Source organism: Moraxella sp. TY6, from assembly GCF_048551375.1.
Taxonomy (GTDB): Bacteria; Pseudomonadota; Gammaproteobacteria; order Pseudomonadales; family Moraxellaceae; genus Faucicola.
In genome coordinates this window covers 1-57,671 of the sequence record NZ_JBLYZJ010000014.1, presented here as the reverse complement: position 1 = coordinate 57,671, position 57,671 = coordinate 1, and the positions used below count along the sequence as shown (strand labels likewise).

The following is a 57,671-nucleotide window of genomic DNA, read 5'->3' as shown; positions in this document are numbered from 1 at the left end:
ATTGAACAAACTTATCCAAACTCATCTAATAGCCATTTGAGACCAAACCCAAAAGACCCAAAAGACTTAGTAGCGAGGAAAACGAGCGAAGATAGTACATCTAGTACAGCAAGCGAGTTTGACGAAGCTAATGTGACTTTTGGGGAAGGTATCAGACAGGATTTAGCCGTGTTTAACGCTGTCGCCAACGCCATGTTATCGCTACGCCAACGCCTTATCGACTATGGCGACATCACCGAATCGGACAACGAACGTGAAGCCTATATGCGTCAGCAAATCGCCAGTGTTCAAAAGTCCGCCAATGATGATGAGGTGATTGTGGTGGTGTGTGGGGCGTGGCACGTGCCTGCGTTAGACCCCACTTTGGCAAAACAATTAACCGACAAAGATGGCAAGGCTATCAATTTCACCGCCAAAACCGACACCGCCATTATCAAAAATTTACCCAAAAAACTTGCACCGTCCAAGGTCAAAACCACATGGATTCCGTGGACATCGCCCCGTTTGGCAAGTCAATCTGGCTATGGGGCAGGCGTGAAGTCGCCGATGTGGTATTTGCACCTATGGCAAAGCCGTGACCGCCACGACCACGCCGAACATTGGCTTGCCAAAGTCGCCCAAGCGTTGCGAGAGCAAGGGCAGGTCATCTCTACCGCCTCCGTCATCGAAGCGGTACGCCTTAGCCAAAGCCTTGCCAGTGTGCGACAGCGTCCGTCTGTGGGCTTTGAAGAATTGACCGAAAGTGCCATTGCTTGCCTGTGTTTTGGTGAGCCGATTTTGTGGCGACAAATCGAAGCGTCATTGTTATTGGGTAATCAAGTGGGGCAAATCCCAGACGATATGCCGTTAGCCCCTTTGCTTGAAGACTTGCAACGCCTACAAAAGCAAACCAAACTCGCCCCAGAAAGCCTTGCCAAAGAAATTTCGCTCGATTTACGCAGTGACGCAGGGCTAAAAAAATCGCAGTTATTGCACCGTTTGCGGATTTTGGGGGTAAATTGGGGCAAGTTACTCGATAGCGGTAGCAGTCGTGGCACGTTCCGAGAAAAATGGCTATTAGAATGGCAACCTGAATTTTCCGTTGAACTGGTGGAAAACCTTGTGTATGGCAACACCATTGAGCAAGCGTCTAACAACAAACTTGCCGAAACCATGACCAACACCCAGCAGTTAAGCCGACTGGTGAGCGATGTGCAACTGGCACTGCAAGCCAATTTGCCCCATGCCACCGACACAGGGCTTGGGCGACTGGGCGTACTTGCCAACCAAACCGATAGCACCGATGAGTTATTAAGCAGTTTATCGCCCTTGATTCACCTAGAACGCTACGGCACAGCTCGCACGATGGCATTGGAGCAAGTGGGCGAATTGGTACGCCAACTCACTATCAAAGTCGCTATCGCCTTGCCGTATGCCATTCGCCAAATTGACAATGACATCGCCGAACGCTATCACACGCTCATCAAAGACACGCACCACGCCTTGCTATTGGGCGAGTTGGATGACGATGTGATGGCTGTGTGGTGGCAAGCGATGGGCGATATTGCACATGGTTTGTTGGGTAAAAACCAAGCTACGCACACGCATAGTCTGTTAATTGGGCTGTGTAATCGTCTGCTATATCAAGCCGAAAAAATCGATAATCAATCGCTTGAAGACACTTTGCAAAGGGCGTTATCCCCTGCCATTGCCACCGCAGAATCGGCTCAGTTTTTTGCAGGGTTTTTTCAAGGGGCAACGCAAACTTTACTGTTTGATGAAGTGTTACTGGGCGTAGTCAAGCAATGGCTGATTGGGTTAAATGGTGAGGAATTTGTTGAGTATTTGCCATTATTCCGCCGTGTGTTTGCAGGTCTGGATGCCCTTGAACGCAAGCATTTGTTAGAGCGAGTGACGCAAGGCAAACAACGCCAAACAGGCTATACGCCAAATGCTGAGGCTTATCCGCTATGGCAAAAGCAATTGGGCGTGCTTGAAAAACTGTTCAATGGGGAACAAAATTGGGTGGATGGTTAAGTAATAGCTTATGGCGTATAACGTAGGTTGGGTTGAGCTTGCGAAACCCAACATTAGAAATATGGATGTTGGTTAATGTTGAGTTTTATCCTTTGCCCGAACCCACAATGATTGTGACAATAAAATTTGGTGAACAATGAAATAATGGTTTGTAGGTTGGGTTGAGCTTGCGAAACCCAACTTCATCAATAACTTACGTTGGGTCTCATACTTCGACCCAACCTACAGCAACCCCATTACACTTAACCAAACCAATCGATTGGCAAATCACCACGAGCGACAAATAGATGAAACGAAGAAAATTCCCAGTCTTTAACTTGCGTGACTAGCCCATGTTTGACAGGGTTAAGATGAATATAATTGATGTGAGCAAGATAGTCTTGCTCATTACGAATACAATGTTCCCAAAAACGGCGTTGCCATATACCACGTTCTTGTTTTCTTTGGCGACTTTTGGAAATTACCTCATGTTCTTGTATTTCTAAAGCATGAGAAAAGTAATATTTTATCAGACGAATGCGAATTGAATAATCCGCATTGTCCGCTGGCAACGTCCATAATGTATGGATATGGTCTGGCAAAACCACGATGGCATCAATGTGAAAAGGGTGATTATCTTTTACCGTTTTGAAAGCCGTGCGTAAAAGGTCAATGTTTTGAACGAGCAAATCACTGCGTCTATCAGCTAGATTAATGGTGAAAAAATAGGTTGCTCCATGCTGATAGAATCTACGATATTGCATATCTTTCAAAATTTGATGTTTGATTGATGATTATAGTGGCAATGAGAAAATTTACCAATTTAATTTTATTGGAAATGTAATAACCGTAGGTTGGGTTGAGCCTGCGAAACCCAACATTAAAAATATGGATATTGGTTAAACTGTTGGGTCTCATACTTCGACCCAACCTACCATGATTATGATAAGAAAGAACAATGGAACTATGTTTAATAACGTAGGTTGGGTTGAGCCTGCGAAACCCAACATCAAAAATATGGATATTGGTTAAATTTGTTGGGTCTCATACTTCGACCCAACCTACGACCTAAAACAACAAGCGATATTTTTGCTTAAATCTGAATGAGAAAAACAATGCAAACGACTGACATAAATGACCCTAACGAACAATCTCGCCGATGGCAATTGGTGCTAGGGGTCGATGACGACAACCAAAGCCTTGGTGAACGTGACCAACGCCTATCCCAAGCCCTATCCGCCCTTTACGGTGACGGACAGGACGATAAAAAAGGGCGTGGAGGCTTAGGTCGCTCCGCCCCCAAAGTTGCCAAATGGCTCGGTGATATCCGTGAGTTTTTTCCAAGCTCAGTCGTCCAAGTCGTGCAGAAAGATGCCTTTGACCGCTTGGGTCTTAAGCAAATGCTCCTTGAACCTGAGTTTTTGGCAGTGATGGAAGCCGATGTGCATCTCGTTGCCGACCTTGTCAGCCTACGTTCCGCCATGCCAGAAAAAACCCTTGATACCGCTCGTGAGGTCATCAAAAAGGTGGTGGATGAACTGATGAAACGCCTTGAGCAAAAAACCACCGAAGCCATTCGTGGGGCAGTCAATAAATCCAAACGTACCTTTCGCCCACGCTTTAATGATATCGACTGGTCACGCACCATTGGGGCGAATTTACGCCATTATCAAGCCGAGCATCAGACCATTGTCCCCGAAAAATTGGTGGGATTTTTACGCCAAAACCGCCGTATGACCGACCTTGACGAAGTGATTTTGTGCGTTGACCAATCGGGCAGTATGGCAAGCTCGGTGGTGTATAGTGCGATTTTTGGGGCAGTGATGGCATCCATTCCTAGCGTCAAAACCAAACTGGTATGCTTTGATACCGCCATTGTTGATTTGACGGAAGATTTAAAAGACCCTGTCAGCGTGCTGTTTGGGGTGCGGTTGGGCGGTGGTACGGACATCAATCAAGCAGTCGCCTACTGTGCCAATAAAATCGAACAGCCGTCCAAGACGCATTTGATTTTGATTACAGATTTATATGAGGGTGGTAATCAGCAAGAATTGATAGGGCGAATTGCAACGCTTAAAAAACAAGGCGTGAATGTGATTACGCTACTGGCATTGAGCGATGATGGCAAACCTGCGTATGATGCGAATTTGGCAGGGATTTTTGCCAGTATGGAATGCCCTGTGTTTGCCTGTACGCCTGACCAATTCCCAGACCTGATGGCAACAGCATTGAAGCGAGAAGATATTTTGGCATGGGCATCCGACCAAGGCATTAAGGCGGTGAGGGATAACCAATTAGCTTGAAAAACGTTCAATATGATATAGCCATAGAAATTATTTTTTGGTACGCAAACCGCTCGCCCTGAGCCTGTCGAAGGGTCGGTTTCCGCTATGGTTCGACAAGCTCACCACGAACGGAAATGTGCCAATTTTAATATAGATGTTGGCTTTACATGGTACTTTTAACTCACCTTACAAAAGGGGCGTATACAATACGCCCCTACCAAAATACCTTATTGTGAATTTGATGTTTGTGCCAATCAAGCCAATTTTGCTTTGACCAATTTAGAAATTAACGCTGGGTCAGCACGTCCTGCGGTTTGGGCTTTTAGGGCATTCATTACGCTACCCATTTGTTGCATGCCTGTCGCCCCTTGCTTGGCGATTTCGGCTTCTACCAACACCACCACTTCATCTTCGCTCATGGCTTGGGGTAAAAATTCGCTGATGATATCAATTTCAAATTGTTCTTTTTGAGCCAAGTCTTCACGCCCATTGGCGGTAAAAATTGCCAATGACTCTTGACGTTGTTTGGTTTGTTTTTGCAAAATTTCTAATACACCTGCATCGTCAAGCTCGATTTGGCGGTCGATTTCGATTTGTTTGATGACCGCTTGCACATTGCGTAGCACTTTGACTTTTTCAAGTTCACGGGCTTTCATGGCGGTTTTGACGGTTTCGGTTAAGGTGTTTTTTAAGGCACTCATGGGTTACTCCTTGTTATTGATATGATGATAAAAAAGCCACTTAAAAAAGTGGCTTTATTCGTCTTAATAGGTCATATTTCACAAAAGGAATAATAGACCTTGATTATATTAGTAAAGACGAGTGGTGCGGACTGAATCACGTGACATTTTCTTTTTGTAACGTTTTACCGCAGCCGCTTTTTTGCGTTTACGTTCTTGGGTTGGTTTTTCATAAAACTCGTGTTTACGTACGTCTGCCAAGATGCCTGCTTTTTCACAAGCACGTTTGAAACGGCGGATAGCGATATCAACTGGTTCGTTCTCTTTTACCTTTACTGCTGGCATGAAGACTCCTTAAGTCTAGCTGTTAGTTCAGCGAATTTAATGGGCAAGGGACATTAATCTGGCTGTATAGGTCGTTATTAGCCTTGCTGACCCACGCAAGACATCAGCTCAGATTAGGAAAACAAAAATAGGCGTGAATTTTATCCAAAAACCATATTAAAGTCAAGATTTTTATGCACAATTCGTATAAAATTGTTCGTTATCCATACTGCCCAACCAATACCCTTACTTAGATAAATGATATTGTGTGAAAACCTGTGTTAGAATACTGTCACAATACCAAGAAAGTGCTATAATGCACGTAAGTAAGTAACAAACGTACAGTTGCAGGTAGCCAAATACTTGCCGATTGTTGATGCCAACCATTTATTGTGAGTGGTTTTTGTTAGTATTAACAATCTGTTGGGCTAGTAACATCGCTGACCAAGCAATAGCATATTTGAATAGATTCAAACATTTGAGGAATAGATGATGGCACTGTTAAACACCAAATCTGCCGTTTTATTGGCAAGCGTATTGATGAGCATGACGGCTTGTAGCAAGCACGAATCTGCCGAACATAAACCTACCGAAGAAATCGCCGCCGAACAAGGCGAAATCGCTCGTGCCAATAACCCAGCCCCTGTATCAAAAGAAAAAGCGACCCCAACCGCTCAAATGACCACCGCTCCAGCAAGTAGTGCCATGACAGCCACTGCGACTGCAGGTGGGGCAAATGCAGGCGAGGCATTATATGCTAGCACTTGTAAAACGTGCCATGAAACAGGCTTGATGGGGGCTCCGAAATTTGGCGATAAAGCATCATGGTCACCTCGTATCGCTCAAGGCAAAGATACCCTATATAAGCACGCTATTGAAGGTTTTACAGGTAAAAACGGTGTTATGCCACCAAAAGGTGGTAGCACGGCTTCAGATGCGGATGTTAAATCAGCCGTGGATTACATGGTATCTAAAAATAGCTAATAATTGGCATCGCAATTTTTTAACAATGTTTTAAATTGTAATGTTATCGACCAGTCGCCCTGTGCTGACTGGTTTTTTTTGGCAAAAATTTGCATAATGGGTAGGATTTTAGGTTTGTTTGCTATTGAGAAAATACCATGACCCCTGCCATTAATATTGCCAAAAAATTAAAGCTAAATTTCCAAATCCATGAGTATCAACACGACCCCAACAGCGACAGCTATGGACTAGAGGCTGCCGAAAAAATGGGCGTTGACCCTGCAAGGGTGTTTAAGACCTTGGTGGTGGCAGATGAGCATGGCAAATTGGCAGTGGCAGTGGCAGTCGTGCCTGTCGAGCATCGGCTCAATCTCAAAAAAATCGCCAAAGCCGTAGGGCTAAAAAAGATGGACATGGCAGACCCAAAACTGGTGGAGCGTACTACTGGCTATGTGTTGGGCGGTGTCAGTCCGTTGGGTCAGAAAAAACGCTTGCCCACGGTGATTGATATCACTGCCAAAGATTTGGTGACCATGTTTTGTAGTGCAGGACGGCGAGGGCTAGAGATTGAATTAAGTCCGCAGGATTTGGCAAATGCCCTTGGGGCGAGTTTTGTCGAGATTACGCAGGATTGATGATGCACCTTATAATATAATCGAATTTGTTTATCATGTGGTTGAGGAAAAATTAGCTGAAACAAAAGCAAATGATTAACTAAAAATCCCCCTAAATCCCCCTTTTCCAAAGGGGGACTTTTGCCTAAAAATAAATTGGTGAATAGGGCGAAATCTAATCTTTTTTAGAGAGAGGTTTTTACCCTTAAACCAAATCTATGCACAGGACAAAGCCCCCTCTTTTGCAAAGAGGGGGTTGGGGGAGATTTCACAATCTACAATAGGAATAAAGTCATGCCCCATCTTATCATTGAAACCAGTCGAAATATTGAGTTAAAACAACCAACTGCCTTATTGTCCACGCTGAATCAAGCCTTATTTGATACAGGACATTTTACCCCTGCAACTGCCATCAAGGCTCGTTGGCACAAAGCGGACGCTGAGTGTATTGGGTTAGAGCCACACAGCCATCAGGCTTTTATTGCTGTGACTTTGTATTTGGTCAAAGGGCGAAGCGAGGCGTTAAAGAGCCAATTTTGCCAATTGATAGCAGATAATATTGCTCAACATTTGATGCAGGTCGAAAGCCACATTCATTTGACAGGGCAACTACAAATCACCGTCAATGCGATAGAATTGGCGGATAGTTATGTCAAACGAATCGTTTAACCCAATCGGCTGACACATGATGGCTGGCAAGATTATGACTAGATAGTCATTTGAGTTTGGCAAAATCGCCCTCAATCATAACCTATAAGTATAGTAAACTAGCCACGATTGAAATTAACCACTCAACCGCTTTGTTTTTTGTTGTTTTAAAGATGCTTTTGCGTATTTTTTAAGGCAGTTGCTTTGCACATGGACTTAGGTATCTTTATACAATTCCATAAATCTTTTCACAAATCAAGGAGTTATCCATGATATACCAAGGAAATAACATTAGCGTCACTTTGCTTGAAGATGGCATTGCGAAGCTAAATTACGATAATAAAACCGACAGCGTCAATAAATTTGACCAAGCGACTGTCAAAGAGTTTGGCGAAGCGGTCACATCCCTAGAAAATGCCAAAGATGTAAAAGGTGTTATCGTCACTTCTGGCAAAAAAGTCTTTATCGCAGGGGCGGATATCACTGAATTTGTTGAGTCGTTCAAAAAAGACGAAGCTGACATCGCCAAATGGGTGTTGGATATCAACCAAATTTTTAACCGTTTTGAAGATTTACCCTTCCCTAAAGTCGCTGCCATCAATGGGGCTGCGATGGGTGGCGGTTGTGAGATGACCTTGGTGTGTGACTACCGTGTGATGAGCGACAAAGCCGTGATTGCGTTGCCAGAAACCCAATTGGGTATTTTCCCTGGCTTCGGTGGTTCGGTGCGTTTGCCTCGTATCATTGGTGTGGACAATGCCCTTGAAATCATCGCTGGCGGTGCGACACAAAAACCTGATGCAGCATTGAAAGTAGGTATGGTCGATGCAGTGGTATCAGCAGATAGCCTTGAACAATCAGCGATTGATTTGGTCAAAAAAGCTATCAAAGGCGACCTAAACTGGAAAGCTCGCCATGCTGAAAAAATCAACCCAATTACCCTTAATCAACTTGAACAAGCGATGGCGTTCAATTCTGCCAAAGGCGTATTGTTCTCAAAAGCCAATCCTGCTCAATACCCAGCCCCAAAAATTGCGTTAGAAGCGATTGAAAAACACGTGAATTTACCACGTGATAAAGCCATCGAAGTGGAGTCTTCTGCCTTTGCTAAAGCTGCCAAAACCCCACAAGCTGCCAGCCTTGTTGGTCTATTCTTAAACGACCAAGCCGTCAAAAAAATGGCAAAACAACACAGTGCCAAAGCTCACGAAATCAAAGAAGCTGCCGTATTGGGAGCAGGTATCATGGGCGGTGGTATCGCTTATCAATCCGCCTCAAAAGGCTTGCCAATCATCATGAAAGACATCAAGTCAGAACAGCTTGATTTGGGTATGTCGGAAGCCACCAAACACCTAGCCAGCGGTATGGCTCGTGGTAAAGTGACAGGCGAGCAAATGGGCAAAACCTTAAGCCTAATTCGCCCAACCTTGAACTATGGCGACTTTGGTGCAACGGACATTGTCATTGAAGCCGTTGTCGAAAATCCAAAAGTCAAACATGCTGTGTTAAAAGAAGTCGAAGGTTTGGTGAAAAAAGATGCCATCTTAGCATCAAATACTTCAACTATTTCAATTACTTACTTGGCTTCTGTACTAGAACGCCCAGAAAACTTCGTGGGTATGCACTTTTTTAACCCAGTGCATAAAATGCCATTGGTTGAAGTTATCCGTGGCGAAAAATCATCTGATGAAGCGATTGCCACCACCGTTGCTCTAGCAGAACGTATGGGTAAAGTGCCAGTTGTCGTCAATGATTGCCCTGGTTTCTTGGTAAACCGTGTGTTATTCCCTTATTTTGGGGCGTTTGACTTGTTGCTAAAACAAGGGGCAGACTTCCAACAAATCGATAAAGTCATGGAAAAATTCGGCTGGCCGATGGGCCCTGCTTACCTCATTGACGTGGTTGGCTTAGATACAGGGGTACACGGTGCAGAAGTGATGGCAGATGGCTTCCCAGACCGCATGAAACCTGACTACAAAGGCAGTATTCAAGCCTTGTTTGAAGCCAACCGTTTGGGTCAAAAAAATGGCGTGGGCTTCTATAAATATGAAGTCGACAAAAAAGGTAAACCTGCCAAAAAAGCTGACCCAGCGACCCTAGACGTGCTAAAAGCAGTCGTTGACGCACCAAAAGCCTTTGACGACCAAGAAATCGTTGACCGTATGATGGTTGCCTTGTGTAATGAAACGGTACGTTGCCTAGAAGATAACATCGTAGCCACCCCTGCCGAAGCGGATATGGCGATGATTATGGGTATTGGTTTCCCACCGTTCCGTGGTGGCCCATGCCGTTATATCGACCAAGTTGGCGTGGCTGAATACGTGGCATTGTGCGATAAATATGCCCATCTTGGCAAAGCCTACGAAGCCCCACAAATGCTTCGTGACATGGCACAAAATGGCAAAACGTTTTATTAATGAAAAATCCTCCCCCAACCCCTCCTTTAGATAAAGGAGGGGAGAAGTCCCCCTTTGAAAAAGGGGGATTTAGGGGGATTAAAATTCGATTAATTCATACAAATTAATAAGTTTTTAAGGAATAAAAATGACTACACTAAGTCCAAAAGATGTGGTAATTGTCGATGGCGTGCGTACCGCCATGGGTAAATCCAAAAACGGTATGTTTCGTAACGTGCGTGCCGACAGTATGTCAGCCCAGCTTGTTAAAGCGTTGGTTGAACGCAATCCGTTTGATACCAAACTGGTTGAAGACGTGATTTGGGGCTGTGTTAACCAAACTCTAGAGCAAGGCATGAACATCGGTCGCAATATTGGTCTATTGGCTGATATTCCAAAAACCGCAGGTGGACAAACCGTTAACCGTCTATGTGGCTCATCAATGCAAGCCCTACACACCGCTGCTGCCCAAATTATGACTAATCAAGGTGATGTATTCATCATCGGTGGCGTGGAACACATGGGACACGTTGGCATGATGCACGGTATCGACCTCAACCCAGAAGCCTCAAAGCACTACGCCAAAGCCTCAAATATGATGGGCTTGACCGCAGAAATGCTCGGTCGTATGAACAATATCAGCCGTGCTGAACAAGATGCGTTTGGTGTTGAATCGCACCGCCGTGCATGGGAAGCGACCCAACAAGGTCGTTTTGACAAAGAAATCATCGGTATCGAAGGACATGACGAAGCAGGTAATTTACAGCTTTGCACCATTGACGAAGTGATTCGTCCAGATGCTAACCTTGAAGCATTCCAAGCATTACGCCCTGTATTTGACCCCAAAGGTGGTACAGTGACGGCAGCGACTTCATCTGCCCTATCTGATGGTGCGTCTGCGATGCTCATCATGTCTGCTCAAAAAGCCAAAGATTTGGGCTTGACCCCTCGTGCAAGAATCCGCTCAATGGCAGTGGCTGGTTGTGATGCCGCTATCATGGGTTATGGTCCTGTCCCTGCTACCCAAAAAGCCCTAAAACGTGCAGGCATGAGCCTTGAAGATATCCAAACCATCGAGCTAAACGAAGCCTTTGCTGCTCAAGGTTTGTCAGTGTTAAAAGGTCTAAACTTACAAGACCGTTTGGATATCGTCAACTTAAATGGTGGTGCGATTGCGTTGGGTCATCCATTGGGCTGTTCGGGTGCGAGAATTACCACTACGCTACTAAACGTCATGGAACAACAAGACACCCAAATCGGTCTTGCCACCATGTGTATCGGTCTTGGTCAAGGTATTGCGACCATTATTGAACGTGTGTAATTTGTATTATTGGGAAGATTGTTTTCATTATTATTCCCCCAAAAATCCTCAATCCTGTATTGGGGATTTTTTATGCAGTTTAAAAAAATGTTGTAAAATTTAACAGAGAATTATGCTAGATTATGCTAATGTAGTGAGATACTACGATTATTAACCAACTTTATTTTAATTTATTTTAAAAAACTATCAACACGGTGTCTCGTGGATTTATTGCAAAACATATTGATTATCACGGTTTTGATTGCTTTGGCAGGGTTTTTATCTTTGTCCGAAATCGCCCTTGCTGGGGCAAGAAAAATCAAACTCAAACTAATGGCAGAGGCAGGCGATGAGCGTGCCGATAAAGTGCTAACTTTACAAAGTCATTCTGCCGATTTTTTGGCTTCCTCACAAATTGGGCTAAATGCCATCGCCATTTTGGGTGGTATCTTGGGCGAGGGGGCGTTTCGACCCTATTTTGCCAAACTGATTGCTCCTTTTTATACAGGTGAAATGCTCGAAACCATTTCGTTTGTACTGTCGTTTACCTTTGTCACCTTGTCATTTATTTTATTTGCCGATTTGATTCCCAAACGCCTTGCCATGATTGCTCCAGAGCGTGTGGCAGTGGCGGTGATTAAGCCGATTTCATGGTTTGTTATGCTGTGTAAGCCATTGGCGTGGCTACTTAATATGCTGTCAAATATGATTTTTCGGATTTTAAAAATTAACACTATCCGAGATGATAATATCACCTTTGATGACATTTCTGCAGTGGTGGATGCAGGGGCTCAGGCGGGCGTGTTACTTAAACAAGAACATCATTTTATCGAAAATGTATTTGAGCTAGAAGAACGCAATGTACCATCGAGTATGACCACTCGTGAAGATGTGGTGTATTTTACCTTGGGGGAGTCAGCCGAAAGTATTCAACAAAAGATTGCTGATTATCCATATTCTAAATTTTTGGTGTGTAATGAAAATATTGACCATGTTATCGGTTATGTGGATACCAAAGACATTCTGGTCAAAATTTTAAGCAATAAATCCCAATTATTATTGAATGAAACCACCATTCGTAATGTGTTAATCGTGCCTGATGCGTTGACGTTGTCCGAGCTACTTGACCGCTTTCGAGCCAGTAAAGAAAAATTTGCCGTGGTGATGAACGAATATGCTCTCGTGGTGGGCGTGATTACCCTGTCGGACATTATGATGACGGTGATGGGTGATTGGGTCGCACCAATGGAAGATGAACAGCAAATCATCCAACGTGATGAGCATTCATGGCTGATTGATGGCATTACCCCCATCGAGGATGTAAAGCATGCCTTGGATATTGAAGACTTCCCAGAATGGGATAATTATGAAACCTTGGCAGGGTTTATGATGTATAAATTACGAAAAATCCCACGTCCTGCTGATTTTGTCGAGCATCATGGTTATAAATTTGAAGTGGTGGATATCGACCATCATAAAATCGACCAGTTGCTTGTGACACGTTATTTGACGGATACACCCATTCAAGTTGAGGGGTAACAATATAAATTTTGGTAGGGGTGGAATGCTTAAGTCCTATTTATCGTCATTTAATTTCAGAATAGTGCATTTCAGTTCCGTGGGTTACGCCTAACCCACGCTATGATTTGTCTTATACCAAATCCAAAAGTTAAAGTCGTAGGGGCGTAATGCTTACGCCCTGTTTAAGATTTCACATATTGGGCTTATGCAATAAGCCCCTACAATAACCTAAACTTGGGATAAGAAGTATTAACATTTTACCTATAATCCCCCTAAATCCCCCTTTTTCAAAGGGGGACTTGCCCACAGTTTTAGTCTAAGTTATGGGGGTATAGCCCCCTCTTTCGTAAAGAGGGGGTTGGGGGAGATTGAAGAAAATCATTTTGCGAGTTCTAAGTTTTACTCTTTAGGAATTTGCTTTAACAATTGCAATAAAACTTCCCATGTTTTTGCCACACTGTCGATTTCCACTCGTTCTTTGGGTGAGTGAGCCGAGCGGATATTCGGTCCAAATGAAATCATATCCAAGGCTTTATTGGGTGAACGTCCGCTTAAAATCCCACATTCTAACCCTGCATGAATGACTTCCACGGTCGGCTCTTTGCCAAAAACTTGTTGCATAATTGGTTTGGTTTGATTGAGCAAATAGGAGCTTGAGGCAGGCTTCCATCCAGGGTAATCATCGCTCGCCCGAAAACTTATCCCTGCCAAACGTGCCAAGGCGGATAGGGCTTGGCTGATGTCGTCTTTTGGTGTTTCTGCCAATGAACGCATCAAGCATTGCATCTCAAATTTGCCTGCTTCTTTATTTGCCTCAAGCGTGATAACCCCTGTACTGATAGAGCTTTCGACCACATCAAAATCATCGCTCATGCGAAAGACCCCATTTGGCACACTGCGAATCACATCCAAGACTTTTTGGGTGTCATTTAGGCTGAGGATTGAGGGGTTTTCTAATGTCACTGGCTCGATGGTGATGGCAAAATTCGGTTCGGTATGGCGATATTCTTCAGCAATGATGGCTTGTTGTTGCTCGATGAATGGGGTAATCACGGCTAAATCCGCTAATACCACGGCGGTGGCATCACGAGTGATGACATTGCGTAACTGACCGCCTTTAAACTGTTGTAAATAAAAGGCTGACTGTTCAAACGCATTTGCCAACACACGAGCCAACACCAAATTGGCATTGGCAAACCCTTTATGGATATCAATGCCTGAATGTCCGCCGTGCAAGCCACTGACGTTGATTTGGACGAGTGATAAATTGGCATTGTTAACGCTGTCGAGCGATTGGGTGGTAAAATCATGGCTAAATGTGGCATCACGACCGCCTGCACAGCCGACAAACATCGCCCCTTCGTCTTCTGAATCAAGGTTAATCAGATATGGCACATCGAGCCATGTTGGGCTTAATGCCATGACCCCACCCATGCCCGTTTCTTCTTCGGCAGTAATTACCAAACTGAGCGGTGGGTGAGCGATATCGTCACTAAACGCCACCGCAAGCCCCATCGCCAATCCAATGCCATTATCCGCCCCAAGGGTGGTGTCATTTGCCCAAACCCAGCCATCTTTGATAACGGTTTGGATGGGGTCATTGATAAAGTCGTGGGTCGAGGTCGCCCCTTTTTGGGCGACCATATCATAATGGGCTTGTAATGCTACGGTGGCGTGGTCTTGCATACCGTGCGTCCCTGCTTTTTGGATGCGTACATTGCCTTTTGCATCAATTTCTGCAGTCAATCCATAGGCTTTGCCTTCGGTGTTGGCTTTATTGACCAATAATTCACCCAATGGGCGTTCGCTAAAAGTCGGATGAGGGACATCACAAATTTGAGCAAACCATTGCCAAACACGAGTTGGTTCTAATTGGCGAATATGATTATTTATCGAAGTCATTTTATTTTCCTTTAGTCATTGAATGATTGAATAATTAAGTAATTGATGTCACCATATTAAAGTATCTGAATTTGAACATCAATGTCAAAAATACCCTTCCTAAATTTTGAATAAATACTTATGTTAGAAATACGCCATTTACAAATGTTGACTGCCTTGCGAGAACAAGGCTCACTAGCAGGGGCTGCCGAAGAACTTCACGTCACGGCTTCTGCGGTATCGCACCAACTCAAAGAAATCGAAAACTATTATGGGGTCAGCTTTGTCAACCGCCGCTCTCGTCCGATTAGCTTCACGTTAGCAGGCGATGAAATGCTTAAATTGGCGGATAGTATTTTGCCCCAATTTCAGCAGAGCATCGGTAGTATTAGACGCTTGGCAAGTGGGCAGATAGGGCAGTTACGCCTTGCTTCTGAATGTCACAGTTGTTTTGATTGGTTGATGCCGATTCTCAATCGTTATCGCAAGCAATGGCAAGAAGTCGAGCTTGACTTTGCCACCGCCTTTGAGCCAGCACCGCATCAGATGTTGTTGGATAAAGAAATTGACATCCTTGTTACCGCAAGTGCCTTGCCAATGGATGGGCTGGTGTATTTGCCGTTGTTTGAATACGAAAGTCGTCTAGTGCTTGCCCCAAGTCATCCCCTTGCCCAAAAAAAATCCCCCATCACACCCCAAGATTTGGCGACCCAAACGCTGATTGCCTATCCTGTCGAAGCCAGTCGCCTTGATGTGATTGCCCATTTTCTTGAGCCTGCCCATGTCAGTCCTGCCAAGATACGCACCACTGAGCTTACCGCCATGTTGATTCAGCTTATCGCCAGTGAGCGAGGAGTGGGGGCATTGCCTAATTGGGTGATTAGTGAATATGAGAAAAAGGGTTGGGTGGTTTCTCGTGCGTTGGGCGAGGGGGTGTTTTGTCAGTTGTATGTCGCCTTGCGTCAAAACAGCCAATCGCTTGCCTATGTGCAAGGCTTTTTACAACTGTTAAAAGAAATGGTGAAGCCTTAAAATTTATTTAAGTCCTACGTTCAAGACACTGGATTCCTGCATTCGCAGGAATGACGACAGTTTCTAATTACTCGTCACCCCTGCGTAGGCAGGGGTCTAGCGTCTTTATTGAGAAAAGTGAATTTATAGTTTTTGTAAATCCTATTTTTCTTATTTATTTTTTCACCGCTTCCACGCCATTTTCTTCCACCACCAATTCCTCATGGCGTAAGGTCACAGGGATTTGCTGTTCATGTTGCACTGCTTCAGTGGTCAAGGCGATTTGTTCAGTGACGACAGTTTGTACATTGACATGAGCCACTTGTTGACTGATAACGACTTCAAGCGGTTTATCACCCAAGGTCACTTTTTCACCATTTAACATGATACTGGCTGGCACTGCCTCAGCGGTATTAACATGAATGCGGTCATCACCAGTCGGTAAATTATCATTACCAGTATGTTCAATCACTAGCACTTCTTGAGTTAGGGTGACAGGGATATTGACGTTTTCGGTTTTAATCTGTTTGCTAAGTTTGACCGTACCTGTGATGATTTTTTCGATATCGACTTTGGCACGTTCGGCAAGCAGTTCTAAGGTGTGATGTTCTAACGATTCACCGTTTGGGGTCAGTACGTTTGGCAAGCTGACAAGTTCGGGATTGGGTTTGGTTTCATTTGTCTTTGATGGTTGTTGCATGATGTGCCTCAAATTTATAAACGCCCCTCCCATAGGGAGGGGTTGGGGGAGGGTTTAAAAAGTTTTCATAAAAAAAGGCAGATGAAAACCATCTGCCTTTTGGGTTACTAATGGTTAACCATTAGAGCTTTATCAGTGCTTATTTACGTTTTACATCAGCACCAGTTACACGTTCAACGCCATCTTTTTGTACGTCAAGTTCTTCACGGCGTACAGTTTCGTTGAAAGTTTCAGTGCGAGTTTGAGCAACTTTATCTACGTTTACTTCTTCAGTTACATAAGTTTGTTTGCTTACGTTGGCACGTTCGGCTTCAAGTTCAACATTGATGGTAGCGTTGGCACGGTCATCACCGATTGAACGGTCAGTTGGACGGTTCACTGGGGTACGCTCGATATGAGCTTGTTCTTCCATCAATTCTACGTTTACTGTGCGGTTTTCTGATACAACGTGTTTACCAACACTTAACAAACCTGCTACAATTTTGTCTTTATTAACACTTAGACGCTCTTCAAGTAGCTCAAGGGTGTTTGGTGCGGTATATTCTTTGTCGGTTAGTTGAAGTGGGGTTGTACCACGGTTAAAGACTTCACGGTCACGCACGGTTTGTTCTTCGATGCTGTAGTTGTAATTTTCGTCATACACGTCCATACCTTCGACTGTTTCTTTGCTCAAGGTGTCAAAGTACACGCTGTCGCCGTCAATACGAGCAAGACCTGCTGGTACTAACACTTCTTTTGAGCTAAACCACCCACCCACATCTACGATAAAATAACGGATACGACCTGTGGTGTCATCAACCAATGCCCCTTTGATGCTACCAACTTTATCGCTATTTAGACCAAAGGCAGTTTTGCCAGTAGGGTCAAAGTAATCTTTACCTAAAAGGTCAGCATGAGTGTCTTGAATATCACGTAAACGCATTAAACTTGCCATGAGAATTTCTCCATTTTCATCGTTATATTCTTAATTATACATTAATTTTAAATGTAATAATTATAAAATATATTATTTTCTTTAGTTAGAGTCCAATATAAATATTGGCATTATAATTAATAATTAAATCAATATCTTGTACGAATTATGGTTTAATTATTAGCTTGTTAAGCTAATATGATTTTTTACTTAAATTTCATTGTTTGCTTAACTTGAAACCAGTTTAGGGGAATTGACCTTGATACAGTAGTGGTGTTTGATAAAGTTTTGTTTATAGGGTGTAAAGGGGCGTTATGTTAAGTAAATTTGATAACAGTGTGTGGTGAAATTACCGCAGAAGTTTTGCCTATTCTTGTCGTAACGCAAAGAATGTGAGTTATGTAAATGCTATAATAGGGTTTTGACATTGATAAAAAATAACATTAGGAAGCAATCAATGGTGCAATCGACCACCCAAACCAAACAAAATCAAAAAACCCAAGGTACGATTGTGCGTTGGCAAGATGATAAAGGCTTTGGTTTTATCCAAACTGAGCATAAAGGCGATATTTTCTTTCATATCAGTGATTATCGAGCCAAAACTCGCCCTGTCATCGGTGAATCGGTGGTTTTTGAGATAGGCGTGGGTAAAAATAACCAACCTTGTGCCAAAAACGTGCAACAGTCAGCGTTCGTACAGCAACAAGTCGCTCGCAAAAATGCTCAAGCCGTGCGTCAACAACAGTACCAAGCCAGTAACCAAGTATTGCTTACTTGGGTGGGTGTGGCGGTAGGTTTTATGGGGATATTGGCGGTGTTGGTGCTGATAAAAGTATTACCGATGGTGCTATTGGGTTGGTATGGGGCAGTGGGTTTGGCGACATTTTTGCTATATGCCCATGATAAAAATTCGGCTCAAAATGGCAGTTGGCGTGTGGCGGAAGCGACTTTGCATAAGCTGGCTTTGGCAGGCGGTTGGGTAGGGGCGGTGTTTGCTCATTATTTTTTGCGACATAAATCACAAAAGCCAGAGTTTCGGAAAAACTTCTATATTACCGTGGTGGGGAATATTATTGGATTGCTGGTTATCTATTTTATAAAATTGCGTTACAGATAATTTTAGGGTAAAAATTGATGACTTACTATACATTGATAAAGCCATATCTTGAGATATTAAATCAAATAAGAAATAATGCAGAATTGCTGACTGATTTTATTTATAAAATGGGTGAGAAAGAAGATTACAGCTATGATGTGAACGCTTCAAGCCGATATGGTTTGTTTAAGGCATTGCAATATCAACAATTACAGACAGATGAGCCAATTATTGTAACGCTATTTAAGGCTGAGATAGAACGTCATACGAATGAAAGCTATCAAGGGTTATTTCCTGCGTTAGAGATTGGGGCATATCTATTAGCAACGTATCAACGCCCCCAATATGTTGAGTTGTTTTTACAAGCAAAAGATGCAAATTTTGATACATTTTGTGGATTTGATAGTTTGTATTTGATTTCAGCAGGGTTGACAGAAACATTTGATTATATTAAAAACTTGGATAGTGACACACAAGAACGATTTTATTATTTTGTTGGTGCGAGTGTTGCAAAATCAAAATTTACGCCAGCTCAATTATCAGAATGGCGAGCGGATGAAGCCAATTATTATCAGTCAGAAATACAAACTGATGATAAAGAAAAACTGATACTGTTAGCAGAGGACTTAGAGCGTTTTGATATAATTGAACAGCTAAAAATGTATTAAAAAAAGACCCTTAAAAAATTAAGGGTCTTTTTATTTCTAATCAAGCGATTAGATTAATTCAATCGCCAACGCAACGGCTTCACCACCACCGATACATAGGCTTGCAACGCCTTTTTTACCGCCAGTACGTTTCAATGAATTAATCAAAGTTACCACGATTCTTGCACCAGACGCACCCACTGGATGACCCAACGCACACGCACCGCCTTCGATATTCACTTTGGCAGGGTCAAGGTCATTGGCTTCCATCGCAAGCATCGTTACCATCGCAAAGGCTTCATTGATTTCCCATAGGTCAACGTCATCTTTTGACCAGCCCGCCTTGTCTAGCACTTTACGTACACATTCGATTGGAGCAATGGTAAATTCGCTTGGATGTTGTGAATGGGTCGCTTGAGCAACGATACGAGCCAATGGTTGTAAGCCTTTTTCTTTGGCTTTGGCTTCGGTCATCAATACCACAGCGGCCGCACCGTCAGAGATTGAGCTTGAGTTAGCAGCTGTCACTGTACCGTCTTTGGCAAACGCAGGTTTTAGGGTTGGGATTTTGTCGATGTTGGCTTTACCAGGTTGCTCATCGGTGTCAATGACCACATCGCCTTTGCGAGTTTTGACAGTCACTGGGGTAATTTCGTCTTTGAAATGACCTTCTTTGATGGCAGTATTAGCACGGTTTAGTGATTCGATAGCAAATGCGTCCATCGCTTCACGAGTGATACCACGCTCAGTCGCCATTTCTTGAGCGAATACACCCATCAATTTGCCAGTGTCAGCATCTTTTAAGCCGTCAGTAAACATGGTGTCTTTGATTTCGCCATCGCCCATACGGTAGCCACCACGAGCTTTTGGTAGCACGTAAGGTGAGTTGGTCATAGATTCCATACCACCTGCGACCACGATGTCAAACTCACCTGCTTTGATAGCATTTGCACCTAGCATGATGGCTTTCATACCAGAACCACAAAGTTTGTTGATGTTTAATGCACCAGTCGCATCTGGGATACCTGCTTTACGCATGGCTTGGCGAGCTGGGCTTTGACCAACACCTGCGGTCAAAATGCTACCCATGATAACTTCGTCAACTTCTTCTGGGGCGATACCAGCACGGCTGACCGCTTCTTTGATAACCACCGCACCAAGTTCTGGGCTAGTGACATCATTAAAATCACCTTGGAAGCCACCCATTGGGGTACGCACGCCGTTTACGATTACGATTGAGTTTTCCATGTTCCTGTCCTTGTAGTTGGGTTGGATAAAGGGCATAAATGATTAAATAAAAATTAAGAAAAGATAGTGGCTTAAATGAGAAATAAAGCAGATTTGGTAGGGGCGTATTGTATACGCCCAAAATTTTAACGAATTATTTCTGATTTAACGCACTTGATAGCCTAAAAACCAAAAGCCATTTATACTATCATAAATCTTATAATATGTTAGTGATTAGCCCAAATTTTTTTGGGTTAACCGCAGTATAACCAGTAAATTTTGCATAAATGTGACGGCAAAATTAGTGTTCATTCATAAATATAGTTAAGCTAAAAATAGCAAGTATTCTTTAGCATTTTTAAATCTCCCCCAACCCCCTCTTTACGAAAGAGGGGGCTTGCCCTATAAATAAATCTGATGTGATGGGAAAGTCCCCCTTTTTTAAAGGGGGATTTAGGGGGATTCAAATATATTTAAGCCAATTCGTCCAATTCATCAATACGAATACGCACGACTTTGGCGGTCACTGTGTCTAAGGCTTCGATTTTGGCAATCGCTTCATTCATGTTGCGTTCGACCACAGGGTCAACCATGATAATCACTGGTAAATCTGAGGTGTTGTCATGGGCAGGTTGTTGCAAAATCGCATCAATGCTAATGCGTGATTCACTCAAAATACGAGTGACCTCTGCCAATACGCCCAAATCGTCTTTGACTTGCAAGCGTAAATAATAGCCAGAAATCATTTCATCACTTGACAGCACACGAGTGGCTTGCAGGGCTTGGGGTTGGAATGCCAAATGTGGTACAGGGTAGGCATGGTTTTGGCTGTCATTGTCCAAGGCTCGCACCATGTCGATAACATCTGCCATCACCGCAGAGGCAGTCGCCCCAGCCCCAGCTCCAGCCCCATAGTATAGGGTTTGACCGACAGGTTCGGCATCGACCAACACCGCATTTTTGACCCCATTGACATTGGCAAGTAGGGCATCTTCTGGGATTAACGTTGGATGCACACGCAGTTCAATACCTTGCTCGCCATTGTCCAACACACGGCGTTTAGCAAAGCCCAAATGCTTGATACGGTAGCCGAGATTTTCGGCATATTGCACATCTTGGGTGGTGATTTTGGTGATACCTTCACAATACACTTTATCAAACTGAAGCGGAATACCAAACGCAATGGATGCAAGTAAGGTCAATTTATGGGCGGCATCAATGCCTTCAACATCAAAGGTTGGGTCAGCTTCGGCATAGCCTAAGGCTTGGGCTTCGGCAAGGACATCGGCAAAATCACGCCCTTTATCACGCATTTCGGTCATAATAAAGTTGCCTGTACCATTGATGATACCCGCTAGCCAGTCGACTTTATTGGCGGTGAGGGCTTCACGCAAGATTTTGATAATCGGAATACCCCCTGCTACGGAGGCTTCATAGGCGACTTTTACGCCTTTTTCTTCGGCTTTGGCAAAAATTTCATTGCCATGTTCGGCAAGTAGGGCTTTATTGGCGGTGACCACGTGTTTGCCATGTTCAATCGCTGATAAAATCACCTCTTTTGCAGTGGTTTTACCACCCATCAATTCAACGACAATATCCACATCATCGGCTTGTACGATGCTCATCAAATCGGCAGATTGCTTGATATCTTGGGGAATGTCGGTACGGTCACGGCGTGTACCAACGTAGGTAATTTTGATATCTCGCCCTGTACGGCGAGTCATCTCAGTTAGGTTGTTTTGTAGCAGTTGCACCACACCAGTGCCAACTGTACCTAAGCCTAAAATTGCCAATTGAATAGGACGTTTCGACATAATCATCACTCAAATATTTATCAAATTATTACTAAAATAAACCGTCTTGCAATATACCATGCTATGTCAATCTTGATAAGTCCTATTTGCCAATAAATGCAGGATTTTTTATTGATAATTTTTTCCTTTTGCTTATCAATCCAATAAGATGTCGTATTGTTCTTGGTTATAGCGATTATCCGCCACCAATTCAATCGGTCGCCCTAGCAAATACTCCATTTCTGCCACGGTATCTGCTTCGCCCATCATTAATACTTCAATGATGATTTGATTGGCAATCACGGTGAATTTTTTGGGGGCATTGTATGCCCTTGCACACCGCATCAACTCTCGGAAAATCTCCAAACACACGGTTTCTCGACTTTTAACAAACCCTTTACCCCCACAGGTCGGACACGGCTCGCAAAGCTGTTGTTGTAGGCTTTCACGTGTGCGTTTGCGAGTCATTTCCACCAAGCCAAGATTGGACACTTCGCTGATATTGGTTTTGGCATAATCACGGCTTAATTGCTCTTGTAAGCTTGCCATCACCTTATCACGGTGTTGTTGCTCCTGCATATCAATAAAATCAAGGATGATAATACCGCCCAAATTGCGTAATCGCAGTTGGCGTGCGATGGCGTGTGTGGCTTCAAGGTTGGTTTTATACACGGTGTCCTCAAGCGAACGCCCACCGACAAATGAGCCTGTATTGACATCAATGGTGGTCATGGCTTCGGTTTGGTCGATAATCAAATAACCGCCAGATTTGAGGTTTACACGGCGATTAAGGGCATCTTTGAGGTCGTCTTCGACACGATATACATCAAATAATGGCTGTTCGTTTTCGTATAAATGAATACGTGGGAAAATTAGCGGTACAAATTCTTTGGCAAATTGGCGAATATCATTAAAAATCATGGCATTGTCGATGGTGACACGTTCGGTTTTTTCGCCAATCAAATCTCGAATCGCACGCAATGGTAATGATAAATCTTGATAAATCAGCTCAAAGCGTCTGCCATTGGCACTTTGGGATTTGCGAGCTTGTACCATTCGCCACAGTTGTAATAAATAGTAGATATCTTCTTCTAGTTTATGGCGAGGGATATTTTCGGCGGCAGTGCGAGCGATTAGCCCACCTTGTAAATTGACTTGGTGGCTCAGTTCGGTCAAATCGGTTTTGAGGCGTTCACGCTCTTCGCCATCAATGCGTTGCGAAATGCCAATATTACTGCTGTACGGCAAATACACCAAATAACGTGATGGCAACGAAATATCCGTGGTTAGCCGTGAGCCTTTTGTGCCGAGTTGGTCTTTGATGACCTGTACCAATATCCGTTGCCCTTCATACAAGCGGTTTTCAATCAGCTCATGGCTGGCTGGCATGGGAGCTGGCATGGTGGTGGTGGGTGGGTTTTGGGTGGGGGTCGATGGTTCAGACGCAGGTTGGGTGACAGAGAGCGAGGCGGTCATGGGTTCAGCCACCGCAGTTGCTAAGGCGGTGGTGTCTGGGTCAAGACTGGTGAGAGTGTCATTGACCGCCGTATTTACGCTGACATTTTTTGTAGCGGTAGTGGCGACCACAGGCGATGGTTTTGGGCGAGTGCTTTGCATATCATTGACGTGCAAAAAGGCGGTGCGAGATTGCCCAATATCGACAAAGGCGGCCTGCATACCAGGTAACACACGCACGACTGTGCCAATGTAGATATTGCCCACTGAGCCAAGTTTGTTATGGCGTTCGATAAAAATTTCGTTCAACACCCCATCTTCGAGGACGGCAACTCGACTTTCCGTGGGATTGATATTAATCAGTAATTCTTCGGTCATATTGGCTACTTTTTATAAAATTTTTTGATAATAGCTATTCTACTCGAAGTGATAAGGTTTAACAAAAATAAATGGCTGATAAATTTTTTATGATAAAAATCAATAGATGTTTATTTTTACAACCTTTTACCAAAGCCTTTGCCATGCTTTATCCTAAAGTTTTTAGCAACAAGGCGGTTTTATGCTAGACTGTGGCACATTAAAGTGCTTTCCATACCCTGTTTCTGTGACTATATATTGTGGATATGCTTTGCTAACTTACGCTACTTAAACCATTCAAGTTGTTGGGTATCGCAAGCTCTACCCAACCTACGATTTGGTTAGATACGTAAGTCCTCTATTAATTGATGGATATCATAATCATGCTAAAAAAATTAAATAAATTTTCACCAAAACCACATCCAATGTGGTTGGCAGTGGCTACATTGGCTTTGAGCAGTATCGGGGCTTGTAGCAATAACACGCCTAAATCAACATCGCAAACCGCATCTAGCCCAGCCTCTACCGTGACGGCTTCTGCCCCAGCTCCAGCCCAATCACAAGCCCCTGCCTCTGCGAGTGTTACCCCACCTGCCGAAAACAACGCCCAATTACAACAAACTTTGGCGACCAATCTTACTAAATCAGGGATTAATGCCAAAATTTTATCAGTCACACCGACCAGTATGCCAAATATGTATTGGGTCAAAGCTGAGGGATTGCCTGCGTTTTTTACTGACCCCACAGGTCAATACATTGTACAAGGGGATATTATCAAAGTCGGTGGGGCAAAAGCAGAGCATATTACCGCTGACTTGATGGCAAAAGATACCAAAACAGCGTTGGCAAGTATTGATAAAAAAGACATGATTATTTTCCCTGCCAAAGGTGCGACCAAAAAAGTCATCTATGCCTTTACCGATGTGGATTGTGGCTACTGTCGTAAATTGCATGCTGAAATTGAACAAATCAATGGTTTGGGCATCGAAGTTCGCTATTTGCCGTGGCCCCGTAGTGAGCAAACTTTCCCAATTATGGAGAGCGTGTGGTGTAGCCAAGATCGCAATACCGCCCTTACCCAAGCCAAACAGGGCATCCCAGTCAATGCCCCAAGTTGTGCCAATCCAGTCCGTAAAATCCATGAATTAGGTTTAAGCCTTGGTGTCAATGGCACGCCTGCGATTTTTAGCGAAGACGGTCATCAGTTGGGTGGGTATTTACCGCCTGCGGAAATGGCAAAAGCGTTGGGTATTTAAAATTGATAATACAAATCTAAACTTGTGTTTTTGCCAAGGATTTGTAAACTAACGCTAATCTTGCATTTTAACAAAATCACTTTTAATCAAATGGGCAACAATCATGGCTGGAGCAAGTTTACTAACCTTAATTGACGATATCAGCGTTATTTTAGATGACGTATCGGTGATGACCAAAGTCGCCGCCAAAAAAACCGCAGGGGTGTTGGGGGATGATTTAGCCCTCAATGCCAACCAAGTATCTGGGGTCAAGGCTGACCGTGAACTGCCTGTGGTATGGGCGGTGGCAAAAGGTTCATTTATCAATAAGGTGATTTTAGTACCTTTAGCACTTATTATCAGTGCGATTTCACAAACCATCGTGACAGGCTTACTGATGCTGGGTGGTTTGTATCTGTGCTTTGAGGGGGCGGAAAAAATTGTTCATAAGTTTTGGCCTCATCACGAAGCCGATGATGCGGAGCTTAATGAGCGTGTCCACGCCAATGCGGATGAAACGGTGGATTTGGTCGCTCACGAAAAAGAAAAAATTAAAGGGGCGATTCGTACCGATTTTATTTTATCCGCTGAAATTATCGTGATTTCATTGGGAACACTGGCGGTCACAGCCACGCTGTTGGACAAAGCCCTTGTATTGTCATTGATTTCATTGATTATGACCGTGGGAGTGTATGGTCTGGTCGCAGGGATTGTTAAATTGGATGACTTGGGCTACCATTTAATGGAAAAACCATCCGCTTCATCTCAGTCAATGGGTAAGGCGATTTTGGCATTTGCCCCTAAGCTGATGAAGTTTTTGTCGATTGCAGGGACATTGGCGATGTTTTTGGTGGGTGGTGGTATTATCGCTCATGGCATTGGGGCGATTCATCATGGTATTGAGCATTTGGGTGATATGACTGGTGTGTTCGATGGTTTGACCACCAATGTGTTAAATGGCTTGGTAGGATTAGTCGCTGGTTTGATTGTGGTGGCAATTGTTACAGGCATCAATAAAGCACGTGGTAAATCAGCACACTAATAATTGATTGGCATAAAAAAACCGTTCTATCGCAGAACGGTTTTTTTATGGGAAAAATCATGGTTTGGTCATGTTGTATGGCGATAAGGGCGTATGCAATACGCCCCTACGTTATGCCATTACAATTTATTCTTGCGTTGGCGTGTCGATGTTGGTTTCAACAGGATTCGCTTCTACAGGGGCTTCTGCTTTAGGCTTTTTGACAATGACCACATTATCGACCTTTTTACTAGTACGAGTTTTGGGTTTGGCAGGGGCTTTTTCAGTTGCCTTTGGCTTGCGAGTGCGAGTTTTTGGCACTTTAGGGGTAGGTAGGTTTAACACCGAACCTGCCGATGGAATCAATTGTTCTGCCACGCTTTCAATCATGTTTTTATAGCTGGCAGGTGTGGTTTTGCCTTTGTTCTGCTCATCAGTCGAGGTGTCATTGGCAGGGTCGTCTGCCTTTTCAGAGTCAGCGTTATCCGCATCCACGGATGCTGGCTGTTGTGTGACTGGCTCAACATCAAGTGTGTCAGTGGTTAAGGCGTTATCTAACTCAACCTTAGCCGTGGATACCGCTGAGGTATCATGGCTCATGGGATTGGCATCGCTTGCGACAGCGGTGACCACGTCAGTGACAGTTGGGTTTTCATGGGTGTCTACCGCTACGCTGTTTTGTGAGCTGGTCTGTGAGTCGATAGGCGTGCCAGTCACTTCAACGGTTTCAGTCACAGTCGTTTTAGCCACCATTGGCATTGGGGCGATTTGCCCACGAGGGTCATTTTTGGCTCGTTGGGTCACAGGGGCAGGGGTGGCGTTGGTTTTGCCTGCCGTGACTTGGAATGTGCCAACAGGGGCAATCATGGCATGGTAGGTGTCGATGCTTTGTTGATTTAGCTCGGCATAGCCATAGTTGCTAAAGAACTGGCTAAAGTCCGTACCAAAACCATTGCCGTCTTGTGATTTGTCAGCATTGACCTCAGTCGCTGGTGCTGTGGCGGTAGGCTGTGCTTCATTTGATGCTTGGCTTACCGACTGTGCAGAGTGGGCAGTGTGAAAGCTATCCACGGCTTTGATAAAGCTCGCTACCACGCCAAATTCTGCCAGTTCACGCTCACCTTCAGCCAACTGAGCAAGGATAAAGTCCTTGACTGAGCCAGTGATTTTGCTCACTGGGGCAATCGGTGCGATGTCAGTCACTGGGGTAGGGCTTGTGACTGACGGTGAGCTGATGGGTGAGGTGGGTTTAAATTGGGCAGAAAATGCCTTATACACTTCACGAGGGTCATTTTTGGCACGCCCTTGGCTTGGGGTGACGGCTAACAGGACTGGGGTCGCTGTCGGCGTTGGGGCGATGTCCGCTTGAACGATGGCTTCCGCTTTATCCATGTTCGGCTTTTGCATCTCTATCTTTTCTACGCTTGGCTTTTCTACGCTTGGCTTCTCTGCGTTGTCCGCTGAGTTGGCTGTTGCGGTTTTTTCTTGCATGGCTTCGGCAAAGGCTTGACGGAATTTTTCATCATCAATGGCGACCACTTCGGCAACCACGCCAATGTTAGCCACATCGGTGGCAACAGGCTGGACTTGTAGCGGTGGGGCATCGCTGAGAACGTGTTTGACAATTTCCCCTTTGCTATTATCCAAGCTCAAATGGATGGTGTCATGCTCAAGTTGGTCATCGGCAATTTTTGAGCCTTTATGCACTTGCACATGGACTTGATTTGGCTCATGGGTAGCGTTGGCATGGTCTTTGCCAGCTTTCATAGGTTTTTGAGCATCAGTGGGTTTGGCTTGCGTGGCTACGTGTTCGGTAGCAGTCGGTGCGTTTGCTCTCATTTCCCCAGTTGACACAGCCTCACCAGTTGATACGGCATTGTTAGGGGTTAGGGTGTCACGGCGTTGTTTTTCACCACGAGCTTCACGGCGACTGTTTGGCTCACGTTTTGGTAAGCTGTCAGTTTTTTGTTGTTTGTTGTCTTCGCCTGTTTTTTGGGATTTATTATCCGTGTTATCGCTGTCTAATTTTTCTTCGTAGCGATTGGGTTTTTTGTATTTGGCTTTACGGTTGTCTTTGCTGTCACGATTTTCTCGGTGGTCACGGTTGTCGCTACGTCCATCACGATTGTCACGATGATTATTGCGAGGGCGGTAGTCGCCATCTTTTTGAGCGTCCGATTTTTCTGCTTTTACCACCGCTTGGGCATTGGTTGGTTGGCTGGGTGCGGTATTGGTGGCTGGTTGTTGGCTTGGGTTAATGACAGTTGGATAGCTAATTTGACCTTGTACGCCTAGACTTTTTGCCCCTGTATTGACAATGCTTTCGATAGCGGCGGCGGCATCTTGACTGCTGACGCTATGAGCCAGTTGGGCTTGTTGGGTTGGGGCAAATAGGTTGGATAGCCATGCCACGGCTGAAGGTTGGGTTTGTACAGTGGCTTGGGCTTGAGTTACTGGATTTTGCGTTGCTTGACTTTGCGTTGCTTGGCTTGGCGTTGGTTGTGGCTGTGCTTGTAGGGCAGGCTGAACGGTTGGTTGATTCGCATTGTTTTTGGCATCAGTGGATTTATTGCCTTTTTGATTTAACGTAGCGTTATCGGCATTTGACCACGCATTGTTGCCACTGGCATTGGGACGGTGAATATGGGCAGGTTCTTGCTCATCGGTGTGCCAGTTGGTGGTGTCATAGCCACGGTCAAGGTTTTCTTGCTGTTCGCTTTCGGCAATGCGTTCGTAGCTTGAAGGGGCAAAACCGTCTGGGTTATAAGTGATATGAAAATCAGGTGATTCAAGGTGGGCATGGGGTAAGATGGTGATACGTGTGCCACTTTCTTGCTCAAGGTAGACAAGGCTTTCACGTTTTTCATTGAGTAAAAAGGCGGCGATATCAGTAGGAACATCGGCTTGGATTTCGCCTCGGCGTTCTTGCAAGGCTTTTTGCTCCACTTGACGCATAATCGACAACGCTAGTGAACGCAAATCACGAATCATACCTGTGCCATGACAGCGTGGGCAAAGAAAGCCTGTGGCTTCTTCGAGGGATGGACGCAGGCGTTGACGGCTCATTTCCATTAAACCAAAGCGAGAAATCTCAGCAAACTGGATTCTTGCACGGTCATTTTTGGTGGCATCTTTTAGGCGATTTTCGACTTGTTTTTGGTGGTCGTCAGTTGCCATATCAATAAAGTCAATGACAATCAAACCACCCATATCACGCAAACGCAATTGGCGAGCGATTTCATCGGCAGCCTCAAGGTTGGTGTTAAAGGCGGTTTCGGATACGTCCGCCCCTTTGGTGGCTTTGGATGAGTTAATGTCAATCGAAACAAGGGCTTCGGTTTGGTCAATCACAATCGAACCGCCACTTGGCAACCGCACTTCACGCTGATACGCCGTTTCGATTTGTTTTTCAATACCAAAACGGCTAAACATAGGTTCATAATCGGTGTATTTACGCAATTTTTTGGCTTGTGTTGGCATCACCGCTTCAATAAAATTAAACGCTTCGTTGTAGGCGTTTTCATTATCTACCCAAATTTCGCTAATATCATCACGCAGATAATCACGCACCGCACGAGTCACTACCCCAGCTTCTTGATGAACAAGGCGAGGTGAAGGGTAGTTTTGATTTTGTTGTTGAATGTTTTGCCAAATGCTTAACAAATGGTCAAGGTCAAGCTGTAGCTCTTCGGTGGTTTTGCCAATCCCTGCAGTACGGATAATCACGCTCATGCCTTTTGGCATGGTCAAATCCGACAACGATTGCTTTAGTTCCTCACGTACTTTGCCTGTGATTTGGCGAGAAATACCGCCCCCACGAGGGTTGTTTGGCATTAACACCAAATAACGCCCTGCCAATGAAATAAAAGTCGATAACGCTGCCCCTTTATTACCACGCTCTTCCTTCTCGACCTGCACAATCAGCTCATCGCCTTCTTTAATGAGTTGCTTGATATTATTGGTCGAACGAGGGTCGCCAGAGAGATACTCATTGGCAATTTCACGAATCGGCAAAAAGCCTTGACGCTGTGAGCCATACTCGACAAACACCGCTTCAAGCGAAGGCTCGACACGGGTCACATGACCTTTATAAATATTGGCTTTTTTCTGCTCACGGGTGCGATTTTCGAGGTCAAAATCGTAGAGATGATTGCCGTTGCACAAGGCGACACGGATTTCTTCGACATGGGTGGCGTTGATAAGAATACGTTTCATGGGTTAGCTCCTAACACACAAAACATACAAGCGACAAAAACGTATTATTTAACTTGTTTAAAATAGTTATTAAAGATTTTTTATTGATTAATTCGCCAAATCTTTATGAAGTTGCCAATCTTACCTTGACCCAACTGGGGAAAAATGGTGGATTGGTCGAAAATTTTTGCCCAAATAATTGGCGAGTCACACCAAATATAATCCAAAAAATCCGTTGTAATACAGCCAAAATACGCTGAGGCGTGACTTATCTGTTTGTTCATTTATAACAGTGACCGCAGATACAAGCGTCACCAAAGGGGGTTGGTACAGGTTTTACAAACGTCTTGCTGATAGGCTGTGATAGCCAAATTTAATTCACTATCCCAAATTTGGTAGGGGATACGTCAAACAAGTAACATTTTACCACAGATTACTAAATTAAAGTTTGGTTATGTGGTTGTAAGGCACACGCCAATGTGATGATGAATTTAGCAATTTTACCCCATGATTCAACGATTAACTGACAAGCAATGACTGGTTACATTACTATTTGACAACAATGGTCTTTTACTACTGTCTTACTGCTGGTATGCGTTGTGCTGATGTGGGTGAATCAGTCTTTTTTAAAATTTTACTAGCGTCAAATGGCTGTCAATCCATCCTAATGCCACGTTTACCGTGGTGAATTTAGCATATAGCGAATGAAATCAGAAATCATACGTTGGCATTTTGGACGTATACGATACGCCCCTACAAAATATGTCTTAATTCTAATTTAACTGACTATACATGGCGACAGCGACACTAAACTGCTAAACTATAGCAAATTTTTCAGCAAACGGCTATCAAAATATGACAGACCAACCACAAAAACCCAATCGTCCACTGTATAATCCCAACAAGTCTTTTAATAAGTCGCCCTCAGCAAGCAAATCCACTCGCCCAAAATCCGACAAAAAATCCGACAAGCCTATCAGCAAACAACCGCAATCCGCTGATGAGGATATTTTAGACTTTTCTAAAGTCAATTACCTTACCGTCACACGCCAACAGCATGACCAACGTATTGATAATTTTCTACTCGCTCGACTCAAAGGCTTGCCACGCTCACACGTCTACAACATGATTCGCAGTGATGAAATCCGTGTCAACGGCAAACGCTGTAAACCACATGACAAGCTCGAACGCAACGACATCGTGCGAATTGCCCCTATCAAACTTGCCACTCGTGAACGACCTGTCATCAGCCAAGAATTTGCCCAAGGCTTGCTAGAGCGAATCGTGTATGAAGATGAGGGTTTAATCGTCCTCAACAAACCTGCTGGTATGGCGGTACATGGCGGTAGTGGTGAGGCGTTTGGCGTGATTGAGGCGATGCGAGAGGCAACTGGCAAAAAATACCTTGAGTTGGTGCATCGCATTGATAAAGATACCTCTGGCTTGTTGATGATTGCCAAAAAACGCTCGACTCTCAAAGCGTTACAAGAACATTTGCGTGAAAAAACCTTGCAAAAAACCTACCTTGCATTGGTCGATGGTTGGATAACCAAAGCCTCGCAAACCATTGATAAGCCTTTGCTAAAGTACAATTTAGCCAGTGGTGAACGCCGTGTCAAAGTGTCAGATACCGAAGATGCCAAACCAAGCCAAACTCAAGTCAAGGTATTGCAAAAGTTTGAAATCACTGATAGCGAGGGTAAAAGCAAAAAGGTGAGCTTGATTGAAGCCAAGCCATTGACAGGACGTACGCATCAAATTCGTGTGCATTTGGCGAGTGTTGGACATCCGCTGTTGGGTGATGATAAGTATAATAAAGGGGTGAAAAGTGATGAGAAGTTTGGGGTTAGACGCTTGGCATTGCACGCTTATCAGCTTGAAATTCCTGAATATGACGTGATTAAAGTTGAATTGCCAGATGATATGCAAACATTAATTAAGGTTGAATGATGAAAAATTTTAAAAACAAATCATTAATCATTTTTGACTGGGACGGCACGCTGATGGACTCAATCGGCTTAATTGTCGATGCCATGCGACACTCAGCCGAGCAGAATGGCTTAACCGTCACTGACGAAGCCACCAAATCCATCATTGGCATTGCACTGGTCGAAGCATTTCCTATTTTATTTCCTAATAATAGCGACAAATACGAGACGTTATTAGCCAGTTATTCTGATTATTACGTCCAGCATTGCGACAATGACAAACTATTTGACGGTATCAAAGCATTGATTGAGGACTTGCACGCACAGGGCAAAACCTTAGCCGTTGCCACAGGCAAAAAACGTCAAGGGCTGGCTAGGGTATTGCCAAATTCTGGTATTCAAGCCTTTTTTAGCGTCACCAAAACCGCAGACGAAACCGCAGGCAAGCCCAATCCACTGATGCTTGAGCAGATTTTAGCCGAAACAGGTAAATCCCTTGATGATGCCGTGATGATAGGGGATAGCATTCACGATATCCGTATGGCAAATGCGATAGGAATGGACAGTATTGCGGTGAGTTATGGCTGTGAAAAAGCCGATATTTTGGCAAAAGAAAATCCCAATGTTGTGGTGGGGTCGGTTGAGGAATTACGAATTTTATTATTGGTAGATGAGTGATTATTTGTAGCGCCGAGTAAAAGAGCTAATCGACATTGCCGAATTGGATTATCCACAAAAAATTCAACAGCTTCAATATCTCGTTGGGTTGGGTTAAAATAGCCGTTACCCACACCCTTAATGTTAAAATATCGTAGCAAATAGTCCCCACAATACCCTCAAATTACGGTAAAATCGTTCAACTAACCTTTTAATTTTCTATTTTTACCAAACCTACTAAATATCGCATTGTAGGTGAGAAGCACTGCTTCGCAAGGCATAAGCCCAATATTGAGAATCTCAAAATAGGGCGTAAGCATTACGCCCCTACGAATTGAAATTTTGGGTTTGGTATTACTTTACCCCTTTTTTATTTTTGCAAAAGTTGAACCCTTATGACGACACAAAACCCCATTTCCCAAGCCCTAAAATCTCTCGAAAACGCCTACAATCCCAGCGATGTCGAAAACGGACTATACCAAAACTGGGAAACCCAAGGCTACTTCAAACCCGACTACCGCAAAGCAAATCCCTTTGCCATCGCCTTGCCACCGCCCAATGTCACAGGCAGTCTGCACATGGGTCACGGCTTTAACAACACCATCATGGACACCCTCACTCGCTACCACCGCATGATAGGCGACAACACCCTGTGGCAACCGGGGACAGACCACGCAGGGATTGCCACGCAAATGGTCGTTGAACGTCAGTTGAACGCCAAAGGAATCAAACGCCATGATTTAGGGCGTGAAAAATTCCTCGAAAAAGTCTGGGAATGGAAAGCCGAGAGCGGTGGCAATATCACTCGCCAAATCCGCCGTTTGGGTAGTTCGGTCGATTGGAGTCGTGAACGCTTTACCATGGATGACGGCTTGTCAAATGCGGTCAAAGAAGTGTTTGTCCGCCTACATGAAGACGGCTTGATTTATCGAGGCAAACGCCTTGTGAACTGGGATATCAAGCTCGAAACCGCCCTGTCTGACCTCGAAGTTGAAAACCATGACGAACAAGGCTCATTGTGGCATTTCCGCTATTATTTTACCGATAAAACTTTGACCACCAATGACGGCAAAAACTATGTTGTGGTGGCGACCACTCGCCCAGAAACCTTGCTCGGTGATACCGCCGTTGCGGTCAATCCCAAAGACGAACGCTACAGCCATTTGATTGGTAAAACCGTGACCTTGCCATTGACAGGGCGTGTCGTGCCGATTGTGGCGGATGATTATGTCGAGCAGGAATTTGGTACAGGCGTGGTCAAAATCACCCCAGCCCATGACTTTAACGACTATGAATTGGGTAAACGCCACAATTTACCGATGATTAATATTTTTGATAAAAATGCCAATGTGTTGCCGTTTTTACAAATTTATACCGACCTACAGCAACGTGACCCCCATACCGAAGCCACGCCAAGCGAGTATGTCGGTTTGGCACGTTTTGACGCTCGTAAAAAACTGGTCGCTCAAGCAGAAAGCGAAGAGTGGCTAGAAAAAATCGAACCCTATGCCCTTAAAGCCCCACGAGGCGACCGTTCTGGCGAAATCGTTGAGCCGTACCTCACCGACCAATGGTATGTGGCGATTGAAAAATTGGCAAAACCTGCCATCGATGCGGTGGAAGACGGTCGCATTGAGTTTGTCCCTGCTCAATACAAAAATATGTATATGTCGTGGATGCGTGATATCCAAGACTGGTGTATCAGCCGTCAGCTATGGTGGGGACACCGTATCCCTGCGTGGTATGACAACGAGGGCAATATCTATGTCGCTCGCAATGAAGCCGAAGTCCGCCAAAAATACGCCTTGTCCGATGCGGTCGAACTTCGCCAAGATGAAGACGTTTTGGATACTTGGTTTAGCTCGGGTCTGTGGACGTTTAGCACCCTTGATTGGGGCGATAGCCAAAGTGACGGCAAAGCCCTTGCCACCTTCCACCCCACCAGCGTGTTGGTGACTGGCTTTGACATTATTTTCTTTTGGGTCGCTCGTATGATTATGCTGACCATGCACTTGGTCAAAAATGCGGACGGCACGCCTCAAGTCCCGTTCAAAACCGTGTATGTACATGGCTTGGTGCGTGACGGTCAAGGGCAAAAAATGTCAAAATCTAAAGGCAATGTACTTGACCCGATTGACTTGATTGACGGTATCGACCTTGAAACCTTGGTCGCCAAACGCACCACAGGGCTGATGAACCCCAAAGATGCCCCCAAAATCGAAAAAGCCACTCGCAAAGAATTTCCAGAGGGGATTCAAGGCTTTGGAACGGATGCGTTACGCTTTACCTTTGCCTCGCTTGCCAGTACAGGGCGTGATATCAACTTTGATATCAAACGTATGGAAGGCAACCGCAACTTTGTCAATAAAATTTGGAATGCCACTCGCTTTGTGTTGATGAACTGCGTGGATAAGGAACAAAACGCCCTAACCATCGACAAAACCGCCAAAATCGAGCTATGGGAATTGCCAGAACGCTGGATTATGAGCCGATTAAACTCGACCATTAACAGCATTCACGACCACATGAGCCAGTACCGTTTTGACCTTGTCGCCCAAGCCATCTATGAATTTGTGTGGAATGAATACTGCGACTGGTATGTCGAACTTGCCAAAGCCAGCCTCAATGACGACAGTGTCAGCGATGAGCGTAAAGCCCAACTTCGCTATGTGCTACTGCATTGCCTTGAAGTCGCCCTACGCTTTAGCCATCCTATCATGCCGTATGTGACCGAGAGCATTTGGCAGACCATCGCCCCATTGCTTGACCGTAAGACTGCCGATAGCATTATGATTGCCGACTATCCACGAGCCGAAACCGACCATATCAACCAACAAGCCGAGCAGGATATGGCGTGGCTACAAGAGCTGATTGGGGCGGTGCGAAACATTCGTGGCGAGATGAAACTGGGTAATGCGGTGAAATTGCCGTTGCTACTGCAAGGGGTGAGCGAGGGCGAAAAAGACCGTCTAAGCCGTATCGAAAATCAGTTTAAAGCCCTTGCCAAAGTCGAGAGCGTGACCATCGTGGGTGAGGCGGATGAAGTGCCGTTATCGTCATCGAGTATGGTGGGTGGTGTGAAGGTGCTTGTGCCGATGAAGGGTTTGATTGACCCAACGGCGGAGTTGGCTCGTTTGGGTAAAAATGTGGAGAAACTGCAAGGGCAGGTGGATAGTTTGGCGAAGAAGTTGTCGAATGAGGCGTTTGTGAGTAAAGCCCCTGCCAATGTGGTGGACGCTGAAAAGGCGAAATTGGCGGAAATGGAGAATCAACTGGGGGAAATGAATAAACAAATTGAGCAGTTGAAAGGTTTGTAATAGTTACCCGACTCTCAACTCTTTTTTCTAAACCATTGAAAATACTCAATGCAAAGATTTAATAAAATTTTCTATGCAATATTGAGTTTATTAAAATCAATAAGTTATAAAGAGTTGAGAGTGAGGTAATAGTTATAATTTTATTTATTTTTCACTCACGAAAAACTTTGTCGGTTTTGCGTAAGTCTTATTATTAAAAAGTGAATATATGAAACAGGTAAAGTCAAACGCAGGTACTTTTACAGACAACATGAAATTGCCAATCCATCGTTGGTTTAGGTATTCTGCGGGCTTTTCGGCTGATTGGGTAACAAAGGAGTTATTTGATTTAAAGCAGAAAGCTAACGATGAAATTGTATTAATAGAACCTTTTGCTGGCTCAGGAACAAGTAACTTAGTAGCTGACAGCTTAGGTATTTATTCGTATGGATTTGAAGGACACCCATTTATTGCAGAGATAGCGAATGCCAAAAAATTATGGCATTTATCTGAAAGTCTGGTATTAGATAGTGGAAATCAAGTTCTTGCAATAGCCAAATTAGATAGTAATTTTTATAGTTTACCTCAAGAAGAAAATTTATTGTCTAAATGTTTTACAGACATGAATTTTAATAAGTTAATGGCTTTAAGAAATGCTTATGAGAAATTCTTTTTTTCTGAAAAAGTTGGGTTAATTTTAAAATTAATTATAACCTCTATTCTTAGACCATGTAGTCATGTGGGGACTGCTCAGTGGCAGTACGTATTACCGAATAAAAGTAAGTCAAATGTTCTAGACCCATTTGAAGCTTTTGAAAATAAGCTGTTTCAGATTGTTAATGACATGAAGTTCGCAAAGGACAACAACTGGAAAAATTTGTCAAATGTAGATTTTTATGATTATAGAAATCCAAAATTATTAGACAAAATGGCAAATTGTGTAATTACCTCTCCACCTTATCCTAATAATTATGACTATGCTGATGCTACTCGCTTAGAAATGATGTTTTGGGAGGAAATTACAGGTTGGGGTGATTTGAAAAATGTAGTACGTCCAACATTGATTCGCTCTTGTTCTCAACATTCTGCCTCAGATAAAGTCATGCTAGAAGAAATTATTGATTCATCAAACTTGAAGCCTATTAGAGATGAGATTTTTTCGGTAACTAATGAACTTGGTGAGATTAGAAAAACTAAAGGTGGGAAAAAAACCTATCATACAATGGTTGGAGCCTATTTTTATGATATGTCAAAAATTTTCGCCAATTTGCGTGATAATTTGAAAGAAAATTCTATAATGACTTTTGTTATTGGTGATTCTGCTCCTTACGGAGTCTATGTACCTGCTGATAAATGGCTAGGAGAACTGGCTATTGCCAATGGGTTTGATGATTATTCATTTGAAAAATTAAGAGACAGAAATATAAAATGGGACAATAGAACTCACAAGGTACCTTTAAAAGAAGGCTTGTTAAGGATTAGAGGTTAAAATATGGCAGTTTCAGATTCTCACAGACTGGGTCAATTAATTGGTGTAATGCTTGAAAAAGCAATACAACCTAAACTTAGAGAAATATTACCAGATAACAGTTTTTATCTTGATACGGTGAATACTGATAGAAATGTAAGGGGCAAAAAGAGAAAGGTTAGTTGGGTAGATTATCAAGGAAATAAGCATGATTTGGATTTTGTTATTGAAAAAAATGGAACACTTGAAAATTATGGTACCCCTAAGGCATTCATTGAATGTGCATGGAGAAGATATACAAAACACTCTAAAAATAAAGTGCAAGAAATACAGGGAGCAATACTCCCATTAGCAAAAACTTATCATAATGAGAACCCTTTTTTAGGTGCTATCTTAGCTGGAGACTTTACTGAGCCTTCTTTAAAACAACTTACTAGTAGTGGTTTTAAGGTGCTGTATATTTCTTACAATGAAATAGTTGATGCTTACCTTTCTATAGGACTGGATATTTCATTTGATGAAAATACTAATTTGGAAGATTTGAAAATAAAAGCTGATAATCTTTCAAATCTAAATGGTAATCAACTAAATTTAGTTATTGGAAAATTATATAGCCTAATTGAAGCTAAACTTGCTACTTTTCTAAATAACTTAAAAATATCTTTAAATAGATTTTTAAAAAGAATATTAATTCAGCCAACCTATGCAAGTATTATAGATTTCACTAGTATTGAGGAAGCAAAGAACTACTTGGTCAAGTATAAGTATGATGTGGCTCCAAATAATCTAACTTTTGAAGGTTTGTTTATGTATATTGAGTATAGTAATGGAGATAATTTAAAAGCAGAGTTTAGAGAGCCAACTGATGCTTTAAATTTTTTAGAAAATATATAAGGCTTCTAGAGCAAGAGAAGTTTTTATCATTTTGAATGTGGAAAATCGCCAATACTCATTATAAGTACTAGGGATATTGGCAAAAATACTACATGGTATTTACCTTTATCACAAACCCCTACATAAACATTACACAAAATCACACCAATATTTATTATCATTTAAAACTTAAATATTAACAATTATCATTAAGATTTAATTTACCAACTAATTGATTCACATGGAATTTTTATGAAACACATCGCCCTATCCACCCTAGTCCTATCACTCGCCCTGACAGGCATCACCGCCCACGCTGACACCTACTCCATCGACCCAGCCCACACCAACGCCAACTTTAGCCTTGACCACATGGGAACAACCACCAACCGTGGTAGCTTTAGCGAACTCACAGGCACAGTCGATTTTGACCCAAAAGCCAAAACAGGCTCAGTCGATATCAGCATCCCCATGACTAGCCTACAAACCAACTTCAAACCATTTGCCGAACACCTTAAAGGCAAAGACTTCTTTAACGCCGAACAATACCCAACCGCCCAATTCAAATCAACCAAATGGGTATTCAAAGGCAACAAACCAAGCAAAATCTACGGCAATCTGACCCTACTTGGCAAAACCCAACCAGTCACCTTGACCGCCACCAAATTTAATTGCTACGACAACCCAATCCTAAAAGCCCAATCATGTGGCGGTGACTTTACCACCACCATCGACCGCACCAAATTTGGCATGAACACCTATGCCGATATGAAAAGTATGCGTAACGTTAAAATCGACATCCAAATCGAAGCCTACAAAAAATAATGGCGATATAACCCCAAAAAATAAAAAAGCCACAGTCACTGTGGCTTTTCGTTAGAACCAATCTTCAATTTTTAAACCATTCACCCTACCAAATTCACTGGTATTATGCGTCACTACAATTAAATCATTCGCAACTGCCATACCTGCAATTTGCACATCATAAAATCCTATCGGCTTGCCAATTCGCTCTAAATCTACTCGAATTTGGGCGGTTGCTTGAGCCGATTTTTCATCAAAATCAACCCAATTCACTTGCCGTTTGATATGAGCAAGTTGGGCGATACGTTTTTGTGGGTTGGTCGATTTTAAAATACCCACTTGCAACTCATAATACACCACGCTCGACAACACAATTTCGCTCGGTTGGCAAGCGAGTAAATGCTGTCCGACATTGCCTAACCCTTTGAAATAATAGATAAAGCTATTGGTATCGAGTAAATATTTCATAATGGCTCTCTTGGCGTATCTTGACCTTGCGAATGACGGATTTCTTCCAATGACGGAAAATCCTGCCATGCCCCTGCCAATTCTCGCACTTCAGACGACCATTGAGATTTGACGGTATTGGGTTTATTAAACATTCCCACGCCTTGCTTAATCAGCTTATCAAGCCAAGTCGATGATGAGATGTTTTCGGCTTTGGCTTGGTACAAAACCTGCTCCAATACATCATCATCAAGATTTAACACAATTTGAGCCATATTGTTATCCTTTTTTTGCTTTATGCTGAGTATAACGCACAAATTCGGATTGAGCCAATTTGTTGATACACATGGTTAATTGGCAAATTAGTGAGCCTCATCCCAATTATCGCCGACACCGACTTCTACCAATAACGGCACGGCAAAGTCCACCTCCCAGCCTTTTTGTTTGGCAGTCACCGACAGCACATTTTGCATGGCAGTTTTCACCGCATTGGCAATCTCATCGGCTTTGTCATTGTCCGCCTCAAGCACCAATTCATCATGCACTTGCAACAGCAATTTGGCATTGTCCGCATAGTTTTCTTTTAACACTTTATCGACCGCAATCATTGCTAATTTGATGATATCGGCAGCCGAGCCTTGCAGTGGGGCATTGATGGCGGCACGTTCGGCGGCTTGTTGTACGTTGCGATTGGGGTTTTGCAAATCTGGGGTAAACAACTTGCGACCCAAAATCGTGGTGACATAGCCCTGCTCATGGGCAGTCTTGCGAGTGGATTGCATATAGGCTTTGACATTGGGATAGCGAGCGAAGTACAGCTTGATATAGGCTTGGGCTTGCTCTCGGCTAAAGCCCAACTGCTTGGCAAGTCCAAACTCACTCATGCCATATAACAGCCCAAAGTTAATCGCCTTGGCTTGTCGGCGTTCTTCGCTCGTCACATCGGCAAACGCCTTACCCAAAATCTCACTGGCAGTGGCTCGGTGAATGTCATGCCCCTCGTTAAAGGCGTTTATCAGCACAGGGTCATTGGCAAAGTGAGCCATCAGACGCAGTTCGATTTGCGAATAGTCAGCGGATAAAATCTTGCGTGGCTGTTTGCCGTTTTGGGGAGCGATAAAGGCTTGGCGAATCAGTCGCCCTGTGTCGGTGCGAATCGGAATATTTTGCAAATTCGGCTCGGTCGAAGACAGTCGCCCAGTCGAGGTCAAAGCTTGATGATAACTGGTATGCACACGGTCGTTGCGGTCGGCGACATTGGCAAGGGCATCGGTGTAGGTGCTTTTTAGTTTGGCAAGGCTACGGTATTCAAGCACGGTTTCGACCAGCGGATGGTCGATGGTGGCAAGCACCGCCTCACTGGTAGAATACTGCCCAGTTTTGGTTTTTTTACCGCCTTTTACCCCCAATTTGTCAAATAAAATCTCGCCCAACTGCTTAGGGCTTGCCACGTTAAAGGTTTCGCCTGCTTGCTCAAAAGCGACTTTTTCTAACGCTTGGATTTTCTCGTCAAAACGTGCCGACAATTCGCCCAAAAACGCTTTGTTAATCAAAATTCCCTCATGCTCCATGTCGCAGAGAATTTGGGCGACAGGGATTTCCAGTTCGTGTAAGAGCTTGGCGTTATTGGGTTGGTCTTGGAATTTTTTGCTAAATAATTCAAACAGTTGGTAAGTGATATCGGCATCTTCACAGGCGTAATCACTGGCGATGGTGAGCGGTACTTTGTCAAAGCTGATTTGCTTTGCCCCTTTGCCTGCCACATCTTCAAAGCTGATGGTTTGGGTGTGTAAATAGTGGCGGGCGAGGTCGTCCATACCGTGACGAGTGGCAACAGCGTTAAGGACGTAGCTCCCCAACATCGTATCCATTTGCCAATTTTTTGGTTCGTTTATAAGGTTAATGCCATAATTCGCCAAAATATGAGCGTCATATTTTAAATGCTGTCCGATTTTACCAATATTTGGGTTTTCCAAAATTGGTTTTAATTGGGCTAATACATTGTCACGGTTGAGATTTTCTGCCAGTTTTTCTCCAGTTTCGTCAACATGGGCGACAGGCACATAATATGCCTCATCCGATTTTAGGCAAAACGACAAGCCGACCAGTTCAGCGGTTTGCCAGTTTAAATCGGTGGTTTCGGTATCAAGGACAAAGTAGGGGGCGGTGGTGAGCCTTTTTACCAACTCATTAAAATCATTCTCGGTGGTGACGGTATGCCATTGTTTATTAGCGTTTTTGCTTGAGGTAACAGGCTGATTGGCAGTGTCAAAATTCGCTAACCCAGCGTTTTGAGCATAGTTTTCGTCATTGGCAGAAAAATTCGCCATATTTGCAGGATGGTTGGGGTGATTGAGCGAAGTGAATTCTTTTTTAAATTCCAATTCACCAAAAATCTTGCGTTGAGCCTCGATATTAAAACTTGGGTCAGTCGGCAAGCGTAGGCTTTCCCAGTCTGGCACGATATCAAGGTCGGTGATGATGGTGGCAAGGCGTTTATCCAAGGCAATGCTGTCGTGGCTTTCGGTAAAGGTGGTTTTTTGTTTGCCTTTGAGCTTGTCAATATTCGCCAAAATACCGTCAATGCTGTCGTATTCGGTCAAGAGTTTTTGGGCGGTGACTTTGCCAATCCCTGCTACGCCTTGAATACCATCGGACGCATCGCCCATCAGCGTAAGGTAGTCGATGATTTGGCGAGGTTCAACACCAAATTTGGCTTTTACGCCCTCGATATCGTAGCGTTTGTCATCAAAGCTGTTTTCGACCACCACGCACGGATTGACCAGTTGGCACATATCCTTGTCGCCAGTCGAGATGATGACGTGATGCCCCTCAAGGCAGGCACGGTGGGCGAGTGTGCCGATGATGTCGTCCGCCTCCACGCCCTCAATCGCCAATAACGGAATCCCCAACGCCTGTATCATGGCGTGAATGTAGGGGATTTGCTCGGCAAGTTCGGCAGGCATTTCTGGGCGGTCGCCTTTGTAGATGGGCGAGAGTTCATGGCGAAAGGTGGGGGCTTTGGTGTCAAACGCCACCGCCATGTGGGTGGGTTGGTAGGTTTGCATGAGTTTGTTCAGGGCGTTTAATGTGCCTCGCACGGCGTTGGTGTGCAAGCCTTGGGTGGTCTGCATGGTCAGCGGTAGGGCGTGAAAACTGCGGAACATATAGTATGAGCCGTCCACTAAGATAAAAGGCGGTTGGCTTTGGTCAATGTGGGCGGTGTCGAGTAGGGCGGTGGGGGTTTGGTTTGTCATAATTTTAGCTATTTTAGGTTGAATATTTTGGAAAATTGGTTGATATTATACGTTAAAAGGCGAATCATTTAGGTAAGTTTTATTTAAAAGGAATGATGGGTGAAATTTTATTTTGAGCAATATTATAGCTTGTGTTTTTGGGATTGTTTGGATGATAAAATAGCCTTGTTAAAAATTATCTCAAAACCGCTTTTCGTTGGCAAAAAGGTCGGTAATGCCCGCTATCTTTTGTCGATTGGTTGGGTGTTAAGATGAAAAGTTACATAGCAATGAAAATGAGTAATTAAAAACCATAATCGCTTTTAAAAATCGAATGACGGAACATCAAATATGCTAAAAAAACTTTGTATTATCATGGTATTATTATTGCCAACAACTAGCCAAGCCAAAATAACCGTATCAGCAGATACCAGTTATCTAGCCCCTTATGGCTGTGTTGAAACCCAAACGCTGTGCTTTTTTGAAAATGAGCAGTTTTTAGCCATGCCAATGGGGTTTAGGGGTGATTTTATGCAGTCAGGAAAATTTACCATTAAAGCTATCTCACCGACACAAAGTGATATTCAACTGGCTACCAAATCGCCTTATCAACCATTTGAGCTTTATAGCCGTTATAATCGCACGCTCAAGCAAGGGCAATTTGAATTGACCTTTGACCACGATAATTATGACCGTGATGAGCAAAAAGATTATTATGATACTGTGCAACTGTTTGATAGCAATAATCAGCCTATCAAAAACCTAACCTTTGATAAAAGTGATACGGTATTGCTCAATACCCCCATGTTAAGCAAAGTTGTGTTGACAAAGTATGATAAAACCACGCAACAGCCACGCTATCAACAGCAATTTCAACTGGATGACCAAACCAATGATATAGTGATAAAAAGCACAGAAATAAATGAGATTTATTATGAAAATCGACTCAATCCATTGGTATTGACCTTAACAAAACAAGGCAAACAGGCTTATCTACAAGATAAAACGGGTAAAAAAGTCAAGTTGTTGACACCGCAACAGATGGGTAAGAATCAGTCAATATTTGCACAATTACAAGTTTTTATGAATGAAGTGATTAATAGCGATAATTTTCTGTATAAGAATGATGCAGGTAATATCCATATTTTGCCTGACATCAACGAGTCGGATAATTATGTGTATGATGAAACCACGGACATATACGCTCTCAAAGATGCCACAGAATACCGTAAAAAAGTCACCAATAAATTTGATGATAGTAGCGTTCTAAAGGTCTATGTGGTAAATTCCGCTAGCGAAGAAAACTTATATTCTGATAATCATGCTATCGGCTCAAAGTAGCCCGATAGGCGTACTTACCTACACGTGGTATTGAGATAAGCATTTTTTATAGTAAGGGATACACAATGATTAAAAAAACAATGTTCGCTATAGCACTCAGTCTTTTTGTCATAACAAGCCATGCCGAAACGCACCAGTTTAGCCTAAATTTGCATAAAGAAACCATCGAAATGGGTAAAAAATTACCCAAGCCAAAATCCCTTGGTCAGCTAAAACTTGTTAATGGCTCAATCCCTGCCTATCAAGTGTACTTTGTCGATGGTATTAGTGATAAAGACTACGAAACCATTGCTCCACAAGCCTTGGAAGTTGATAAATCACTGGATAAAAACTTGCAAAATCAACTGGTTGCCTACAGCTTTGATGGTCGTTGGATAGTCCTACCAAAAAACTGGCAATTTATTCAAGCAGGCGTTGGGGCTGACGGAAGCAGAGCCATTGCCTTTGCACCGCCAACAGGACAAAACGGACATTTTACCTACTGGACAAACAACGGTAGTTGCTATGGCTGTGGGCTTTGGGGAGCAAGTTTATTTTTCAAAGAAGCCGATAAACTGGCTCAAAAAGAATATGACAGCCAGCCCCATTTTCGTGACAGTAAACCTGCCTTTACTAGCACCCAAATTCGTCCTCATACCCAAGCCTACCGCACCACGATAAATGGACAAAATATTGATGGGTTGGCATATTTTAATAATGACGGTGATGTTTATACGGAGTTGGTTGAAGTGAGTTTACCAAAAAATCAATCACACCTTGCCACACCGATATTAAATTGGTGGATAAAGTAGCTGAAAAATCAAAAATTAGGTATAAAAAAAGCAGTGGTTATATGACCACTGCCCATTACAACCACAATCATTAAGCGTCTGGCGTAGCTTCTGGTGCTGGCTCATCTTGATGTAACGACAATCCCTCACTCGGAGCAACAGGCTGACCGCCCTCACCACGGCGACTTTTGAGCTTGATTTGCAGACGAAGCTCATTGGCAGAGTCAGCATTGCGGATGGCTTCATCATACGAAATTGCCCCCTCATCATACAAATCAAACAACGCTTGGTCAAAGGTTTGCATCCCCAGCTCACGAGATTTGGTCATCAAGGCTTTTAGCTCGTGCATATTGCCCTTTAAAATAATATCCGCTACCAATGGCGTATTAAGCATAATTTCAACCGCCGCCCTACGCCCTTGCCCATCTTCGGTACGAATCAATCGCTGTGAAATAATGGCTTTCATATTGGACGATAAATCCATCAATAACTGACCTTTACGCTCTTCTGGGAAGAAGTTGATAATACGGTCAAGGGTTTGGTTAGCATTATTAGCATGAAGCGTACCTAAGCACAAATGCCCAGTTTCCGCAAAGGCGATGGCGTGTTCCATGGTTTCAGTGTCACGGATTTCCCCAATCAAAATCACATCAGGGGCTTGGCGTAAGGTGTTTTTGAGGGCATTGTGCCATGAATGGCTATCCACGCCCACTTCACGGTGGGTAATCATGGATTTTTTGTGTTTATGGACGTATTCAACAGGGTCTTCCACTGTGATGATATGCCCTGCAGAGTTTTCATTGCGGTGGTCAATCATCGCCGCCAATGACGTGGATTTACCAGAGCCAGTCCCACCGACCACCAGTACCAAGCCACGTTTTTCCATGATGACATCTTTGAGTTTTTCGGGTAAACGTAACTTTTGGAAATTCGGAATTTCAGCGGTAATGGTACGAATCACCATGCCGACTTGAAGCTGTTGTTGAAACACATTGACACGAAAGCGAGAAACATTGGGAATATTGATGGCAAAGTTACATTCCAAACTGCTTTCAAATTCTTCTCGTTGTCGGTCATTCATCAAGCTATAGGCGAACAATTTGGTTTTTTCGGCAGTCAAAGGTTGCTTGTTAAGCGGTTTCATCATGCCATGATACTTGATACTGGCAGGAAAATCTGCCGAAATAAACAAATCCGACCCACCAATCTCCACGACTTTGGTCAGCATATTAAACATAATACGGCGAGCTTCGATAAGTGATTCTTCTGCAAACGAAATTAGGGATTCTTCTTTTAACATAGTGCCTCTTAATTATAGTGCGTGTAAAATTTAGTGGTTATCATATTTTTAACGTAAAACCTAACTTATTTTATGGTAGGGGCGTATTGAATACGCCCAGCTTGGCGACATTTAGCAATTAATGGCTTTAACTTTACCATAAATATTGATTAGATATAATTTTTTATTAATTTTATTTAAAATTATTTTTAATAAAATATCATAAAACAATTGTCCTTATTTTATCATTGTGCGTAATTTTTGCCAATCAAATCCTAGACCAGGGTCGGTTTTTCTACCACGAGCGATATCGCTATGCCCTGCAAGGTGATTGACGGTTTTGGGATAGGCTTGATAAATCGCCTTAATTATTTGTGCTAACGCCACATATTGACGCTCATCAAAGGCTTGCACATCATCGCCCTCAAGCTCAATGCCAATCGAATAATCATTGCAATTATCCACCCCCAAATAACTCGACTTGCCTGCGTGCCATGCCCGTTTGTCAAAATTCACAAACTGGGTCACTGTGCCATCACGTTCAATCAACAGATGGGCAGACACTTGCTGTTGATAAATGGTTTCAAAATACGGGTGGTCGGCAGGATTAAGGCGATTTTGAAAAAATGCCTTAACGTGATGTTCGCCTTGGGCATTGGTTTTGCCAAAGTCACTGGGGGGCAAGCTGATGTTGTGAATCACAATCAAACGGATGGCATTTGGCTGGTCAAAGGGGGCAGGGCGGTCACCAAAATTGGGGGAAGCGATAAAATCCGCCCCTTGTAATCGCCCTTGAGAAATCTGAAAATTGGACACGGTCAGCCCCTTGTGGGTGGTTGGTGAAATTGAATTGTTAATTTATCACATTCCGTCCTCAAGGTTGAGGGAAAAAACAAAAAACCACCAAGTGTTTAGCAAAAAATGTTATGCTAAAGTAAAAATTATAAACAGGTGTGGTATGGAAAATTGGATAATCCTTGGCTTAATTGTAGCTGTTATCATGGCATTTGTGCGTATCGGTCAGCAACGTGAAGCCACACTGCGACTCGAAAAACGCCTAGAAGCCTTGCAACAGCAATTAGCAGATGTGATGGCGGATGTGTATATCAAACAGAGTCAAGCGACACCGCCATCAGCCACGGTATTATCCGAACAACCCATTTTAACGACATCAGCACTGATTCACCATACGCCTAATCCTGTTGATACGGATTATGAAATTGATACGTTATCAAGCGATACTGCGTCAACCCCAATTTTCACCCCAACAACTTCCGTCCACACACCAAAAGCCCCAGCATTGGCAGTACCATTACCCAAACCCATTTCCCATGAAAAAACTGCTCAAGAAAAAATTTCCCACGAGCCATCAAATACCCCATTAACTGCCCCAATTCTTAACAAAGCCAGTGATAACAGCACCGACAGCGAAGGGGATGAAAACGCCCTTAATGTGGTGACTTCACTGTTCCAAAGTGCCAAACATTGGTTTTTTGGCGAAAATCTGGTGGTGCGAGTGGGGGCGTTGGTGCTATTGGTCGGCGTGGTGCTATTGCTAAAACTGGCGAGCCAATATATCCATGTGTCGATGCCTGTGCGTATGGCTGGCGTGGCGTTTGGGGGCTTGGTGTTGACAGCGATTGGCTACAAGACCACCGCCAAAAAACGCAATTATGGCTTGACCCTACAAGGTGCAGGTTTTGCGGTGATTTATTTGACCGTGTTTACCAGTTTTAAGCTGTATCATTTGTTGCCACCCAGTTTGACATTTGCTTTGTTGGCGGTATTGGCAGGGCTGACGGTGATGTTTTCGGTATGGCAAAACGCCTTGCCGTTGGCGGTGTTGGCGTTGGGTGGGGCGTTTTTTGCCCCCATTTTGGTCAGTCGCCCAGATGGTAGCGTGGTGCTGTTGTTTAGCTATTATTTATTGCTGAATGTGGCGGTGGCGGTGATTGCCCATTATCGCACTTGGAAATTGCTCAATGCGTTAAGTCTTGCAGTGACCTTTGGATTGGCGTATCTGTGGGGCTTTGGGCAATACCATGCGGTGAATAGTCAGGCGGTTGGCGGTGGTTGGCAGTCGGTACGGTGGCAGTTGCTTGGGCTGTTGGTGGCTCATATTGCGTTATATTTGTTTATCAGTGTGCGGTATTCACAGCAAATCGTGGCGTACAATTTAGCCAGTCAAACAGTGACTAATCAATCGTTTATTCAGCAAAAATCGCCGTTAATTTCGCTCGATTCTGGGCTGTTATTTGGTACGGCATTGTTGGGCTTTGGGTTAATCGCCAGTTTGCTCAATGATTTGCCATATCATTTGGCGTTTGCGAGTGGCGGGTTGTCAGCGATTTATTTGGGATTGGGCTATTGGTTGCTGAAACAACACCGAGCCAGTATTGCCCACAACACCATTGCCAGTGCTGATTTTAACCATAGCTATCAGTTGCTGATTGAGGCGACTTTGGCATTGGGTATGGGTTTTTTGGCGTTGGTAATTCCGTTGGCGTTGTCTGGGCAATGGCAAACGATTGGCTGGGCGGTGCAAGGGGTTGGTTTAGTATGGCTTGGCAAGCGGACACAGCGAGGGTGGTCGGTGTGGCTGGGGCTGTTGCTTCAAGCGTTGAGCATTGTGCTGTTGTTGGATTATGCCGATATCATGCAAAACTGGTATGCGTTGCTCGATGGCTTGTCGATTCCGCACCATGATAGCATAGCCCAGTTTAACAAAGCCTTGCCATTGACCGTGTTGGCGGTGGCGATGTTGCTATCGGCAGGGTTATTACGTTATGGTTTTGATTTTGATTTTGACAAAACGAAATCTGAAAGTGATTCAACCGTTGCTTTAGCAAACGATTTGAGCGTTTTACCCCAAAATTCCGAAATTTCCCAAAACTCCCAAGTTGCTCAAAATCCCAAAAAAATATTGTCAAACTTACCTACGCCCATCAGTTATATGACGGTGGTGGTCGGTTTGGTGCTATATATGATGGCGATTGGCTCAAGCGAAAATTTTTGGGGCAGTGGTGGCAGTCAGATAAGTGTCAAATTTGCGGTGGGTTTGGCAGGATTTTTGTTGGTGGGGCAGTGGCTTCATCAGCGGATACAATGGCAAGCCTTACGCCAAATCAGCCGTTTGGTGTTGCCAGTCGCTATGCTGTTATGGGTGTGGGTCTGGGGTGAGTGGTTTGAGGTGGACATTAGCCGTAGCGAAGTGGATTATCATATCACTGCCGTGACTGGGCTTGGCTGGTCGATTTTGGGGATGGTGGGTTGTTTAGCGATTGCCAAGCTGATGGGAATTTGGCTTATCAGCCGATGGCATGGCGAGGGCGTGAGAACCAATGCTGACCAGTTGGTTTGGTTGTTAACCTTGCTAGTTATACTCGCCGTGATGATTGGTAGTTTCCCATTTAGTTATTGGCAACATACTGATGAATTGCAAGCCATCGCCCAAATTTTACCAACGGTTGTCAGTGTTTTGGTGTTGATTGGATTGGTATCGGCATCGGAGCGGTGGGTTAATCGTTTGGACAAATGGCTGTATTGGCTAAACCCAGTTGCCTTGTTAAAAAATAGTGCCTATTTATTAGTGCCGATGACCGCTTTATGGTCGCTGTACGCCAACTATGCGTTAGATGGCAGATTGTTGGGCTTTTATTTCCCTGTGCTAAATCCGCTTGATTTGACCTTGATTGGTATCTTGTTATACCAAAGTTATCTTGCGTTTAAAACCAGTAAAAATAATCAACAATTTATGGTTATCATCGTGGCAAGTTTAGCATTTGTCACGTTAAGCAGTATGTTGGTACGCAGTTTTGCCAGTTTCTTGGGGACACCGATTTGGCAAGACGGGGCTTGGGACGTGAGCGAAATTCAGACAGGTTTAACAATTCTATGGACGATTTTGGCAATGGGGCTGATGTTTTTGGCAACCAAAAAAGCATGGCGAATGGTATGGTTTGCAGGGATTGGTTTGCTAACTTTGGTGGTTGCCAAACTGCTATTGGTGGATATGTCAAACACCAGTGCCATCATGCGAGTGGTATCGTTTATTGGGGCAGGGGGCTTGATGTTGGTGATTGGTTATCTTGCCCCATTACCACCAAAGAATACGATAGAAGTTGACCAAAAATTAGACGATAACTAATGAATAGCACTTTTTAACAAAAATACTATAGCGTAATAAATTTGTAAAAAATGCCAAAAAAATGGCTAAAAACTGGCTTTTTATGTACCTATTCTGTTGGGAGATATGGTAAATTTATGCCAAAAGTTTAGAATGTATCACTGACGCTAAGTCTATTATTTTAATTATAAATTATTTAAAAATCGCCATAATTATTCCATTGTTTTACCCTAAAAATTTGCTATACAAGTGTACCATGAAAAAATCCCAACGTCCCTTGCCATTGTTAGCCGATACCCCTCACTTACCCAAGGTATCAAAGCTGACTAAAATCGGTTTTTTTGTGGTGGGTGTGGGTGTTACAGCCTTATCATGGCAAGTGCAAGCCGAATTACAACCCAGTAGCAAAAGCTTGTCTGGTACTTCCACGGCAAGCAGTCTGATTGCCAGTAGCGATGATTTGCAAACCGACTATGATTTTGAGCAATTGACTCAGCCATTTGGGGCAAATATTGACTTTGCTAGCCCCAATACCCCCACGGCTCAAGCCCCTAGCATGCAACTTATCAAATTTTCTTCGTTATCTCCTGCGATTCTCGCCCTTATCAGTGATAACACCACCACGCCCACCACACAAAATTTACGCATTGTTGACAGTCAAGGGCGTATCATGCCCATTCATCTGCGTCAGCCCCAAAAGCTCACCAGTAGCGAGCATCCTGTGGCGGTGGTCAGTGTCGCCACCGATAACCCAATGGCGATGGCAAAACTGCGTCAAGTGTTACAAATGGAAGTCGAGCAAGCCGAACAAGACAATCCGCAAGCCTCCATTCAAATTAAGCTCAATCAGCTACCCAGCAATCAGCATTCGCTTGATCCTAACAACCAAATTCATACATGGTGGCTTGCCAATCCGCTAAAAGTAGAGCATCCGACCACCGACCCCAATATCAAGCTACAATTACAATTTGGTGACACCAACCCCCAACACCCTCTACAAGTCCAACTGTATGGCAGTGATGACTTGCAAAGTTGGCAAATTTTAGACCAATCCGTGATTAGCCCATTTGAGCAAAAGTCTGCCAATGCCTATAATCTGACACTCAACGCTGACCAAGCCCATTATCGCTATTGGCAAGTCATCACCAATCAGCCTGTTAAACTGAGCCAAGCCACTGTCAAACGTGATAATGTAGAAAATGGCTATTTTTTGACAAGAGCCACGTTTCAACAAGATAAAAGTCAGCCCACCCATTGGCGACTAGCATTACCCCAACCTGCGTTGGTGACTGGGGTGAATTTTTTTGTGCCAGAAAATCAACTATGGCAAGTAACCCTCAACAAACCCAACCAGCAGTCCAATGCCACAGCCTCCACTGACCAACCTGTGACATTGGCAAATGCTCAAGTGACCGCCACCCAAACCGAGCTAAAATGGCAAAACCAACTGGTGCAACAGCTCGAATTGACAGGGCAAATGAGCCAGTCGGAACTGCCTGTCAATTTGCTAACCCCTGTGTATGAGCTGTATTTTTTGGCACAAGGCACAGCCCCTTATCATTTGCTGATTAACGACCGCAAAGCCAATGCCCAACCCAATATCAGCCTGTCAAATGAACAAATCGTCCAATTCACCCAATCCGCCAAAGTCCAAGAAGGACAACTGCAAACACTGACACTACTCACCGACCCAAATAGTCGATTTGAGCAATATAAAAAATGGGCATTGTGGGGCGTGCTATTGTTAATCGTATTGGCGTTGGCTTCGTTGGCTTACCGTTTATATCAACAAATCACTATCAAAAATACCCCATAATCGGTGATAATAGGGGGATTGATTGGACAAAATTGGTAAAGGCTTTCCGTTCGCCTTGAGCTTGTCGAAAGGTCGGAAAACCGTTATGCTTCGACAAGCTCAGCACGAACGGTTTGTTATGCTTAATATTTTGTCTGTTTACTTGCTATAGTGAGTAGGAAATTATAATGAACACCGCTCGCCCTGAGCCTGTCGAAGGGTAGCGGTCGTTATGGTTCGACAAGCTCACCACGAACGACCCTGTTTACTATAATTCAGTTTTAACTATATTCTGCTAAATGGACTTCGCCATGATTGCCACCACCCCAGCCCTTACACCTGCCTTACGCACCGAAATCGCCAAGCAAGTCGCCCTTGCCCTTCAAGAAGACATTGCCACAGGCGACATCAACGCCCAACTGATTCCCAATACCCAAACCGATACCGCTACCATCATCAGCCGTGAGCCGATGGTGATGGCAGGGCAGGCGTGGGTCAATCAAGTATTTGCCATGCTCGACCCCAACATGACGCTTGACTGGACAGTGAATGATGGTGAAAAAGTCGAAGCCAACCAAATCCTTGTCACTTTGACAGGTAATGCCCAAGCCTTACTAACAGGCGAACGCACCGCACTCAACTTTTTACAGACCCTATCCGCTACCGCTACGGTAGTCGCTCATCATGCTCAAGCGATTGCCGATTTGCCGACCAAGCTACTCGACACTCGCAAGACCATCCCCATGCTTCGCTACGCCCAAAAATATGCCGTACTGTGTGGCGGTGGTACGAATCACCGCATTGGCTTGTTTGATGCGTTTTTGATTAAAGAAAATCATATCATGGCGTGTGGCGGTATCGCCCAAGCGGTTGCCAAAGCTCGCACCATCGCTGATAAGCCGATTGAGGTCGAAGTAGAAAACTTTGACGAGCTGAATCAAGCCATCGAAGCCAAAGCCGATATTGTGATGCTCGATAACTTCTCAATCGAAGATACCCAAAAAGCGGTTGAGTTAGTCGCAAGTTTGGGTAAACCATGCAAGCTTGAAGCCTCTGGTGATGTGACTTTGGCAAATCTGCGAGAAGTTGCTTTGACTGGGGTGGACTTTGTGTCGATGGGGGCTTTAACCAAACACATCAAAGCCATTGACCTATCCATGCGGTTTGTGAAATGAGTGGTTTTTTAATTATCGGTTTGGGAAAAATCGGCTTATCGGTTGCCAATACCTTAGCCGAGCAAGGTGAGCAAGTGATTGCTGTCAATCGCTCACCTCGCCCCACCTTAAATCCAAATATAGCTTTGGTACAAAAAGACGCAAGGTTACTGACCATCAATGATTTTGGCTCAAATGCTCAAGCCATTACCCATGCCTGTATTATCGTCAGCCCCACTGAATCCACTGAACAAGGCTACCGTGATAGCTACTTTGCGATTAGTGAAAACTTTGCCAAACTTGCCAATGATTTGCCAAAGTTACAGCGAGTGGTATTTATCTCATCGACTTCGGTGTATGGACAAAATACAGGCGACATCATTGATATTAATACACCATTACAGCCACCGACAGCAAAAACCGCTCAAATGCTACTGCAAACTGAAGGCTTATTACAGCAAAATTTTGGCGATAAATGCACCATCATCCGACCCAGTGGCATTTATGGGAAAGACCGCTTACGCCTTGTCAAAATCAGCGAACAACTGGCAAACAACCAAATCGAGCTACCTGTTAATAGTTGGACGAATCGGATTTTTGATACCGACTTGGTGACTGTGATTGTCAAGGTATTGCAAGCGAATCAGCCGTTACCGCTTTACCTCGCCACAGATTTTGAGCCTGTGCCGATGTTTGAGGTATTGGCATTTTTAGCTAAACAACAAAATTTGATACTGAATTTACCAACGCAGACTGCCAACACAGGCAAGCGTTTGATTAGCAATTTACCGCAAAATTGGCTACACTATCCCAATTATCAGACAGGTTATCAAAAGATTTTGTCGTATTTAACCTGAGTTCGGGTTAAGAAAAATTACAAGCCATTGATATTGCTATCATTTAAATCTCCCCCAACCCCCTCTTTACGAAAGAGGGGGCTATACCCCCCATAACTTAGACTAAAACGGTGGGCAAGTCCCCCTTTGAAAAAGGTGAGGAATATATTCCGCAAGAGGGGGATTATAGGTAAAATGTTAATACTTCTTATCCTGAGTTCAGGTTATTTATAGTTGTTTAAATTTGAAATAAAACCAAATTTGTAGGGGCGTATTGCATACGCCCTTGATAGTGGTTTGGTTTTTAATTGCATTCCTTGTATAAAGGCAATCCCAATGTTGCAAAAACCATTACGCCACCCCAACGTGATGAGCGAAGCCGAACGTCTCGCCTTACCAGACCCTTGCCGTCCGATTGATAAGCCTGTGATACCTGCTGGTAAAACTTTGACCCTACAAAACGACAATACCCCTGCACTTGATAACAACCATCGTTATAACAATAATATTGATAAAAATAACACTTGGGATGCCAATCATCCGACTTTAAATAGCAAACAATGGTCAACTGAGTCCACCCTTCGCCAATTTATCCAATCCCAACAACAACACATTCACCCCCAAGCCTGTGGCTTTTATTTACCATTAGCCTTGCTAAAACATTGGGTCGGCGAAGCAGGATTTGCGATATTGGAGCAAGCCATGAAACGCACCTTAATGCTTGACGACAATCTTATTCATCATCCTACCCATCATCACCTTAACAGCCATCCCACTAGCCCCCCAAATGCCACGAACAGCCCTTTGCCTATCGAACAACGGCTATATTTGATGGGGCAGATGTACCATACCATGCTGTGTGTGTTTTTATTGTGCCAATGCAAATCACGCAAGACCCTCAATCCACAGATTACCTTACAAGACTTGACCAATGCTATTAATGCGTATGTCCAGTCGCACCAACAAGAACTGGCGTTTTTGACTCAGCAACCCTTGATGATTGAGCCAAAGCACGTTGAATTGGCGATTTTGGCACTGGACTGGCACATGAGCAAACAAGCCGATATCGGCAAACGTACCACCAATATCAGTTCGCAAAACCCATTAACAGGGTGTTAATTATTTCATTATTTTGGAGTTTTTATGTCATTCAATCCTCAAGAATTTATTCCACAGCATTTTATTAAGATTGCTTTAGATAACAAGGTGTTACGCTTTGGCGAATTTACCCTAAAATCTGGGCGTGTCAGTCCGTATTTCTTTAATGCAGGGCTATTATCGACTGGCGAATTGCTGTCTTCATTGGCAAATGGCTATGCCGATGCCCTTGCCAAGCAAGCGGACGGTAAGCCGTTGGTGATTTTTGGGGCGGCGTATAAAGGCATTCCGTTTGTGGCGGCGACCGCTCAAGCTTTGTGGACAAATCACGGTATCAATGCCGAATGGGGCTACAACCGCAAAGAAGCCAAAACCCACGGCGAGGGTGGTAACTTGGTCGGTGCGGATTTGGCAGGTAAATCGGTGTGGGTGATTGACGATGTGATGACCGCAGGCACGGCAATGCGTGAAGTGGTAGCGATTTTGGACGGTGTGGGAGCGAGCGTGGCAGGGATTATCGTGGCACTTGACCGTAAGGAAAAAGGGCAGGGCGATAAGTCAGCGATTCAAGAATTGGGTGAAAGTCTGAATGTGCCTGTGCTTGCCTTGGTGACGATGGATGATATTACCGATTATGTGGCGAAACATGGCACAAGCGATGAACTTGCCAAAATGAATGCCTATCGTGAGCAATATGGAGTAAACTAATGAAAAAACTCAACTTTTTAATCGTAATGGACGATATCCGCACGATTAACTACAAAAAAGACACCACCCTTGCCATGCTATGGGCAATCGCCGAGCGAGGACATACTGCTCACTATTGCCAAATTCACGACCTATGGCTTGATAACGGCAAACTACAAATTGATAGCCAATCTGTTACCACGCACCATAATCCAGAACATTTTTATGACTTGGGCGAAAAAGCCACGCAACCAGTGACTGACTTTGATGTTATCCTTATGCGAAAAGACCCACCGTTTGACATGAAATTCTTGTACAGCCTGTATCTGCTCGAATATGCCAAACGTGAGGGCGTACTGGTCGTCAATGACCCTGCCAGCGTGCGTGACTGCAACGAAAAACTATTCGCCACCCAATTTCCGCACCTTATGTCACCCACCATCGTCACCAACAAACAAGCCCATATCCGTGACTTTATCACCACCCATCAAGATGTGATTGTCAAACCGCTAGACGGTATGGGCGGTACAGGGATTTTCCGTTTGACAGCGGATAACCCCAATATTGGCTCAACGCTTGAGATGCTGACCCAACTCGAAACCTTACCGATTATGGCTCAAAAGTTTATCCCTGCTATCAAGGAAGGCGACAAGCGGATTTTGATTGTCGGTGGTAAGCCTGTGGATTATTGCTTGGCTCGTATCCCCAAAGAAGGCGAAACTCGTGGCAACCTTGCCTCTGGCGGGCGTGGTGTGGCGATGCCGTTGTCCGAGCGTGAGCGTGAACTTGCCGAGGCGGTCGCCCCTGTGTTGATGGATAAAGGCTTGTGGTTTGTTGGTTTGGATGTGATTGGTGGGCAGATTACGGAGATTAATGTGACGAGTCCGACCTGCGTGCGTGAGATTGATGACCAGTGTGGTACGCATATTGCGGTAGATTTTGTGGCATTTATTGAACAACAAATTAATAAATAGTAGGTGATATCATGAGCAGGGACGCATTATTAGAACAAACCGCCAGTGAGTTAGGCTATCGTTTTGATGGTACGATTAAAATCGGTGGTAATTACACCCCAATGGTTCAAGATGGCTCGCTGTTGTATATCAGTGGACAGATTCCTCGTGTCGGTGATACCGTGATGGTCGCAGGTAAAGTAGGTCTTGATGTTGATTTGGCACAGGCACAGCTTGCCAGTAAAATCTGTACCATGCGAGCCTTGGCATTGATTAAGCAACAGTTTGGCTCATTGGACAAGATTCAGTCGGTACTAAAAATGAACGTTTATGTGAATTGTTGTGATGACTTTACTCAACAAAGTGAAGTATCGGATGGGGCTTCGGATTTGTTATTTGCCATTTTGGGTGACAGCGGTATTCACAGCCGTACCTCTGTTGGGGTGTATCAATTACCCAAAAATGCCAGTGTTGAGATTGATTTTATTATTAAAATAAAATAAACGATGGTATGTTAATTTTTATATTTTTTAAATTCCCATTTCTGATTTAATTCAAGATAAGTAACTGAACAAATTTAGATTATAATTTGATTTTCCGTGGGTTACGCTTCGCTAACCCACGCTACGAGAATTGAATCTTATACGATAATTCTGTTTCGGTACTT

44 protein-coding genes (1 of these 44 running past the window's edge) are annotated in these 57,671 nt (G+C 43.9%); 29 read left to right on the top strand and 15 right to left on the bottom strand.

All coding sequences use genetic code 11. From position 1 onward, the window contains the following. Positions 1–2,016: the 3' portion of a DUF5682 family protein gene (locus tag ACK1U4_RS10065; protein ID WP_419401439.1), read on the top strand. Its footprint begins 624 nt before the window's first position; only the last 2,016 of its 2,640 coding nucleotides appear in the window; the start codon falls outside the window, past its left edge; its stop codon occupies positions 2,014–2,016. A gap of 242 nt (positions 2,017–2,258) precedes the next feature. On the opposite strand, the gene ACK1U4_RS10060 is transcribed toward ACK1U4_RS10065, so the two are convergent. Further along, positions 2,259–2,759, bottom strand: a complete 501-nt coding sequence (locus ACK1U4_RS10060) for an REP-associated tyrosine transposase (protein ID WP_419401440.1) — start codon at positions 2,757–2,759, stop codon at positions 2,259–2,261. Positions 2,760–3,110: 351 nt separating this feature from the next. Between ACK1U4_RS10060 and ACK1U4_RS10055 the strand changes: the two genes are divergently transcribed. Continuing rightward, complete coding sequence (locus ACK1U4_RS10055) at positions 3,111–4,298, top strand: VWA domain-containing protein (RefSeq protein ID WP_419401441.1); 1,188 nt, start codon at positions 3,111–3,113, stop codon at positions 4,296–4,298. A gap of 236 nt (positions 4,299–4,534) precedes the next feature. On the opposite strand, the gene ACK1U4_RS10050 is transcribed toward ACK1U4_RS10055, so the two are convergent. Together ACK1U4_RS10050 and rpsU are read right to left on the bottom strand one after the other, a co-directional pair. Then, positions 4,535–4,981, bottom strand: a complete 447-nt coding sequence (locus tag ACK1U4_RS10050; protein WP_419401442.1) for a GatB/YqeY domain-containing protein — start codon at positions 4,979–4,981, stop codon at positions 4,535–4,537. A 108-nt stretch (positions 4,982–5,089) separates the two neighbouring features. After that, positions 5,090–5,305, bottom strand: a complete 216-nt coding sequence (gene rpsU, locus ACK1U4_RS10045; protein ID WP_419401443.1) for a 30S ribosomal protein S21 — start codon at positions 5,303–5,305, stop codon at positions 5,090–5,092. 471 nt (positions 5,306–5,776) lie between these two features. On the opposite strand from rpsU, the gene ACK1U4_RS10040 reads away from it, so the two are divergent. The 6 genes from ACK1U4_RS10040 to ACK1U4_RS10015 all read left to right on the top strand — a co-directional run bounded on the left by ACK1U4_RS10040 (position 5,777) and on the right by ACK1U4_RS10015 (position 12,744). After that, positions 5,777–6,268 (top strand): c-type cytochrome, encoded by a 492-nt coding sequence (locus ACK1U4_RS10040; RefSeq protein ID WP_419401444.1) that lies wholly within the window; start codon positions 5,777–5,779, stop codon positions 6,266–6,268. Between the two features lie 137 nt (positions 6,269–6,405). Beyond that, a complete protein-coding gene (ybaK, locus tag ACK1U4_RS10035; RefSeq protein WP_419401445.1) occupies positions 6,406–6,882 on the top strand; it encodes a Cys-tRNA(Pro) deacylase in 477 nt (158 codons plus the stop codon). 273 nt (positions 6,883–7,155) lie between these two features. Next, on the top strand, positions 7,156–7,530 hold the full coding sequence (locus ACK1U4_RS10030) for a 5-carboxymethyl-2-hydroxymuconate Delta-isomerase (protein ID WP_419401446.1): 375 nt from the start codon (positions 7,156–7,158) through the stop codon (positions 7,528–7,530). 248 nt (positions 7,531–7,778) lie between these two features. Next, positions 7,779–9,926, top strand: coding sequence for a fatty acid oxidation complex subunit alpha FadB (fadB, locus tag ACK1U4_RS10025; protein WP_419401447.1), 2,148 nt, complete (start codon positions 7,779–7,781; stop codon positions 9,924–9,926). 127 nt (positions 9,927–10,053) lie between these two features. Next, on the top strand, positions 10,054–11,226 hold the full coding sequence (fadA, locus tag ACK1U4_RS10020; RefSeq protein ID WP_419401448.1) for an acetyl-CoA C-acyltransferase FadA: 1,173 nt from the start codon (positions 10,054–10,056) through the stop codon (positions 11,224–11,226). Between the two features lie 201 nt (positions 11,227–11,427). Continuing rightward, a complete protein-coding gene (locus tag ACK1U4_RS10015; protein WP_419401449.1) occupies positions 11,428–12,744 on the top strand; it encodes a hemolysin family protein in 1,317 nt (438 codons plus the stop codon). Positions 12,745–13,125: 381 nt separating this feature from the next. Here ACK1U4_RS10015 and pepD read toward each other — a convergent pair whose 3' ends face one another. Further along, on the bottom strand, positions 13,126–14,628 hold the full coding sequence (gene pepD / locus ACK1U4_RS10010; protein WP_419401450.1) for a beta-Ala-His dipeptidase: 1,503 nt from the start codon (positions 14,626–14,628) through the stop codon (positions 13,126–13,128). 120 nt (positions 14,629–14,748) lie between these two features. Between pepD and ACK1U4_RS10005 the strand changes: the two genes are divergently transcribed. Further along, the gene (locus ACK1U4_RS10005) at positions 14,749–15,639 is read left to right on the top strand and encodes a LysR family transcriptional regulator (protein WP_419401451.1); all 891 of its coding nucleotides are present in this window, start codon (positions 14,749–14,751) and stop codon (positions 15,637–15,639) included. Positions 15,640–15,793: 154 nt separating this feature from the next. Here the strand turns inward: ACK1U4_RS10005 and ACK1U4_RS10000 are convergent, their stop codons facing one another. Both ACK1U4_RS10000 and ACK1U4_RS09995 read right to left on the bottom strand, forming a co-directional pair. Then, the gene (locus ACK1U4_RS10000) at positions 15,794–16,318 is read right to left on the bottom strand and encodes a YsnF/AvaK domain-containing protein (RefSeq protein ID WP_419401452.1); all 525 of its coding nucleotides are present in this window, start codon (positions 16,316–16,318) and stop codon (positions 15,794–15,796) included. 139 nt (positions 16,319–16,457) lie between these two features. Beyond that, on the bottom strand, positions 16,458–17,252 hold the full coding sequence (locus ACK1U4_RS09995; protein ID WP_419401453.1) for a DUF2382 domain-containing protein: 795 nt from the start codon (positions 17,250–17,252) through the stop codon (positions 16,458–16,460). 436 nt (positions 17,253–17,688) lie between these two features. Here ACK1U4_RS09995 and ACK1U4_RS09990 point away from each other — a divergent pair, with 436 nt between their 5' ends. Together ACK1U4_RS09990 and ACK1U4_RS09985 are read left to right on the top strand one after the other, a co-directional pair. Then, a complete protein-coding gene (locus tag ACK1U4_RS09990) occupies positions 17,689–18,348 on the top strand; it encodes a DUF1294 domain-containing protein (RefSeq protein WP_419401454.1) in 660 nt (219 codons plus the stop codon). Between the two features lie 17 nt (positions 18,349–18,365). Then, a complete protein-coding gene (locus ACK1U4_RS09985) occupies positions 18,366–18,995 on the top strand; it encodes a hypothetical protein (RefSeq protein ID WP_419401455.1) in 630 nt (209 codons plus the stop codon). Positions 18,996–19,043: 48 nt separating this feature from the next. Here the strand turns inward: ACK1U4_RS09985 and ACK1U4_RS09980 are convergent, their stop codons facing one another. The 3 genes from ACK1U4_RS09980 to ACK1U4_RS09970 all read right to left on the bottom strand — a co-directional run bounded on the left by ACK1U4_RS09980 (position 19,044) and on the right by ACK1U4_RS09970 (position 23,827). Next, positions 19,044–20,222, bottom strand: a complete 1,179-nt coding sequence (locus ACK1U4_RS09980) for a thiolase family protein (protein WP_419401456.1) — start codon at positions 20,220–20,222, stop codon at positions 19,044–19,046. Positions 20,223–20,674: 452 nt separating this feature from the next. Further along, complete coding sequence (locus ACK1U4_RS09975) at positions 20,675–22,015, bottom strand: homoserine dehydrogenase (RefSeq protein ID WP_419401457.1); 1,341 nt, start codon at positions 22,013–22,015, stop codon at positions 20,675–20,677. Positions 22,016–22,150: 135 nt separating this feature from the next. Beyond that, positions 22,151–23,827: an Rne/Rng family ribonuclease gene (locus ACK1U4_RS09970; RefSeq protein ID WP_419401458.1), complete on the bottom strand. Its 1,677-nt coding sequence runs from the start codon at positions 23,825–23,827 to the stop codon at positions 22,151–22,153. 362 nt (positions 23,828–24,189) lie between these two features. Here ACK1U4_RS09970 and ACK1U4_RS09965 point away from each other — a divergent pair, with 362 nt between their 5' ends. Together ACK1U4_RS09965 and ACK1U4_RS09960 are read left to right on the top strand one after the other, a co-directional pair. Then, positions 24,190–25,062 (top strand): thioredoxin fold domain-containing protein, encoded by an 873-nt coding sequence (locus ACK1U4_RS09965; RefSeq protein ID WP_419401459.1) that lies wholly within the window; start codon positions 24,190–24,192, stop codon positions 25,060–25,062. 103 nt (positions 25,063–25,165) lie between these two features. After that, positions 25,166–26,083 carry a DUF808 domain-containing protein gene (locus ACK1U4_RS09960; RefSeq protein WP_419401460.1) on the top strand — a complete coding sequence of 306 codons (918 nt, stop codon included), beginning with the start codon at positions 25,166–25,168 and terminating at the stop codon, positions 26,081–26,083. Between the two features lie 126 nt (positions 26,084–26,209). Here ACK1U4_RS09960 and ACK1U4_RS09955 read toward each other — a convergent pair whose 3' ends face one another. After that, entirely contained in the window at positions 26,210–30,277 is a 4,068-nt protein-coding gene (locus ACK1U4_RS09955) for an Rne/Rng family ribonuclease (protein ID WP_419401461.1), read from the bottom strand. An 834-nt stretch (positions 30,278–31,111) separates the two neighbouring features. Here ACK1U4_RS09955 and ACK1U4_RS09950 point away from each other — a divergent pair. From ACK1U4_RS09950 to ACK1U4_RS09925, 6 genes are all read left to right on the top strand, one after another. Further along, positions 31,112–32,206, top strand: a complete 1,095-nt coding sequence (locus ACK1U4_RS09950; protein ID WP_419401462.1) for an RluA family pseudouridine synthase — start codon at positions 31,112–31,114, stop codon at positions 32,204–32,206. Beyond that, positions 32,206–32,862: an HAD-IIIA family hydrolase gene (locus tag ACK1U4_RS09945; protein ID WP_419401463.1), complete on the top strand. Its 657-nt coding sequence runs from the start codon at positions 32,206–32,208 to the stop codon at positions 32,860–32,862. Before ACK1U4_RS09950 ends, ACK1U4_RS09945 begins: the two co-directional genes overlap by 1 nt. A gap of 374 nt (positions 32,863–33,236) precedes the next feature. Beyond that, positions 33,237–36,158 (top strand): valine--tRNA ligase, encoded by a 2,922-nt coding sequence (locus ACK1U4_RS09940; RefSeq protein ID WP_419401464.1) that lies wholly within the window; start codon positions 33,237–33,239, stop codon positions 36,156–36,158. Positions 36,159–36,366: 208 nt separating this feature from the next. After that, on the top strand, positions 36,367–37,626 hold the full coding sequence (locus ACK1U4_RS09935) for a hypothetical protein (protein WP_419401465.1): 1,260 nt from the start codon (positions 36,367–36,369) through the stop codon (positions 37,624–37,626). Positions 37,627–37,629: 3 nt separating this feature from the next. Next, on the top strand, positions 37,630–38,499 hold the full coding sequence (locus ACK1U4_RS09930) for a hypothetical protein (protein ID WP_419401466.1): 870 nt from the start codon (positions 37,630–37,632) through the stop codon (positions 38,497–38,499). A 231-nt stretch (positions 38,500–38,730) separates the two neighbouring features. Continuing rightward, complete coding sequence (locus tag ACK1U4_RS09925) at positions 38,731–39,303, top strand: YceI family protein (RefSeq protein ID WP_419401467.1); 573 nt, start codon at positions 38,731–38,733, stop codon at positions 39,301–39,303. Between the two features lie 51 nt (positions 39,304–39,354). Here the strand turns inward: ACK1U4_RS09925 and ACK1U4_RS09920 are convergent, their stop codons facing one another. The 3 genes from ACK1U4_RS09920 to polA form a co-directional block, all read right to left on the bottom strand. Further along, positions 39,355–39,750: a type II toxin-antitoxin system VapC family toxin gene (locus ACK1U4_RS09920; RefSeq protein ID WP_419401468.1), complete on the bottom strand. Its 396-nt coding sequence runs from the start codon at positions 39,748–39,750 to the stop codon at positions 39,355–39,357. Further along, positions 39,747–40,004, bottom strand: coding sequence for a hypothetical protein (locus ACK1U4_RS09915; RefSeq protein WP_419401469.1), 258 nt, complete (start codon positions 40,002–40,004; stop codon positions 39,747–39,749). Before ACK1U4_RS09915 ends, ACK1U4_RS09920 begins: the two co-directional genes overlap by 4 nt. Before the next feature lie 87 nt (positions 40,005–40,091). Further along, on the bottom strand, positions 40,092–42,986 hold the full coding sequence (polA, locus tag ACK1U4_RS09910; protein WP_419401470.1) for a DNA polymerase I: 2,895 nt from the start codon (positions 42,984–42,986) through the stop codon (positions 40,092–40,094). A 330-nt stretch (positions 42,987–43,316) separates the two neighbouring features. On the opposite strand from polA, the gene ACK1U4_RS09905 reads away from it, so the two are divergent. After that, the gene (locus tag ACK1U4_RS09905) at positions 43,317–44,306 is read left to right on the top strand and encodes a hypothetical protein (protein WP_419401471.1); all 990 of its coding nucleotides are present in this window, start codon (positions 43,317–43,319) and stop codon (positions 44,304–44,306) included. A 65-nt stretch (positions 44,307–44,371) separates the two neighbouring features. Continuing rightward, a complete protein-coding gene (locus ACK1U4_RS09900; protein ID WP_419401472.1) occupies positions 44,372–45,097 on the top strand; it encodes a DUF4850 domain-containing protein in 726 nt (241 codons plus the stop codon). Positions 45,098–45,167: 70 nt separating this feature from the next. Here ACK1U4_RS09900 and ACK1U4_RS09895 read toward each other — a convergent pair whose 3' ends face one another. Beyond that, positions 45,168–46,376, bottom strand: a complete 1,209-nt coding sequence (locus ACK1U4_RS09895; RefSeq protein WP_419401473.1) for a PilT/PilU family type 4a pilus ATPase — start codon at positions 46,374–46,376, stop codon at positions 45,168–45,170. Between the two features lie 216 nt (positions 46,377–46,592). Next, a complete protein-coding gene (ampD, locus tag ACK1U4_RS09890; RefSeq protein WP_419401474.1) occupies positions 46,593–47,171 on the bottom strand; it encodes a 1,6-anhydro-N-acetylmuramyl-L-alanine amidase AmpD in 579 nt (192 codons plus the stop codon). 142 nt (positions 47,172–47,313) lie between these two features. Here ampD and ACK1U4_RS09885 point away from each other — a divergent pair, with 142 nt between their 5' ends. The 8 genes from ACK1U4_RS09885 (at position 47,314) to ACK1U4_RS09850 (ending at position 57,507) form a co-directional block, all read left to right on the top strand. After that, positions 47,314–50,502, top strand: a complete 3,189-nt coding sequence (locus tag ACK1U4_RS09885) for a DUF2339 domain-containing protein (RefSeq protein ID WP_419401475.1) — start codon at positions 47,314–47,316, stop codon at positions 50,500–50,502. A gap of 235 nt (positions 50,503–50,737) precedes the next feature. After that, positions 50,738–52,297 (top strand): DUF3999 family protein, encoded by a 1,560-nt coding sequence (locus ACK1U4_RS09880; protein WP_419401476.1) that lies wholly within the window; start codon positions 50,738–50,740, stop codon positions 52,295–52,297. Between the two features lie 290 nt (positions 52,298–52,587). Next, positions 52,588–53,451: a carboxylating nicotinate-nucleotide diphosphorylase gene (gene nadC, locus ACK1U4_RS09875; RefSeq protein ID WP_419401477.1), complete on the top strand. Its 864-nt coding sequence runs from the start codon at positions 52,588–52,590 to the stop codon at positions 53,449–53,451. Further along, positions 53,448–54,287 carry an NAD-dependent epimerase/dehydratase family protein gene (locus ACK1U4_RS09870; RefSeq protein WP_419401478.1) on the top strand — a complete coding sequence of 280 codons (840 nt, stop codon included), beginning with the start codon at positions 53,448–53,450 and terminating at the stop codon, positions 54,285–54,287. Before nadC ends, ACK1U4_RS09870 begins: the two co-directional genes overlap by 4 nt. Before the next feature lie 315 nt (positions 54,288–54,602). Then, positions 54,603–55,385, top strand: coding sequence for a hypothetical protein (locus tag ACK1U4_RS09865; RefSeq protein WP_419401479.1), 783 nt, complete (start codon positions 54,603–54,605; stop codon positions 55,383–55,385). A gap of 24 nt (positions 55,386–55,409) precedes the next feature. Beyond that, complete coding sequence (gene pyrE, locus ACK1U4_RS09860) at positions 55,410–56,072, top strand: orotate phosphoribosyltransferase (protein ID WP_419401480.1); 663 nt, start codon at positions 55,410–55,412, stop codon at positions 56,070–56,072. Then, the gene (gene gshB / locus ACK1U4_RS09855; protein ID WP_419401481.1) at positions 56,072–57,025 is read left to right on the top strand and encodes a glutathione synthase; all 954 of its coding nucleotides are present in this window, start codon (positions 56,072–56,074) and stop codon (positions 57,023–57,025) included. Before pyrE ends, gshB begins: the two co-directional genes overlap by 1 nt. 11 nt (positions 57,026–57,036) lie before the next feature. Then, entirely contained in the window at positions 57,037–57,507 is a 471-nt protein-coding gene (locus ACK1U4_RS09850) for a RidA family protein (protein WP_419401482.1), read from the top strand. Positions 57,508–57,671: the final 164 nt, after the last annotated feature.

Bases quoted from the DNA above. Each gene is read 5' to 3' on its own strand.
- ACK1U4_RS10060 (WP_419401440.1), bottom strand. From the start codon at position 2,759: ATGCAATATCGTAGATTCTATCAGCATGGAGCAACCTATTTTTTCACC.
- ACK1U4_RS10055 (WP_419401441.1), top strand. From the start codon at position 3,111: ATGCAAACGACTGACATAAATGACCCTAACGAACAATCTCGCCGATGG.
- ACK1U4_RS10050 (WP_419401442.1), bottom strand. From the start codon at position 4,981: ATGAGTGCCTTAAAAAACACCTTAACCGAAACCGTCAAAACCGCCATG.
- rpsU (WP_419401443.1), bottom strand. From the start codon at position 5,305: ATGCCAGCAGTAAAGGTAAAAGAGAACGAACCAGTTGATATCGCTATC.
- ACK1U4_RS10040 (WP_419401444.1), top strand. From the start codon at position 5,777: ATGGCACTGTTAAACACCAAATCTGCCGTTTTATTGGCAAGCGTATTG.
- ybaK (WP_419401445.1), top strand. From the start codon at position 6,406: ATGACCCCTGCCATTAATATTGCCAAAAAATTAAAGCTAAATTTCCAA.
- ACK1U4_RS10030 (WP_419401446.1), top strand. From the start codon at position 7,156: ATGCCCCATCTTATCATTGAAACCAGTCGAAATATTGAGTTAAAACAA.
- fadB (WP_419401447.1), top strand. From the start codon at position 7,779: ATGATATACCAAGGAAATAACATTAGCGTCACTTTGCTTGAAGATGGC.
- fadA (WP_419401448.1), top strand. From the start codon at position 10,054: ATGACTACACTAAGTCCAAAAGATGTGGTAATTGTCGATGGCGTGCGT.
- pepD (WP_419401450.1), bottom strand. From the start codon at position 14,628: ATGACTTCGATAAATAATCATATTCGCCAATTAGAACCAACTCGTGTT.
- ACK1U4_RS10005 (WP_419401451.1), top strand. From the start codon at position 14,749: ATGTTAGAAATACGCCATTTACAAATGTTGACTGCCTTGCGAGAACAA.
- ACK1U4_RS10000 (WP_419401452.1), bottom strand. From the start codon at position 16,318: ATGCAACAACCATCAAAGACAAATGAAACCAAACCCAATCCCGAACTT.
- ACK1U4_RS09995 (WP_419401453.1), bottom strand. From the start codon at position 17,252: ATGGCAAGTTTAATGCGTTTACGTGATATTCAAGACACTCATGCTGAC.
- ACK1U4_RS09990 (WP_419401454.1), top strand. From the start codon at position 17,689: ATGGTGCAATCGACCACCCAAACCAAACAAAATCAAAAAACCCAAGGT.
- ACK1U4_RS09985 (WP_419401455.1), top strand. From the start codon at position 18,366: ATGACTTACTATACATTGATAAAGCCATATCTTGAGATATTAAATCAA.
- ACK1U4_RS09980 (WP_419401456.1), bottom strand. From the start codon at position 20,222: ATGGAAAACTCAATCGTAATCGTAAACGGCGTGCGTACCCCAATGGGT.
- ACK1U4_RS09975 (WP_419401457.1), bottom strand. From the start codon at position 22,015: ATGTCGAAACGTCCTATTCAATTGGCAATTTTAGGCTTAGGTACAGTT.
- ACK1U4_RS09970 (WP_419401458.1), bottom strand. From the start codon at position 23,827: ATGACCGAAGAATTACTGATTAATATCAATCCCACGGAAAGTCGAGTT.
- ACK1U4_RS09965 (WP_419401459.1), top strand. From the start codon at position 24,190: ATGCTAAAAAAATTAAATAAATTTTCACCAAAACCACATCCAATGTGG.
- ACK1U4_RS09960 (WP_419401460.1), top strand. From the start codon at position 25,166: ATGGCTGGAGCAAGTTTACTAACCTTAATTGACGATATCAGCGTTATT.
- ACK1U4_RS09955 (WP_419401461.1), bottom strand. From the start codon at position 30,277: ATGAAACGTATTCTTATCAACGCCACCCATGTCGAAGAAATCCGTGTC.
- ACK1U4_RS09950 (WP_419401462.1), top strand. From the start codon at position 31,112: ATGACAGACCAACCACAAAAACCCAATCGTCCACTGTATAATCCCAAC.
- ACK1U4_RS09945 (WP_419401463.1), top strand. From the start codon at position 32,206: ATGAAAAATTTTAAAAACAAATCATTAATCATTTTTGACTGGGACGGC.
- ACK1U4_RS09940 (WP_419401464.1), top strand. From the start codon at position 33,237: ATGACGACACAAAACCCCATTTCCCAAGCCCTAAAATCTCTCGAAAAC.
- ACK1U4_RS09935 (WP_419401465.1), top strand. From the start codon at position 36,367: ATGAAACAGGTAAAGTCAAACGCAGGTACTTTTACAGACAACATGAAA.
- ACK1U4_RS09930 (WP_419401466.1), top strand. From the start codon at position 37,630: ATGGCAGTTTCAGATTCTCACAGACTGGGTCAATTAATTGGTGTAATG.
- ACK1U4_RS09925 (WP_419401467.1), top strand. From the start codon at position 38,731: ATGAAACACATCGCCCTATCCACCCTAGTCCTATCACTCGCCCTGACA.
- ACK1U4_RS09920 (WP_419401468.1), bottom strand. From the start codon at position 39,750: ATGAAATATTTACTCGATACCAATAGCTTTATCTATTATTTCAAAGGG.
- ACK1U4_RS09915 (WP_419401469.1), bottom strand. From the start codon at position 40,004: ATGGCTCAAATTGTGTTAAATCTTGATGATGATGTATTGGAGCAGGTT.
- polA (WP_419401470.1), bottom strand. From the start codon at position 42,986: ATGACAAACCAAACCCCCACCGCCCTACTCGACACCGCCCACATTGAC.
- ACK1U4_RS09905 (WP_419401471.1), top strand. From the start codon at position 43,317: ATGCTAAAAAAACTTTGTATTATCATGGTATTATTATTGCCAACAACT.
- ACK1U4_RS09900 (WP_419401472.1), top strand. From the start codon at position 44,372: ATGATTAAAAAAACAATGTTCGCTATAGCACTCAGTCTTTTTGTCATA.
- ACK1U4_RS09895 (WP_419401473.1), bottom strand. From the start codon at position 46,376: ATGTTAAAAGAAGAATCCCTAATTTCGTTTGCAGAAGAATCACTTATC.
- ACK1U4_RS09885 (WP_419401475.1), top strand. From the start codon at position 47,314: ATGGAAAATTGGATAATCCTTGGCTTAATTGTAGCTGTTATCATGGCA.
- ACK1U4_RS09880 (WP_419401476.1), top strand. From the start codon at position 50,738: ATGAAAAAATCCCAACGTCCCTTGCCATTGTTAGCCGATACCCCTCAC.
- nadC (WP_419401477.1), top strand. From the start codon at position 52,588: ATGATTGCCACCACCCCAGCCCTTACACCTGCCTTACGCACCGAAATC.
- ACK1U4_RS09870 (WP_419401478.1), top strand. From the start codon at position 53,448: ATGAGTGGTTTTTTAATTATCGGTTTGGGAAAAATCGGCTTATCGGTT.
- ACK1U4_RS09865 (WP_419401479.1), top strand. From the start codon at position 54,603: ATGTTGCAAAAACCATTACGCCACCCCAACGTGATGAGCGAAGCCGAA.
- pyrE (WP_419401480.1), top strand. From the start codon at position 55,410: ATGTCATTCAATCCTCAAGAATTTATTCCACAGCATTTTATTAAGATT.
- gshB (WP_419401481.1), top strand. From the start codon at position 56,072: ATGAAAAAACTCAACTTTTTAATCGTAATGGACGATATCCGCACGATT.
- ACK1U4_RS09850 (WP_419401482.1), top strand. From the start codon at position 57,037: ATGAGCAGGGACGCATTATTAGAACAAACCGCCAGTGAGTTAGGCTAT.